40 protein-coding genes and 1 tRNA gene (2 of these 41 only partly in view) are annotated in these 57,671 nt (G+C 33.8%); 6 read left to right on the top strand and 35 right to left on the bottom strand.

Going from position 1 to position 57,671, the window contains the following annotated elements; all coding sequences use genetic code 11:
• From ACFFVB_RS03245 to ACFFVB_RS03235, 3 genes are all read right to left on the bottom strand, one after another.
• Nucleotides 1-942, bottom strand: partial view of a PD-(D/E)XK nuclease family protein gene (locus ACFFVB_RS03245; RefSeq protein ID WP_382381112.1) — the 5' portion only. 1,824 nt of this gene lie to the left of the window's left edge; the window shows 942 of its 2,766 coding nt (coding positions 1-942); it begins with the start codon at nucleotides 940-942; the stop codon falls past the left edge of the window.
• Between the two features lie 69 nt (nucleotides 943-1,011).
• Nucleotides 1,012-2,364: an OmpA family protein gene (locus ACFFVB_RS03240; protein WP_382381110.1), complete on the bottom strand. Its 1,353-nt coding sequence runs from the start codon at nucleotides 2,362-2,364 to the stop codon at nucleotides 1,012-1,014.
• Between the two features lie 412 nt (nucleotides 2,365-2,776).
• Nucleotides 2,777-5,950 carry a UvrD-helicase domain-containing protein gene (locus ACFFVB_RS03235; protein ID WP_382381108.1) on the bottom strand — a complete coding sequence of 1,058 codons (3,174 nt, stop codon included), beginning with the start codon at nucleotides 5,948-5,950 and terminating at the stop codon, nucleotides 2,777-2,779.
• A gap of 131 nt (nucleotides 5,951-6,081) precedes the next feature.
• On the opposite strand from ACFFVB_RS03235, the gene ACFFVB_RS03230 reads away from it, so the two are divergent.
• Nucleotides 6,082-6,690, top strand: coding sequence for a superoxide dismutase (locus ACFFVB_RS03230; protein ID WP_382381106.1), 609 nt, complete (start codon nucleotides 6,082-6,084; stop codon nucleotides 6,688-6,690).
• Nucleotides 6,691-7,229: 539 nt separating this feature from the next.
• Here ACFFVB_RS03230 and accC read toward each other — a convergent pair.
• The 6 genes from accC to pdxA form a co-directional block, all read right to left on the bottom strand.
• Nucleotides 7,230-8,585: an acetyl-CoA carboxylase biotin carboxylase subunit gene (gene accC / locus ACFFVB_RS03225; protein WP_382381104.1), complete on the bottom strand. Its 1,356-nt coding sequence runs from the start codon at nucleotides 8,583-8,585 to the stop codon at nucleotides 7,230-7,232.
• A 74-nt stretch (nucleotides 8,586-8,659) separates the two neighbouring features.
• Nucleotides 8,660-9,139 (bottom strand): acetyl-CoA carboxylase biotin carboxyl carrier protein, encoded by a 480-nt coding sequence (gene accB / locus ACFFVB_RS03220; RefSeq protein ID WP_382381102.1) that lies wholly within the window; start codon nucleotides 9,137-9,139, stop codon nucleotides 8,660-8,662.
• Between the two features lie 37 nt (nucleotides 9,140-9,176).
• Entirely contained in the window at nucleotides 9,177-10,172 is a 996-nt protein-coding gene (locus ACFFVB_RS03215; protein ID WP_382381100.1) for a beta-ketoacyl-ACP synthase III, read from the bottom strand.
• 179 nt (nucleotides 10,173-10,351) lie between these two features.
• On the bottom strand, nucleotides 10,352-10,555 hold the full coding sequence (gene rpmF, locus ACFFVB_RS03210; protein ID WP_007647175.1) for a 50S ribosomal protein L32: 204 nt from the start codon (nucleotides 10,553-10,555) through the stop codon (nucleotides 10,352-10,354).
• 7 nt (nucleotides 10,556-10,562) lie between these two features.
• Entirely contained in the window at nucleotides 10,563-11,105 is a 543-nt protein-coding gene (locus ACFFVB_RS03205; RefSeq protein WP_382381097.1) for a YceD family protein, read from the bottom strand.
• Between the two features lie 97 nt (nucleotides 11,106-11,202).
• Nucleotides 11,203-12,225, bottom strand: coding sequence for a 4-hydroxythreonine-4-phosphate dehydrogenase PdxA (gene pdxA / locus ACFFVB_RS03200; protein ID WP_382381095.1), 1,023 nt, complete (start codon nucleotides 12,223-12,225; stop codon nucleotides 11,203-11,205).
• A 65-nt stretch (nucleotides 12,226-12,290) separates the two neighbouring features.
• Between pdxA and ACFFVB_RS03195 the strand changes: the two genes are divergently transcribed.
• On the top strand, nucleotides 12,291-12,884 hold the full coding sequence (locus tag ACFFVB_RS03195) for a riboflavin synthase (RefSeq protein ID WP_382381093.1): 594 nt from the start codon (nucleotides 12,291-12,293) through the stop codon (nucleotides 12,882-12,884).
• A 2-nt stretch (nucleotides 12,885-12,886) separates the two neighbouring features.
• Here ACFFVB_RS03195 and ACFFVB_RS03190 read toward each other — a convergent pair whose 3' ends face one another.
• Nucleotides 12,887-13,078 (bottom strand): Fjoh_0651 family PID-CTERM protein, encoded by a 192-nt coding sequence (locus ACFFVB_RS03190; RefSeq protein WP_382381091.1) that lies wholly within the window; start codon nucleotides 13,076-13,078, stop codon nucleotides 12,887-12,889.
• Between the two features lie 350 nt (nucleotides 13,079-13,428).
• On the opposite strand from ACFFVB_RS03190, the gene ACFFVB_RS03185 reads away from it, so the two are divergent.
• Nucleotides 13,429-14,466, top strand: a complete 1,038-nt coding sequence (locus ACFFVB_RS03185) for a LacI family DNA-binding transcriptional regulator (protein WP_382381089.1) — start codon at nucleotides 13,429-13,431, stop codon at nucleotides 14,464-14,466.
• Nucleotides 14,467-14,496: 30 nt separating this feature from the next.
• On the opposite strand, the gene xylE is transcribed toward ACFFVB_RS03185, so the two are convergent.
• From xylE to ACFFVB_RS03150, 7 genes are all read right to left on the bottom strand, one after another.
• Nucleotides 14,497-15,915, bottom strand: coding sequence for a D-xylose transporter XylE (gene xylE, locus ACFFVB_RS03180; RefSeq protein ID WP_382381087.1), 1,419 nt, complete (start codon nucleotides 15,913-15,915; stop codon nucleotides 14,497-14,499).
• A gap of 111 nt (nucleotides 15,916-16,026) precedes the next feature.
• Entirely contained in the window at nucleotides 16,027-17,352 is a 1,326-nt protein-coding gene (gene xylA / locus ACFFVB_RS03175) for a xylose isomerase (protein WP_382381085.1), read from the bottom strand.
• Between the two features lie 2 nt (nucleotides 17,353-17,354).
• Nucleotides 17,355-18,839 carry a xylulokinase gene (locus ACFFVB_RS03170; protein ID WP_382381083.1) on the bottom strand — a complete coding sequence of 495 codons (1,485 nt, stop codon included), beginning with the start codon at nucleotides 18,837-18,839 and terminating at the stop codon, nucleotides 17,355-17,357.
• Between the two features lie 484 nt (nucleotides 18,840-19,323).
• Complete coding sequence (locus ACFFVB_RS03165) at nucleotides 19,324-19,965, bottom strand: hypothetical protein (RefSeq protein ID WP_382381081.1); 642 nt, start codon at nucleotides 19,963-19,965, stop codon at nucleotides 19,324-19,326.
• 274 nt (nucleotides 19,966-20,239) lie between these two features.
• Complete coding sequence (locus ACFFVB_RS03160; RefSeq protein WP_382381079.1) at nucleotides 20,240-21,313, bottom strand: zinc-binding metallopeptidase family protein; 1,074 nt, start codon at nucleotides 21,311-21,313, stop codon at nucleotides 20,240-20,242.
• Between the two features lie 185 nt (nucleotides 21,314-21,498).
• Nucleotides 21,499-22,164 carry a response regulator transcription factor gene (locus ACFFVB_RS03155; protein ID WP_382381077.1) on the bottom strand — a complete coding sequence of 222 codons (666 nt, stop codon included), beginning with the start codon at nucleotides 22,162-22,164 and terminating at the stop codon, nucleotides 21,499-21,501.
• 2 nt (nucleotides 22,165-22,166) lie between these two features.
• Entirely contained in the window at nucleotides 22,167-23,831 is a 1,665-nt protein-coding gene (locus ACFFVB_RS03150) for a tetratricopeptide repeat-containing sensor histidine kinase (protein ID WP_382381075.1), read from the bottom strand.
• A gap of 370 nt (nucleotides 23,832-24,201) precedes the next feature.
• On the opposite strand from ACFFVB_RS03150, the gene ACFFVB_RS03145 reads away from it, so the two are divergent.
• Complete coding sequence (locus tag ACFFVB_RS03145; RefSeq protein ID WP_382381074.1) at nucleotides 24,202-25,896, top strand: transporter-like protein; 1,695 nt, start codon at nucleotides 24,202-24,204, stop codon at nucleotides 25,894-25,896.
• Nucleotides 25,897-25,991: 95 nt separating this feature from the next.
• On the opposite strand, the gene ACFFVB_RS03140 is transcribed toward ACFFVB_RS03145, so the two are convergent.
• The 18 genes from ACFFVB_RS03140 to ACFFVB_RS03055 all read right to left on the bottom strand — a co-directional run bounded on the left by ACFFVB_RS03140 (nucleotide 25,992) and on the right by ACFFVB_RS03055 (nucleotide 56,748).
• Nucleotides 25,992-27,581 carry a 4Fe-4S binding protein gene (locus tag ACFFVB_RS03140; RefSeq protein ID WP_382381072.1) on the bottom strand — a complete coding sequence of 530 codons (1,590 nt, stop codon included), beginning with the start codon at nucleotides 27,579-27,581 and terminating at the stop codon, nucleotides 25,992-25,994.
• Between the two features lies 1 nt (nucleotide 27,582).
• On the bottom strand, nucleotides 27,583-28,887 hold the full coding sequence (locus tag ACFFVB_RS03135; RefSeq protein WP_382381070.1) for an NAD(P)/FAD-dependent oxidoreductase: 1,305 nt from the start codon (nucleotides 28,885-28,887) through the stop codon (nucleotides 27,583-27,585).
• A gap of 167 nt (nucleotides 28,888-29,054) precedes the next feature.
• On the bottom strand, nucleotides 29,055-32,159 hold the full coding sequence (locus ACFFVB_RS03130; RefSeq protein WP_382381068.1) for a chondroitinase-B domain-containing protein: 3,105 nt from the start codon (nucleotides 32,157-32,159) through the stop codon (nucleotides 29,055-29,057).
• A 255-nt stretch (nucleotides 32,160-32,414) separates the two neighbouring features.
• Nucleotides 32,415-34,874 carry a glycoside hydrolase family 95 protein gene (locus tag ACFFVB_RS03125; RefSeq protein WP_382381066.1) on the bottom strand — a complete coding sequence of 820 codons (2,460 nt, stop codon included), beginning with the start codon at nucleotides 34,872-34,874 and terminating at the stop codon, nucleotides 32,415-32,417.
• 111 nt (nucleotides 34,875-34,985) lie between these two features.
• A complete protein-coding gene (locus ACFFVB_RS03120) occupies nucleotides 34,986-36,431 on the bottom strand; it encodes a SusD/RagB family nutrient-binding outer membrane lipoprotein (RefSeq protein WP_382381064.1) in 1,446 nt (481 codons plus the stop codon).
• A gap of 33 nt (nucleotides 36,432-36,464) precedes the next feature.
• Entirely contained in the window at nucleotides 36,465-39,701 is a 3,237-nt protein-coding gene (locus ACFFVB_RS03115) for a SusC/RagA family TonB-linked outer membrane protein (protein WP_382381062.1), read from the bottom strand.
• A 527-nt stretch (nucleotides 39,702-40,228) separates the two neighbouring features.
• Nucleotides 40,229-41,524, bottom strand: a complete 1,296-nt coding sequence (gene larC / locus ACFFVB_RS03110) for a nickel pincer cofactor biosynthesis protein LarC (protein ID WP_382381060.1) — start codon at nucleotides 41,522-41,524, stop codon at nucleotides 40,229-40,231.
• On the bottom strand, nucleotides 41,521-42,183 hold the full coding sequence (gene larB, locus ACFFVB_RS03105) for a nickel pincer cofactor biosynthesis protein LarB (RefSeq protein ID WP_382381058.1): 663 nt from the start codon (nucleotides 42,181-42,183) through the stop codon (nucleotides 41,521-41,523). The genes larC and larB overlap by 4 nt, the downstream gene beginning before the upstream one ends.
• Complete coding sequence (larE, locus tag ACFFVB_RS03100; protein WP_382381056.1) at nucleotides 42,176-42,973, bottom strand: ATP-dependent sacrificial sulfur transferase LarE; 798 nt, start codon at nucleotides 42,971-42,973, stop codon at nucleotides 42,176-42,178. The genes larB and larE overlap by 8 nt, the downstream gene beginning before the upstream one ends.
• 49 nt (nucleotides 42,974-43,022) lie before the next feature.
• The gene (locus ACFFVB_RS03095; RefSeq protein ID WP_382381054.1) at nucleotides 43,023-44,483 is read right to left on the bottom strand and encodes an aldo/keto reductase; all 1,461 of its coding nucleotides are present in this window, start codon (nucleotides 44,481-44,483) and stop codon (nucleotides 43,023-43,025) included.
• Nucleotides 44,484-44,874: 391 nt separating this feature from the next.
• On the bottom strand, nucleotides 44,875-45,525 hold the full coding sequence (locus ACFFVB_RS03090; protein WP_382381052.1) for a M48 family metalloprotease: 651 nt from the start codon (nucleotides 45,523-45,525) through the stop codon (nucleotides 44,875-44,877).
• Between the two features lie 97 nt (nucleotides 45,526-45,622).
• Nucleotides 45,623-46,648, bottom strand: a complete 1,026-nt coding sequence (locus tag ACFFVB_RS03085; RefSeq protein WP_382381050.1) for an SGBP N-terminal domain-containing protein — start codon at nucleotides 46,646-46,648, stop codon at nucleotides 45,623-45,625.
• An 86-nt stretch (nucleotides 46,649-46,734) separates the two neighbouring features.
• Nucleotides 46,735-48,051, bottom strand: a complete 1,317-nt coding sequence (locus ACFFVB_RS03080) for a RagB/SusD family nutrient uptake outer membrane protein (RefSeq protein ID WP_382381048.1) — start codon at nucleotides 48,049-48,051, stop codon at nucleotides 46,735-46,737.
• Between the two features lie 13 nt (nucleotides 48,052-48,064).
• On the bottom strand, nucleotides 48,065-51,358 hold the full coding sequence (locus ACFFVB_RS03075) for a SusC/RagA family TonB-linked outer membrane protein (RefSeq protein WP_382381046.1): 3,294 nt from the start codon (nucleotides 51,356-51,358) through the stop codon (nucleotides 48,065-48,067).
• A gap of 3 nt (nucleotides 51,359-51,361) precedes the next feature.
• Nucleotides 51,362-53,899, bottom strand: a complete 2,538-nt coding sequence (locus tag ACFFVB_RS03070; protein WP_382381044.1) for a zinc-dependent metalloprotease — start codon at nucleotides 53,897-53,899, stop codon at nucleotides 51,362-51,364.
• Nucleotides 53,900-53,988: 89 nt separating this feature from the next.
• A complete protein-coding gene (locus ACFFVB_RS03065) occupies nucleotides 53,989-55,626 on the bottom strand; it encodes a histidine kinase (protein ID WP_382381042.1) in 1,638 nt (545 codons plus the stop codon).
• Between the two features lies 1 nt (nucleotide 55,627).
• A complete protein-coding gene (locus ACFFVB_RS03060) occupies nucleotides 55,628-56,398 on the bottom strand; it encodes a LytR/AlgR family response regulator transcription factor (RefSeq protein WP_382381040.1) in 771 nt (256 codons plus the stop codon).
• Nucleotides 56,399-56,674: 276 nt separating this feature from the next.
• Nucleotides 56,675-56,748 (bottom strand) — tRNA-Ile (locus ACFFVB_RS03055).
• Nucleotides 56,749-56,956: 208 nt separating this feature from the next.
• Between ACFFVB_RS03055 and rbfA the strand changes: the two genes are divergently transcribed.
• On the top strand, nucleotides 56,957-57,349 hold the full coding sequence (gene rbfA, locus ACFFVB_RS03050) for a 30S ribosome-binding factor RbfA (RefSeq protein ID WP_382381038.1): 393 nt from the start codon (nucleotides 56,957-56,959) through the stop codon (nucleotides 57,347-57,349).
• 1 nt (nucleotide 57,350) lies between these two features.
• A protein-coding gene (locus tag ACFFVB_RS03045; RefSeq protein WP_382381036.1) for an ABC transporter permease crosses the window boundary here: on the top strand, nucleotides 57,351-57,671 show its beginning. Its footprint extends 885 nt past the window's final position; 321 of the gene's 1,206 nt are visible here — the first part of the coding sequence; its start codon is at nucleotides 57,351-57,353; its stop codon lies beyond the right edge, outside the window.

Below are 57,671 nucleotides of genomic sequence, written 5' to 3'. Positions count from 1 at the left end.
CACAGGAAGCAAAAGATCTTCATTCCCTAAAACTATGGCTGTATGCTCTAAGGTATTTTTAGTTTTTCCGAGTTCTTTTAGAATATTACCAATATATTTTGATTGCCCAATATTTTTTGGAACACCAATAATGTTAATAGATTTTTGATTTTTATAATTATCAGAAATCCAATTGAAAGGATGTGTATTAAAATACTTCCAATTTTTAGCATGTTGCCTGGTAAATAATCCAGCATCATGAACTGGATTTTCATAAAATGTTTTATCGATATCCCAATAAATTAAAGCATTTGTATGCTCTAAAATATGTTGGATAATAGATTCTTCGGCAGTATTTAAAGCATTAAACCCTAGAAAAACATGTTGTACACCACTTTGTTCTGTATACTCCACAACTTTAGTATTCGCTTGTCTATATACCAAACCTTGATACCCCAAATTATTATCTAGTAAGTTTTTTGTAAAATGAGTGTAGTACACATGGAGCTTATTCCAGAATGCAAGATATTTTATAATGAACTCGGTTTTATCTTCTGCAACAGACCAATGGTTGGTTTCCTGAATGGCTGCCAGATATTCAAATATTTTTTCCTGAGGAATTAAATACCTATCGATCTCATTAAAATCTTGAAGTAAAATTTGTGCCCATTTAGAAAACACTTCAAACGAGTCTAGATTACCTTCTGTATTAAGGGTGATGTATGTATTATAAAATTGAAAGAGTAATTCTGTATTCGAAACTGTTTTTAAACCTGAAATGTTTTCAACAAAATCTTCAATACTTAATATTTCTGGAGCAAACATGGTTTGCTTGGTCGTTCTTGAAAGTTGATGCTTTAAGAAGGTACCAGCGCGTTTACTAGGAAGAATAAATTTTAATTCGGAAAGGTCAAGACCTTTCTCTTGTAGGTTAGCAATAACCTCTTCTATAAAAGTTGTCATGCTATAAAAATAAAAAACGCCCCGAATAAACGGGGCGTTTTAGATAATTATATTTTAACAGATTTAGTCTTATTTAACTAAGTTAATTTCTACACGTCTGTTATTAGCTCTACCAGCTCTAGTTTTGTTAGAATCGATTGGCTTTTCTTCACCATATCCTTTAGAAGATAATCTTGAAGAATCAATACCTTTAGTTACTAAGTAATCTTTAACAGCTGCTGCTCTAGCGTCAGATAACTTCATGTTTAAAGCATCAGATCCTGAACTATCAGTGTGACCATCTACAGTAAAAGTAGCGTTAGGGTATTCATTAATAATAGCTATAATGTTTTCTAAAACTTCAGCAGAGTGAGATTTGATAGAAGATTTACCTGTATCGAATAAGATAGTTTTAGCATATTCGTTAAGTGATTTTTGAACCGCTTCAGATAATTCTGGACAACCGTCGTTTGCAACAGTACCAGGAACATCTACACATTTGTCATCTTTATCTGCTACACCGTCTCCGTCTGTATCAGCCCAAGGACAACCATTGTTTTCAGCAGGACCTGCAACATCTGGACATTTATCATCAGGATCAGCTACACCGTCTCCATCAGCATCAGGACATCCGTTTAATGCTACTAAACCAGCAACAGTAGGACATTTATCTTCAGGATCAGCTACACCGTCTCCGTCAGAATCAGGACAACCATTAAATTCAGCTGTACCAGCTTCGTTTGGACAAGCATCTTTAGAATCTTCGATTCCATCACCGTCAGTATCAGGACAACCGTTAAAGATAGCTAAACCAAATACATCTGGACAAGCATCATCTTTGTCATATATTCCATCCTTGTCAGCATCTTTTCCACCAAATTTGATAGCGATTCCTGCAGTATGTTGGAAATGAGAAGTTAAATAATCTTCGAAAGAGTGCTTATAAGAAGATTGTAATGTAAGACCAATATTCTCAGTAAACCAGATATTGAAACCTAAAGTACCATTAGCAGTACCAGCTCCGATTTCGTCTACCCAAGTGTAACCCCCACCAACTCCGATGAATGGATTAAATACACTATGTTGTAAAAAACCGTACTTAAAAGTACCATCTACTCCGTAGTAAGATAAATCAGAAACTTCGTCATCACCGTATTTATCGATTTTATTAATTGACCCTGTTACTCCAAAAGATAAACCATCTGTTAAAGTACGAGCTACAGTAATTGTAGATAAAGAAGGTAAAACGTTCCAGTGATCACCAGTGTTAAAGTATTCGTCTCCGAAACCTTCACTAAGAGGTGCTCCATCTCCGTTAGGATAGAAGTCTACTGCGTTTACCCCGAAACTAATCGCCCATGGGTTGTTGTCATCTTGCGCATAAGTGTTGCTAAAACCAAATACCAGCAACATTGCGAACAATAATCTGCTAAGATTTTTCATATTCAAAAGTTTAATTTTTAAGTGTTAATTGTAAACAAAAGTAAGTTGTTAAATTTTATTAACAAAGACAAATATAAAAAAATATTGACAACTTATGCGAAAGTTAAAGAGTTTAGGAGCGTTTTAAATAATGCCTAACTTTTTTAAAACCTATATAAATACGTCCATGTCTTTACCCATAAGGGATGGTATATATTTTACGTTTACTTTTTCTTTCTATTTAGAGCGTAAATAAAAAAAATTACGAGCCTAAACACATCATTTCTAAAGGCATTAAGACTTTTTTAGAGGCAATAACAAATGTTAAAGAGTTAAAAAAAATAGTTAAAATATTTCTCTATTTAAAATTTATAAATCAGGGCACCTTAGTCACTTTATAAAATCATTTACATTCCATTTAAAAAAGGAATCTTTATGCGTATTTGACTTGAATATCCTCATTAATATATACTAGAACTTTGGCAACAACCTCAAACCCCATTGCCTCTATGCAGTCCTGATACAATAGCAGTTGTTGTTTATGTTTTTCTAATTCGGTTCCCGTTTTATAATCTATAATGGAAACCTTTTTGTTTGGAGAAATCACAAGGCGGTCTGGTCTTAAAATAGTACCATCTGCTCTAATTATATCCCGCTCTGTATATATAGTGTTTTCTGAAGTAAAATAAGATTCCAGATCTGAGTGGTCTATAATCTGTAAAATACGCTCTTGCAATCCATCGAACTGTTCTGATGAAATCAAACCAGATTGCTCGGCATCATGTAATACAGACTCAACATCTAATTTAATTTTTATTTTCGCCATTAAATTATGGACTAGATTCCCCTTTTCAATCGCTTCTTGTTGTTTGGTATCCCACAAATAACCACTACTCGCAACAATTTTTATATTATGATCTTTTTTTGCCGTAGAAATAAATTCTAATGTTACCTGTCCTTCTTTATCTGCCCGTTCTAAATCGTCTACAGGTTTAGCCAGTCGTTTTGGCTTCCCAAAATGATAATTAAATGTATCCTCCTGCCAAAGTTGATTCTGCATTAAGTAGTCTATAAATAAACCACTATAATTCTTTTTATTGGCATTCTTTTTAGCATCTAAAGCCAAACTCCCAATAATATAAAGTTGCTCGACTGGTCGTGTTAACGCTACATATAATAGGTTAAGACTATCTAATTCCAATTCCGATTGATGTTTTGTACTAATTGCAAGACCTTCTTCTCCAAATTCCTCAAAATTAGTTTTATTATAGTCCAATAACGTCCACGAAAAACCATTAAACTCTTCTGCATTTAAAGGAAACCATTCCTTAGGTTCTATCTCCTTATATATATCTAAATCGGCAAAAGGAAAAATAACAACTGGAAATTCTAATCCTTTTGATTTATGAATCGTCATAATTTGAACGGCGTCCTGACCTTCAGGCGAAACAATACTTAACTTATCTATTTTAGTGTCAAAATATTCCAAAAAGCCAAAAACATCAGATCCTTTCTTATGTGTATATTCTAAAACAACATCTAAATAATACTGAATATAAGCGTTAGAATGTTCTACTAAATTAAATTCCCGAACTATAGTTTCGAACATATCAAACAGTGGCAACTGTATTAAAGCATTTGCGTTTGTAATAATTCCGAACTGCTTAAAGCTTTCAAATAATTCCGCATTATCTAGCTGAATGTATTTTGCAAAAAATGCATGCTTATCTTCAATCTTAAATTTGGCTGCTAAAAAATATAAGATTTCGGCCTTAATTTCAGCATTCTTTGGCTGAAATAAAAGCGTTGACAAATGGGTAACAAACATGACCTCGGGTGCTTGCTTTATCAGTAACAATTCTGAAGAAATAATAGGAATCCCCTTCTGACTTAAATAATCTGCTGTAACCACAGCGTCTTTTGTTTTTCTCACTAAAATGCAAATGTCTTTTAGTTGAAATCCGTTTGCCTTACAATCTTCAACCGTGGCATATACTTGTTCAGGATACAGCGCATTGCGATCTTCGTCTTTTAAATCTAAAAAAGAAATACTTACATAACCTTCATTTATATTCTTCTGATTCTGACTCGCTCTTTTATAAAGATTTCCGTAAATCTCGTTGCTAAAAGTTACGCCAGAGACATAATCGAAAAACGTATTATTAAAATGAATCACTTCTCTAAAACTTCTAAAATTAGTATCTAGAGACTTTATATTTTTTGGTGTATTAAACGGATTATGTTTAGAATCCAAATCAGACAATTCTATAAACTGTTCGGCTTTTCCTCCACGCCATCTATAAATTGCTTGTTTGGCATCTCCAACAATCATTAAAGAACCCGGTTCTTTTTCGACATCTTGTGCATCTATCGCTTCAGACACCAACGGAATTAAGTTATTCCATTGCATGGTCGATGTATCTTGAAATTCGTCTATAAAGTAATGATTGAATTTCTCTCCCAAACGTTCATATATAAAAGGAGTAGGTTGCGCTGCAATTTCTTTACTAATTAAAGTATTAAACTCCGAAATTAGCATTTTGTTTTCTTCATCCTTGAGTGCAATTAATTCCTGATTTATTGCATTTAAAACAGAGAGTTGGGTTAAGTTTTTATAAATCGTTTTTCTGAATTTAAGAGAAAAACATATTTTTTTAGTTTTATTAAACTGCGTTGCTATTTGGGGCTGAAGGCTATCCATTAGCGAAGCCAAATTAGCGTCTTTTTTTACACGAGCGGGATACAACGGATGCGTCTCAATTTTAGTTTGCCATGCCGTATTAAAGCTCACATTTAAATCACCTTGACTTAATTTATCAAAATACTTTGGCGCGTATTTACCCGAGAAATCATCATATTCAATACCATTATTTTTAATGAGATCTAAAAACTCGGTAGCTACTTGAACAATAGCCTTTTCAAAAGTTTGTATCTCGTTTTTTAATTGCTTTTTAAGTATGCTAAAGTCAGACAGCGATCTATCTTTTAACTCTTCTAAATACGGAATATCATTTTCGTAAATGAGTAATTTTGCGATTTTATATAAATCTAAAGCAATATTCCAACTTTTATCATCGTCTGCCTTTTCTATAGCGAACTGTACCAAAACCTTAGTGATTTCTTTATCGGTTCCTGCTTTTGCAATTAAGCGATCCACAGCTTTGTTTAATAAGCTTTCGGAATCTAAATCGACTTCAAAATTTAAAGGCAATTTTAAATCGTGGGCAAAGGTTCTTATTATTCTATGTGTAAATCCATCGATTGTCGAAATCTCGAAAGCGGCATAATTATGTATAATGGTATGAAGCAACATTTTCGACTTGCTATGTAGGGCTTCCGGTTCCATTTTTAGTTCTTCACACAATAAACTAAACATATCGTTACTCTCTATTAAAACAGCCTCGTCCGAAAATTCTTTAAGCGTTTTAATAATCCGCTCTTTCATTTCGAACACTGCTTTATTAGTAAACGTAATGGCCAGAATGTTTTTAAACTGAAAATGACTTTTAGATTTAAATAAGATTGTTAGATAGGCTTTTACAAGGGTGAATGTTTTTCCGCTCCCTGCAGAAGCATCATAAATAGAAAAAGTCGTTTTACTCTCCATGCTTATTAAATAATTTGAAGACAAGATAAAAACTATCAATGATTCGATAACTATATATTATTTTTAATTGACGTGTATTATCCTTAAATTTGAAAGAGATAAAATTTTTAATCATAAAAAACACAAATATTATGGCATTCGAATTACCGAAATTACAATATGCTTACGATGCGTTAGAACCAAATATCGATGCTCGTACAATGGAAATACACCATACTAAACATCACCAAGGATATACTACAAAATTAAACGGTGCTATTGAAGGTACAGACTTAGCAGGAAAATCTATTGAAGAGATTCTTACTGGTTTAGACATGAGCAATGGAGCTGTTAGAAATAATGGTGGTGGTTTTTACAATCACTCTTTATTTTGGGAAGTAATGAACCCAGAAGGTAAAGGACGTTTATCAGGAGAATTAAAAACAGCTATCGAAGAGGCTTTCGGATCTGTAGATGCTTTTAAAGAAGCGTTTAGTAATGCTGCAGCAACACAATTTGGTTCAGGTTGGGCTTGGTTATGTGTAAACAAAGGCGGAAAAGTTTCTGTTTGTTCTACTCCAAATCAAGATAACCCATTAATGCCAGGTGTTGAGTGCGATGGAACTCCTATTTTAGGATTAGACGTTTGGGAACATGCGTATTACTTAAACTACCAAAACAAAAGACCAGAATATATTGATGCATTTTTTAATGTAATTAACTGGAACGAAGTAGAACGTCGTTATGCTGAAGCAAAATAATAAGACGTTTTAAATATTTATTACAATCGGGCTATATTTTTATATAGTCCGATTTTTTTTTGAAACTATTTAAAAATGAAAAAGGTGAACTGTTAAGTTCACCTTTTTGCCCCAAATCTACCATGAACTTAACCTACTTATGTTATGGTGAGGCAAATATAAAAGGGTAGTCATAGTATTAAAAGAATATTAGTTTAACTACATAAAAATTAGTCTAACGGAGAAAATAGAGGTGAATCGGAGTAATTACTTACTTAACATGAATTAAAAACATAAAAAAAGCTAATAAACCACACCTGTTTTCGGACCTAAAAACAGTGATTAATTGGGATTATCTTAATTAATTTTACGTAATAAGCCAAGATTAATAATAAATTCTTGATTTTGATATACAAATGAAAGTTGTGTTAAGGATAGAAGTGGCATCCTTTTATTTTCTAAAAAAATAAAAGATATAGCGAATAGCCTGACTTTTGCTTTTCTTATGCAAAAGTAACACCATAAAAAAACTCCGAAATAAATTTCGGAGTTTGTATGATTTAATCTTCTTTTGGAGGTTTTTCCATTACGAAATCTTCCATGAATTTTGTAGTATAATTTCCAGCGACATAATCTGGATGATCCATTAATTGTCTATGGAACGGAATGGTCGTTTTCACACCTTCTATTACGAATTCGTCTAAAGCACGTTTCATTTTACTGATGGCTTCTGCACGCGTTTGGGCCGTAGTAATTAACTTAGCGATCATAGAATCGTAATTTGGTGGAATGCTATAACCTGCATAAACATGTGTATCTAAACGCACACCATGACCTCCCGGTGCATGTAACGTCGTTATCATACCTGGCGACGGACGGAATCCGTGGTATGGGTCTTCTGCATTAATACGACATTCAATAGAATGCATGTTTGGCGTATAGTTTTTACCTAAAATTGGCACACCGGCAGCAACAAGAATTTGTTCACGAACTAAATCGAAATCTATTACTTGTTCTGTAATTGGGTGTTCTACCTGAATACGTGTATTCATTTCCATAAAGTAAAAATTACGGTGCTTATCTACCAAAAATTCGATAGTTCCTACACCTTCATACTTTATATATTCTGCAGCGCGAACAGCAGCTGTCCCCATAGCGTCACGTAATTTCTTCGTCATAAATGGCGAAGGCACTTCTTCCGTTAACTTTTGGTGACGACGCTGAATAGAGCAATCACGTTCTGATAAATGACATGCTTTACCTGTAGAATCTCCTACAACCTGGATTTCGATATGTCTTGGTTCTTCAATAAGTTTCTCCATGTACATACCGTCGTTTCCGAAGGCTGCTTTAGCTTCTTGACGAGCAGAATCCCAACCATCTTTCAGGTCTTCTTCTTTCCAAATGGCACGCATTCCTTTTCCACCACCACCAGCAGTTGCCTTAAGCATTACTGGGTAACCGGTTTCTAAGGCCACTTTTTTACACATTTCGAAATCTGCAATAATACCATCACTACCAGGTACACATGGTACTCCCGCAGCTTTCATGGTTTCTTTTGCCGTGGCTTTATCTCCCATTTTAGAGATCATATCGGCAGATGCACCAATGAACTTAATATCGTGTTCCTCGCATATTTTAGAAAATTTTGCATTTTCTGAAAGGAACCCGTATCCTGGGTGAATCGCGTCTGCATTTGTTATTTCTGCAGCAGCAATTATATTAGACATTTTTAAATAGGATTCACTACTTGCTGCAGGTCCTATACAAACGGCCTCGTCTGCAAATTTTACATGCAAGCTTTCTGCATCGGCTGTAGAATACACTGCAACCGTTTTAATTCCCATTTCTTTACAGGTTCTAATAACACGCAGTGCTATTTCCCCTCTATTGGCTATTAGTATTTTTTTAAACATAACGTATACAATTTAAAAATCTCAAATTCCAAATTCCAAGTCAATTGGGATTTGTTTTGGAATTTTAAAATTTGTTATGATGGATCTACCAAGAATAATGGTTGATCGAATTCTACTGGAGACGCATCATCTACAAGTATTTTAACAACTTTACCAGAAACTTCTGATTCAATTTCGTTAAATAATTTCATCGCTTCAATAATACAAAGTACATCGCCTTCGGCTATAGTCTGACCAACTTCTACAAACAGTGGTTTGTCTGGTGAAGGTTTTCTATATAAAGTCCCGATAATTGGAGATTTAATAGTTATATATTTTGAATTAGCTTCTGCCTCGGCAGGGGCTGCTTGGGTACTTGCTACAGTTTGTGGAGCAACAGGAGCCTGAGCAACGGGAGTCCCTACAGGTATTTGTTGTACATAAGTTGTAGTTTCACCTTTATCGTCACCACCTGTTTTGATGGTAATCTTTACATCATCGGTTTCTAATTTAACCTCGCTTGCACCAGATTTAGCAACGAATTTGATTAAATTTTGAATGTCTTTTAAATCCATAATAAATTAGATTTTAAAATAAGTTATTATTAGTCAATTAAGAATTGTATGCCCAGGTTAAGTAAATAGATCCCCATGTAAAACCACCTCCAAAAGCTGCAAAAACTAATTTATCGCCTTTTTTAAGTTGTTTTTCATAATCGAAAAGTAATAATGGTAATGTAGCAGAAGTCGTATTACCGTACTTTTCTATATTAATCATTACTTTTTCTGAGTCTAAATCTATTCTTTTAGCTGTTGCATCTATAATACGTTTGTTTGCTTGGTGAGCTACTAGCCAAGAAATTTCGTCTTTAGATAAATTATTTCGTTCTAATATTTTTTCAGCAACATCTGCCATATTAGATACTGCATTTTTAAATACTGTTTTTCCATCCTGAAACACAAAATGTTTTCCTTCGGCTACAGCTTCGGGAGTAACAGGATAAGATGATCCGCCATAAGTAGCTTGTAGAAAATCTCTACCATTACCATCGCTTCTTAAATACTCGTCGTGTAATCCTAAACCTTCTTCATTAGGTTCGAATAACACTGCCCCGGCACCATCACCAAAAATAATACAGGTTGCTCGGTCTTTATAATTAATCATCGAAGAATTTTTATCTGCTCCAATAAGTAATATTTTTTTATAACGTCCACATTCTATGTAACTAGATGCAGTAGACATTCCAAATAAGAAACTTGAACAAGCAGCTTCTAGATCGTATGCAAACGCATTTACTGCTCCTATCGCAGTTGCTGTGAAAGATGCTGTTGCAGCCGCTTTCATATCTGGTGTTGCCGTAGCAACAATTACAAGATCGATTTCTTTAGGATCTACTCCAGATTTATTAATTAAATCCTGAGCAGCGTTTATAGCAAGAAAAGAAGTTCCTTTTCCTTCTTCCTTTAAAATACGACGTTCTTTAATTCCTGTTCTCGATGTAATCCATTCATCATTAGTTTCAACCATAGACTCTAACATCTTATTCGTTAAAACATGCTCCGGCACATATCCTCCTACAGCCGTAATAGCCGCTGTTATTTTACTCATAGCGTATAAATTATTGAACCAAAACTTAGATAATTAGACCTGAAACATCAATTTTACGGCCAAATTACTTAATTTTTTGGTTTAATTGAATGCAAATTAAGTTGTTTTTGACTTATAGAAAACTATATGACAAAAAAAACGCTCACAATGGAGCGTTTTTTTATATGCTTGCATAATACTTATGCTAAATTTTCTTCTACCTCTGAGTTGTCAATTAAAACTTGACCTCTGTAATATAATTTACCTTCGTGCCAGTGTGCTCTGTGATATAAGTGAGCTTCTCCTGTCGTTGGACATGTAGCAATTTGTGGCGCAGTTGCTTTGTAATGTGTTCTTCTTTTATCTCTTCTTGTTTTCGAGATTTTTCTTTTAGGATGTGCCATTTTCTATTTATTTATTATCCGTTAATAGTTTCTTTAATGTATTCCATCGAGGGTCTGACTCCTCTTGGTCTTTTTTTTCTTCCTTAATTTTAGGACTCAATTCTTCTAATTTATCAAGCATTTCCGACTCTAACGTTCCGTCTTCAACCCCAGGGTGAACACGTTTCGTAGGAATTGCTAATACTATTAATTCATAAATATACTGCTGTATATTTAATTCATATTCCCCGTGAGGAATAATTAGTAAATCAATTTCTTCGTCGTTGTACTCGTCACCAAAATTCACTACCAAATCAAATTCATTTTGAATAGGTTGATCGTAAGGTTCATTTGTGACATCACAATAGACGTTTACAATTCCTAAGATCTCAAAATGCACTTCTAATAACGTGTTCTTCTTTTCTAAAAGAACATGTACCTGAATGTTAGCATCATTAAAATCTTCATACCCAAAATGTGTAAAGAACTCTTGTCCAATTTGATATTCGAATTGATGTTTTCCTAATTTTAATCCAACGAATTGGATTGTAAATTCTTTCAACAGCTTCATTTCCATATCTAATTTGAGCCTGCAAATATATGAATTTTTATTTTACACAAGCTTACTTATAAACATTTTTTTGTTTATATCTTTTTTATTTAATATTTTAGACTCTTTTTACAAGTTTATCGTACTCTAAACGATGCTTATAAATCTGTATTCCAGAAAATAACGCTTCTTTAAACGAACTTGCACTTGCAATACCTTTCCCTGCTATTTCGAAAGCCGTACCGTGGTCTGGTGATGTTCGCACTTTATTTAAGCCCGCCGTATAATTTACACCTTCTCCAAAAGATAATGTTTTAAACGGAATTAATCCCTGATCGTGATACGAGGCGATTATAGCATCGAAATTCTTATAATTATTAGATCCAAAGAAGCTATCTGCAGCATATGGACCATAAACTAATTTGCCACTGTCTTTAATTTTAGCCAAAGTAGGGCGTAAAATAGTATCATCTTCGTTTCCAATAACACCATTATCTCCCGTATGAGGGTTTATACCCAAAACAGCAATTTTTGGCTTAGAGATTTGAAAATCTCGTTGAAGCGATTTATAAACGGTACTTATTTTCTTTTCAATTAGTTCTGGCGTAATATGGTTTGCTATTTCACTTACAGGAACATGATCGGTTAACAAACCGACCTTTAAAGAGTCTGTTATCATAAACATTAAACTTTCTCCTTCTAACTCTTGGGCTAAATAATCTGTGTGTCCAGGAAACTTGAATTTTTCAGATTGAATGTTATGCTTATTAATAGGTGCGGTTACCAATACATCTATTGTACCTTCTTTTAAAGCTGAAGTTGCTGATTCCAGTGATTTAATTGCATACTCGCCTATTTTAAAATCTTCTTTTCCAAAATTAATGGCCACATTTTCTTTCCAACAATTTAAAACATTAACCTTACCAATTACAATTTGATTGATATGATTAATGCCATTAAAATTCATATCCATTTTAAAATGATTCTTATAAAAAGACATCACCTTAACGGAGGCGAAAATCACTGGCGTACAAAATTCTAGAATTCTAGGGTCTTCAAAAGTCTTCAATACAATTTCACCACCAATTCCATTCAAGTCTCCAATTGAAATTCCAACTATTATATTTTCTTCTTTCTTCATTAAACTTGATAACTATTTTGTTCGTAATTTTACAAGTACAAATTTAACCAAATAATTGAATTAATATGTTTACAGGAATAATAGAAAATTTAGGTCGTGTTGCTAATCTTAAATCAGATCAAGGTAATCTACATGTAACCATAGAAAGTGAATTAGCATCGGAGTTAAAAATTGACCAAAGTGTGGCTCATAATGGGGTTTGCTTAACGGTTGTAGGTATTAGCGAAAACACATATACCGTGACTGCAATACAAGAAACATTAAACAAAACAAACTTAGGGTCTCTTAAAACTAATGATTTAGTGAATTTAGAACGCGCTATGCTACTTGGAGACCGATTAGATGGCCATATAGTACAAGGTCATGTAGACCAAACCGCAACATGTATTGATATTAAGGAAACTTCTGGTAGTTGGTTATTTACGTTTGAATACGATAAAGAGCTAAACAATATCACAATAGAAAAAGGCTCGATTACTGTAAATGGTACAAGTTTAACGGTTGTCGACTCTAAACGCAATCAGTTTAGTGTAGCAATAATCCCCTACACTTTCGAACATACCAACTTTAAATATTTTAAAATTGGGGATGCTGTAAATTTAGAATTCGATGTACTTGGAAAATATGTAAAACGATTATTAGAGTTTGATATAAAGTAATCTTAGTGCTTCAAAGATTTTCTGATACCATAATATGCCCCGGCAGCTATTAAAATGGCTAAACCACCGTCTATAGGCATTCCAGGAGGATTTATACCTCTACCTTCTGGATCAGGAGCTGGTACGTCTTGCGCAAAACACATTACACCAACCAACATGAAAAGGATTAAAAAAAATTTAGTTTTATATTGCATCACTATAAATTATTGGCTAATTAAATAACCAAAATTGTTAATTAAAAAATTAAAATCTGCTATTAATTCAATCTTTCTTAACGGTACAAATTTAATGTAAAATTATTTACATTAAAAACTATTACCACTACTATTTTAGAGGATACTAATGATTTTAAGTAATTATCAATAATATTACATTTTATTTCGTTTTTCGGATTAACTATTTTCTACACAATCGTTTTAGCAAATGGCTTCCTAAACGAAAGTTGCTTTTTAAAAATTTATAGTTCTTAAAATGTTGGCTATTTTCATACTTTTACATCAACAGTATCTCCGTATAATTTAGATTTCAAAACCTTAAATATCTTATGAAACAACGCATCACATTAAAACACATCGCTAAAACATTTAATGTGTCTATTGCAACGGTTTCTAAAGCTTTAAAAGATAGTCATGAAATTAGTGTGGCTACTAAACTAAAAATTCAAGAATACGCAAAACTTCATAATTATAGGCCTAATAGCATTGCGCTGAGTTTACTCAATAAAAAATCAAAAACTATTGGTGTTATCATGCCTTCAATTTTAAATCCGTTTTTTGTAAAAACGTTTAGTGGAATCGAGCAGGTTGCAAATGAAAAAGGGTATAATGTTATTGCGATTGTGTCTCATGGTAAACTCGATAAGGAGATTAGCTCTATAATTGTGTTAGAAAATGGCTTAATCGACGGTTTACTTATTTCTTTAAGTGAAGAAGCCGAAGCAAAACAGCATTTTAGTCATCTTGAAGAATTTATCGATAATGCTGGACCTATTGTAATGTTCGATCGTGTCTCCGATTCAGTAAATACAGATAAAGTTATTGTAGACGATTTTAATTGCGCTTACAAAGCTACCGAACATTTAATTAAAACGGGTTGTAAACATATTTCGGTAGTATCGACTTTAGATAATGTGGGAATTATAAAACTACGAATTGATGGATATTTAAAGGCTCTAGTAGATTATAATTTACCTATAAACAGAAAAATTATAAACCTTATTAAACCTGGATATGATTTTGAAACTGAATTAAAAACCATGTTAGATTATCAGGAAGTGGATGCTATTATTGGACTTGAAGAATTTTCGGCTGTAGAATCAATGATGATTGCCCAAGATCGTGGTTACATTGTTCCAGATGATATTTCAATTATAAGTTTTACGAGTAGCGACTTTTTCAAATATACAAAACCATCTATAACTTGTATAAATCAGCATAGCGTTTTTATGGGAAAGACAGCTGCCGAAATCTTAATTTCGAAAATAGAACAACCATTAGGTACTGAAACTGTTTTTGAAACCAAGACAATTAAAACGACTTTAATTGAACGAAAAAGCACAAAACCATTAGTTAACAACTATTGATTTTGTGCTCCTTAATTATATTAATTTATACTATTTTTTAGTCCACAAATCATTCATCTCCTCTAATGTTTTTCCTTTTGTTTCTGGAATAAATTTCCAAACAAAGAATGCAGCAAGAACGCCCATTAATCCGTAAATCCAATAGGCAAATCCATGATTAAATTGCTCTATTAAATAACTATTTTTATCCATCATAGGGAACGTCCAAGACACTAAATAATTAGCAACCCATTGGCACGCCACAGCAACAGCTAATGCTTTACCCCGAATATTATTTGGAAAAATCTCTGATAAAAGTACCCAAGTTACAGGTCCCCAACTCATCGCAAATCCAGCAACATATACTAACATACAAATTAGAGAAAACACACCTAATGAATGACTAAAGAACGATGTTCCTAAGGCAAACATCGCTACAGCCATGGCCAAAGCACCAATAATCATTAATGGTTTTCTACCAAATTTATCGACGGTTTGCATCGCTAACACGGTAAATAATAAGTTTATCGCTCCTACAATTATAGTTTGCATTAAAGCGGTATCCGTACCAGAACCCATACTTTTAAAAATTTCGGGAGCATAATATAACACAACATTTATTCCAACAAATTGCTGAAAAACAGAGAGCAGTATTCCAAATATAATGACAGGAACCCCATAAGAGAAAAGCTTTCCTGAATTAGCTGTTACTGTATTCTTAATTTCTAAAAGAATTATCTTAGCTTCCGCAGCACCATTTACTTTTGTTAATACATCTAAAGCTTCTTCCGGCTTAGACTGTAATACTAAAGATCTTGGCGTATCAGGAACAAACATTAAGAAAAACAGGAACAAACTAGCGGGAATAATTTCCGAAGCAAACATCCAACGCCATCCTATAGTATTAAGCCAATTATCGTTTCCTAAACTTGAGATATAATAGTTCACAAAATACACAATCAACATCCCAAAAACGATAGCAAATTGATTCATAGAAACCAAACGTCCTCTACTTTTTGCTGGAGCAATTTCTGCGATATAAAGTGGAGATAGCATAGAAGCTAGTCCCACTCCAATTCCTCCGATTACTCGATATACAATGAAAAAATACATGAACGTATGATCTCCTTCACCTATAGGCTTCATAAACAATTCTGGAGCGGAAGATCCTATTGCGGATAATAAAAATAAAACTCCAGCTAAAATCAATCCGTTTTTTCTTCCCAATTTTCGACTAATAAAACCACCAGAAATCCCTCCGATAATACACCCTATTAAGGCACTAGACACTAAAAATCCCAGTCGAGCATTAGAAGCCATTTCCGACAATCCATAAGGAAGTACGAAAAACTCATCTAATGAGCTTACGGTACCAGAAATTACCGCTGTATCGTAACCAAAGAGTAAGCCACCCAAAGTAGCGACCAGAGTTAAGCGCCATAAAAAGGCTGAATTGTGTGAGGTTGACATGTTTATTTGGTTTAGTTAATTTGTTCTAAAATACGAAAATGGAAATAACAAAAACTGCATCGCCCCCATTATATTGAACACGATACAGTTTTATAACACCATTAAAAATGCTTAAATATATTGATTGATGATATTCTCAAACAACTCTTGTTTTCCACTTTGTAATTCTAATTCGCCATTTTCTTGAGCGATTTTATATAAATCTTGGAATTGTAATTTTCCGTTTTCAAAATCTTTACCTTTTCCAGAATCGAAAGAACTGTAACGCTCTGTTCTTAACTTATCGTAAGCTGAAGATGTAATAATTTTATCGGCAGTTAGTAATGCCCTTGCAAATGTATCTGCTCCTCCAATATGTGCATGAAATACATCTTCCATGTCTGTTGAATTTCTTCTGATTTTAGCATCGAAATTAACACCTCCACCTTGTAATCCACCAGCTTTTAAGAACACCAACATAGCCTCTGTAGTTTCTTGAATATTGTTCGGGAATTGGTCTGTGTCCCATCCGTTTTGGTAATCGCCACGGTTAGCATCTAAACTTCCTAACATACCTGCTTTTGCAGCGGTTTCAATTTCATGCTGAAAAGTGTGTTGTGCTAAAGTCGCGTGATTTACTTCAATATTAATTTTGAAATCTTTATCTAAACCATATTCTTTTAGGAATCCGATAGCTGTAGCCGAATCGAAATCGTATTGGTGCTTCATAGGTTCCATTGGTTTAGGTTCAATCAAGAAGTTTCCTTTAAAACCTTGAGATCTTGCATAATCTCTAGCCATACCTAAAAACTGTCCCATATGGTCTAATTCACGACCCATATCGGTATTTAATAAGCTCATATAACCTTCACGACCACCCCAAAACACATAGTTTTCACCACCTAAAGCGATAGTTGCATCCATAGCCAATTTTATTTGTCCACCAGCTCTAGCTAACACATTAAAATCAGGATTGGTAGATGCCCCGTTCATATAACGTGGGTTAGAGAAACAGTTAGCCGTACCCCAAAGTAATTTTACACCAGAAGCTGCTTGCTTTTCTTTTAAATACTCCGTTATTGTGGCTACTCTACTTTCTAATTCTCCAAAAGAAGAACCTTCTCTTACTAAATCCACATCGTGGAAACAGTAATAATCGAAGCCCATTTTTGTAATAAACTCAAAAGCAGCATCTGCTTTTTCTTTAGCTGCTTCAATAGCATCCGTTGGCTGATCCCAAGGGAAGTTTAATGTTCCAGGTCCAAATGGATCTCCACCTGTACCACAGAATGTATGCCAGTACGAAATAGCAAATCTAAAATGCTCACGCATGGTTTTTCCTGCAACAACTTGTTCAGGGTTATAATATTTAAATGCTAAAGGATTGTCAGATTCTTTTCCTTCAAACTTAATGTCTCCAATACCTTTGTAATACTCTTTATTACCTAATGTTGCCATAATTATTTATGTTTTAATATCATTTCTAATTCGTTCTTCCATGTTGTGTAAGCTGCTTGGTAAGCTGCTTTATCTTGTAAAGGCTTATATGTCATTACATGATCGTTTTTGGTGATATTCTCCCCAAATTTTTCAAAATCACCATCTGTTAAACCAGCGGCTCTTGCTGCACCAACAGCTCCTGTAGTGTTGTAAATCTCTATATCGTGATCGATTAATGTTGCTACGGTATTCGAAAATATTTCTGAACGGAATAAATTGTCATTTCCCGCTCGAATCACTTTTATCTCACCGATATCTTTTTTCAAAATCTCTACACCGTACACAAACGAAAATGCGATACCTTCTAAACTTGCGCGATATAAATGAGCATTGTTATGTTGATTTAAATTCAAGTTTAAAATATGTGTACCCACATTTTTATTTTCCAACATACGTTCGGCACCATTTCCGAAAGGAATAATAACTACGCCATTAGAACCCACCTCGATTTTTGAAGCTTTGTCGTTCATAACATCATAAGAATCATTTCCGCAATTATTTCTTAGCCAACGGTATTGAATTCCAGCACCATTTATATTTAAAAGCGTTCCTATTACCGGTTCAGATGCGGTATAATTAACATGTGCGAAGTGATTTACTTTCGAAATCTCTTGTGGTTTTAAGTTGTTTGAAACTGCATAAACCACACCCGATGTTCCGCCTGTAGCAGCGACTTCTCCTGGGTTAAAAATATTAAGTGATAACGCATTGTTTGGCTGATCGCCAGAACGGTAAGTGACTTGAACACCTTCTGCTAAGCCAGTTTCTTTGGAACCTTGCACATTTACTGTACCTTGATTTGTGAAGTTCTCTACAATTTCAGGCACTAAGTTTTTATCAATGCCGTAGTAATCCAATAGATCTGTAGCGACATCATCTTTTTTATAATCCCATAAAATACCTTCAGACAAACCATTTTTAGTGGTCGCCATTTTACCAGTAAGTTTATACGCTATAAAATCGCCTGGCAACATAAATTTGTAGGTATTTTTATAAGTTTCTGGTTCGTTATCTATAACCCACTTTAGCTTTGAAGCCGTGAAATTTCCAGGCGCATTTAGCATGTGTGTACCACATAAATCTTGTCCTAAATCTTGCAACGCTTTTCTACCAATTTCTACCGCACGACTATCGCACCATATAATTGAATTTCGCAACGGATTTCCCGACTCATCCACAATAACTAAACCATGCATCTGATAGGAAATTCCTATATTTTTTATTTCGGAAACGTTTACATCTGCTTCTACCGTAACACGTTTTATCGCATTACAAACATGCGTCCACCACATATTTGGATCTTGCTCGGCCCAATCTGGATTAATCGCAATAATCTCCATCTCGTTTGGAGGTTCGTGAAGTGATATTATTTTTTTTCCGCTGTCTGCATCAACTAAAGCAACTTTAACTGATGAACTACCTAAATCTATTCCTAAATGATACATTTTTAAAGAAAAATATGTTTTTTGAGTAACTATTGAAAATACTAATTATTATGAAGTTCATTTTTTTTATAACATCTAAATATAGTTTTCCAATTCAATAAAAACCATAAAAATACCTTCAATTAAATATGAATTTAGGAATTATATCGCGAGATATTGAATTATATCCACATATTTAGTTTTTTTAAACCTTAAATTGTGCGATCCCATTTTAGGATCTATAGTTGTAAAACATCAGCAATATAAGCCCTTTACACACTGTTCTTACGTTGATAAACACTTCCATTTTAACCTACTTAAAGGTTTAAGTAAATTTCTTACTTTGAGGTTAAAAATCGGACATATTTAAACTAAAAAACCTTCAAGAACATAGGCTCTTGAAGGTTTTTGTATAATTTATTTAAGGACTTATTTTTCTAAAAGTAAGACTGTGATGACTTATACCCATTTATCGAGATTAATGAGTCACCTATTGAATCGTTATTCACTTAAAATGCAAAACGCTAAAAGCACGATTTTCTAATCCTGTTTTTAGCTCTTTATCTAAGTTTAATAAATATAACTCTATAGTATCTAACATTACTTTACCTGTATTATACGAAGCATATACATTAGTAATTATTACTTTTTTGGTATGTAAAACACCTTGTACTATAGTCGCATTAAATTTCTCTAAAAATGTGTTTACTGAGTTTCTTAATGCAGTCGCTTTTTCAACAAATAGATTAGCATCTTCTGAAACAGTAGCTCTATTAATTACGATGTCTTCTTTTCCTTCGGTAGAAAATTCTGATGATTTATTCTTTAAATATAAACTTAACTTAAAAAGATACACTACAGCACTAAATAACAACCAACCGTTTAAAACTATAAAACCTCCATAAGCTACCGGATTATAAAGAGGATTTAATAAAATGTCTGTATGTGCTTCGTAAAAAGCAAATATTCCAAATGCTGCTACAATCATGAATAAACAAATAGTCATAAAAATCACTATATTTAAGTGACTAGTATTTCTTATTGATAATGATTCATTATTAAAAAACAATCTATTTAAAATATCGAAACCACTAAATGCTGTTTCAGATGATTCTATTTGTGACGGGGTTAGTGTTGCTGGATTCATAATATATGTGCTACTAAGGTTATCTATCTTTTTAAGTGTTACCAATATGTAAATCGGTAGACACTTATAGATTAGCAATACATATGCCACTACAACAAACCCTCTATAAACAAGGGATTTAGCAATTTTTTTAAAAATTTCTGTGTGTAAAAAATACACACTTTAACATTTTATGTATACAAATTATACACAGTTCTAGTACACACTCTTAATAAAACACAAGATCTCAAAAACCAGGCTTTCTTAATGTAAAGAATGTTTATCGTAAAATGAATCAGTTTATTTTATTCTCATTCTTATAACGCTGTAGAATTTGATGGATAAACTCTAACTTCTCCTTTACCTTATCTGAAATCACAAAAGGGTACACATCGGTTATTCCCATCGATCTATTTATACTATTAACAGCATAAAACAAAGAAGATGTTTCATCTAAAATAGCTTTAAACGAAATATTATCTTTATAAGGATAAATGGCATTAATACGCATATGATGAGAATTTCTCAGGTTCGGAACCCCTTCTAAACCAAAGTAAAAAGCAGTTTCCATAGCATCTAAGATATGTAAATAATGCGCCCAAGTTTCGGCCCAATCTTCCCATGGATGAGATGATGCATAGGTACTTATAAAATTAGCTTTCCAGTTTTCTGGTGCGCCGTTCTTATAATGCGCTTTTAAAGCCTCCCCATAATCTTGACTTTCATCACCAAAAAGCGCTCTATACTCTTTTAAGAAAACATCGTTAGATCGAAAAATGCGATCCCAGTAATAATGTCCAACCTCATGTCTGAAATGTCCAATTAAAGTGCGATATTTTTCATTTAAAGAAATTCTTGTTTGCTCTCTGCTAATAGTGTCTGCTTCTGCTAAAAGAATAGTGATCACACCATTTGCATGCCCTGTCATTACTTTTTTACCATCGACATTCGCATCCTCTTTAGATAAAAAGTCGAAAAACAATCCTGATTTCGGATTTTCAAACTGACTCACTATTGGAAGCTCGAGACGCTGTAAAGCATATATAAGTCTATGCTTTGCAATTTCCATAATCTGCCAACGCTCGTAATATTCGGGAATGGCTAGATCTGGAATTGTTCTATTTAATTCGCAAGACGTACAAAATCCATTATCGTCGTTAACAGGAACCAACCAGTTGCACGCATGTAAGTTTTTGTTCTTACAGTATGTATAACTCTCGCCATTAACATCCCATTTTAATTGAGTGGTATTGTTAGCTAACATTTCATTTTCAAAATCTAAATACCCTAAAGCAGATCCACAACTTTCGCAAGATGTATTCTCGAAAAACACGGGAAAATCGCAATGACTACACTGAAATATTTTCATAATAAAACATAATTAAAAAATGAATAAGTTGAGTTTCAATACCCCTCCTACAACTTGGGCAAATGTAATCTAATATTGACTCATAAAAGCACAAGATTTTTCACTTGTTAATAATTAAATTTAAGGCACAAAAAAAACACCCGATAAAGAGTGTTTTAAACAAGTATATATTGAGTTAAAACGATTTAAATAAGACCTAAATCTTTAGCAATAGCCACAAGATGAATCACATTATTCGCTTTAAAATCTACTTTTAATTTATTTAAACGTTTTTCGATAGAACTTAAACTTCTAGGTTTAATATTCTGTTTTTCCAAGATTATAATAATATCATTATACGATAAACCATTAGACAAATATTTAATAAGGTTAACATCGTAATCGTCCATTTCTAAAGACACCTGCGGATTTAAAGCATTCTCTACAGAAGGAGACAGAAATAATTTGTTGTCCTTAATTACCGAGATTGCTTGCCTCAATTCAAAAATACTTCTACGCCCCTTACAGACATACGCATTAATACTATATTTATTAACCAGTGTTCTTACACGTTGCAGGCGATCTTCGGTAGAATACACAATAACAGGAATATCAAAACCGTCTTCTCTAAGTGTCTGAATAAGATCGTCTCCAGATTTTAACCGAGCTTCCTTAAAATCTGTTTTAAAAGATAAATCTGTTATTAACAAATCGAAAGGATCCTGTTCTTGGCGCGCTGTTTTAATCTTAAGCAGTGCCATATCGCAATACTGCGAACTTTTCACATTAGTAATACCTATATCGTAAAGCATAGTAAGCACTCCTTCGTTTACAACGTCGTAATCGTCTACTATTAAAACTTTTTTAAACATATCTATATGGTTATTTTAGCTTTAAAACCTTTATCAGGTTCTGTTTCAAAAGTAATGGTTCCATTTGTAGATTTTATACGGGTTTCCATATTTTGAACTCCAGAACCCTTTTTTATTTCACATCCATTCCCATTATCGGAATAAGCAACCACTAATTTTCTCCTAATTTTATTGAATTTAAACACCACAATTGAGGCATTACTGTGTTTTTTCATATTTACCAAAAGCTCTTGAATCATCCTAAAAATAGTCACTTTCTTATACGCTTCTATTTTATTCCAGTTAACCTCTGGAGCTGTTTTAGTAATTATATTTGTTTCCGAAGTTCTATAACTCAACAATAAATCGTTTAACAATTCCTCGAAATTATGTTCTACATCTAAACGACTATTTTCTTTAGAAATATCTCGTGTTTGCGTGTAGATATGGTCTAAATCGTCCATTATATCCTCACTAATGTCCGGTTGAATTTGTAATTTATTAATCACACGATGCACATCGTTAGCCACCTCATCATGGATTTTTTTAGAAATGCGCTTTTCGGTAATATAAACCTGTCGGATTTTTTCTTTATGGTATTTTAACTTCTGAAAAACAATGGCAACAATAGACATAAAGCCAAGGAAAATCCCGATAGATAAATAGGTGAGTTTCCAGCGCTTTTGTCGTTCTTTTTCAATTTCAGTGACATTTGCTAACTGCTCGTTTTGGGAATAGTCGTATTTAATTTTAGAATACTTATTTTCTTCTAATTGCTGAATCATGGATAAACTATCTGAAATAGTTAAATACACCCGAGCATATTCATCTCCGTTCATAACGATTATACGCGATAATGCATTTTTTATATAAATAGGACTATTAATCCGTTTTGCCATTTCATAACTTTTGTCGGCATAAAACTTCGCTTGCTTTATATCGTTCTGATCATTGTAATATTCAGACAAATGAGAATAACTCCAAAATAAACCTTTACAGTGATTTATAGCTATTCTTAAATCTAAAGCTTTAAGCATATTTTTTAAGCCTTCTGATTTTTTTAATTTAGACTGAACGAATCCTAAATTACCTAAGGCCTTAGCCTTTTGGATATCGTCACTGACACCTAAACTATTTTCATATGATTCTTTTAACTCCTGCTCTGCTAACTCAAATTTTTCCTGCCTTACATAAATCAATGCTTTATTATTGTGAATAACATTACAAGCGATTTGATTTTTAGCCATTTCGGATGCCTGATCGTAATACTGGATCGCAGTATCGTAATCTAAGCGTTTAGCAGATATCTTACCAAGTTTATTAAGAAAAATTAATCTAAATTTTGAATACTTAGTTGTGTCACTCTCAGATAAAATTTTTAAACCCTCAACCACTGAATTTTCACTTCCAAAATAATCACCTAAACTATATTGTATTTTCGATAAATTTTGCAGGCAAGATAACACATCGCTCGTGTCTTTATTTTTTATACTCTCTTCTTTAAATGTCTCAAAATACAAATAGGCACGACTTAAATTAGTTATGTTTTTGGGACTTGTTGCTACATCTACATAATAAGACAAACTATCTTTGATCTGTTTATTCTGACTATAAACATGGCCAAAGTGAGGCATTATTACCATTGTACAAACCAAAAAAAAGAGGTTTGTATTTTTAAATAATTTCATGCCATAAATCTATGAAGATATTTTTGTATTATTTCACCAACTTATTATTATATTTTCGTTCTAAATTAGTGCCTTTCAATTCATGTTTAAGGTTTTAACGCCTCTAATTTAACAACATAAAAATGCCACTCATAATTCGAAATTTAACTTAAATTAAAACTTATAGCCTACCCGAAATAGGACTTGCGACCTCTAAATAAATTTATTATTTTAGAGTATTAAAACATTCTAAAAGTCCCTTTCTTTAAACTTTTCGTTAATCTAAAAAAGTTAACATCTTTTAACTCACTATGTTTTATTTAAGTCGTTTATTGTTAATATGCGGAAGTACAATTGTAAATGATATTTTTTTCGAAAAGCGATCCAACCTATGAAATCAGAGTCTTTAAATTTTTATTCATTTTTTACCAAGTATTCAATAATGGAAGAGTACGGGTTTGGCTCTGGAATTATAAACCGTCTTTATAGAAAAATACTACCCAATATTCCTGACGAAGGTACTATAGAATATTTTTTACTAAACAGTAAAAACCCCGTGCAACACGTATTATCTCTTATAGATTTAAGCACGATAGCAGACAGCAACATTTCGACACAATTAGACTTAAGTATTAAAGCGTTATGCGCTAAGGTTGTTGCATTCGGATTAGATAGCGATATTAAAGCTAAATATAATTTCATCGAATTAAACTCTAAACCGTTCGAGTTACTCTTAAAAAAAGTAAATAATTTATCTGAGTTCGATGAAGAAGAGACCTTACAACTTTTTAATTCTTTAGAAGCCATAGAACTTCTTATTATTGATTTAAGAAAAAGCAAAAGTAAAATCGGAACAAGTTTTCATCTTACTTTGGTAACGAGACGGATTCTAGAATACACAATTAGAATTAAGGAATTACTTCATTTAAAATTACATATTTCCTCTAAACAACATTGGGAAAATATCCTAGCAGACTTTATAGTCTATTTTAAATATAAAGATAGTATTAGACGCTACCTAAGTAGACATTCTGATTTGGTTGCCATAGAAATTGTAGAACACACCTCTAATAAAGGAGAAAAGTATATTGCCGAAACCACTAAGGAATATTGGAAGTTCTTTTATAGATCTTTATTTGGAGGAGGCATAATAGCCCTATTTGCTCTTTTTAAACTTCTTTTATATACTTATGAGTTTTCGGAAGTTAGCAATGCCATTCTATTTAGTATAAACTATGCCTTGTGTTTTATAATTGTGAATCAATTGGGTGGTATTATCGCCACAAAACAGCCCGCAATGACGGCCACTACATTAGCAAAAAACATTGACAAGGAAGGCACTTTAAAATATGATTCGATTAAAAGTATTACCATAATAGTAAGAAAAGTGTTTCGAAGCCAATTTATTTCGGTTATGGGAAACTTTTTAATGGCCATACTTTCTGCATGTATCTTTATGCTTTTTATTCAAATATTTAGCACAACAGATATGGCTAAAACAGTTAAACCCGTTTATCTTATTCATAAAATTGTACCAAGCTTTCAATTGGTTTTCTTTGCTGCGATTGCTGGTTTTTTCTTAGCTTTTTCTGGATTAGTTTCTGGTTTTGTAGACAACAAGGTAATTGCATCGAAAATACCTCATCGTATTCGAAACAGTCGTTTTTTACTAAAAAGTGAGAAATTAGCAACATTTGTCGATAAGAATTGGGGTACCATGTTTGGAAACATTAGTCTTGGTTTTTTTCTAGGCTCTACTTTTTTATTAAGTCATTTATTACCTTTTGATATCGATATTAGACACGTTGCTTTTAGTTCGGCGAATTTGGGATATGCTATTATGAATTACGATTTTAGTCACCATACCATTCTATTAGCTATAATTGGAGCATTACTAATTGGACTGGTGAATTTTATCGTCAGTTTTTCGATAACACTGTATCTCGCATTAAAATCGAGAGGAGTTAACTTTAGACTGCTTCCTAAAGTCGTCTTTAATATATTTAAAGATTTTCTTCATAATCCATTTCATTATTTCATTAAAATTGAAAAAGAGCCTGTAACTAAAAAAGATACAGAAGCTTAAAATAACGAAGGATATATCAACAAAATACTCGGGGTTTTAATTGTAGTTACAATTAAAACCCCGAGTATTTAAATATTATTCTAAACTAAATAATTCTATTTCTTATTTAATAAATCCATTAAATCCACATCGTTTCCTAATAAGATTTCATTCGGGTTTATACGACCTTCCATAGAATCGTTTTCTAATTTTAAAACACCTCTTGGGCAAACTGCAGAACAGACTCCACAACCAACGCAACTAGACCTCACAATATTTTCTCCCTTTTGCGCATACGCTCTAACGTCTATCCCCATTTCACAATACGTTGAACAGTTTCCACAAGAAATACATTGTCCGCCATTGGTTGTAATTCTAAATTTAGAAAACAAACGCTGTTGAAAGCCTAGAATAGCGGCCATCGGACAACCAAAACGACACCAAGAACGGTTTCCTAAAATAGGATAAAACCCTGTCCCAATAACTCCAGAGAAAATAGAACCAATGTATAAACCATAAGCCGCTCGTAAAGTACCTGCTTTTATAAAAAACAAGTGTTCTGTTGTTCCCGTAAAGTGCATGATTAACAATAACGCGATAACTACGGCGTAACCAATAGCTCCCATTTTGGCATCTTTACCAAATTCTTGTCTTTTAAAATACATCACAGCAACAAATACCACTGTTAGTAAACCAATAACTAAAGATATAAATACGCCTCGTGTTAACCAGAAATCATTTTTTTCGTAACCTAAATATGAATATACCATAGCCGCCGTCATCACAACAGAAAAGACTAAGACGGTATGAATTAACCAGCGTTCTAGCTTCCAAGCCGACATTTTTTTAGACGATAATTGTCTGAAGGAATCCCCTGCCGTTTCAGCCAAACCACCACAACCACAAACCCAAGAACAATACCAACGCTTTCCGTATTTGTAAGTTAAAATTGGTGTAATAACAAAGATGGATAACAAACCAAACAACAATAATGCGATACCAATATTCCCTGTCGAAAGAAATCCTTTTACAGACCATTCATCGAAAATATAGTAGTTAAGTGGCCATATACTTTTAAGATCATAATATGGCAAATCGTTATTCATAACGTACATAAATTCAGGAATCAAAAAGGCAAAACCCAATTGAAAAAACATGACAGATCCTGTACGTAATTGCTGGTAGCGGTTATGTCTGTATTTTAACAAGAACTTATATCCAAAAGCTAATATAGCGACCGTATAAAGCACCCCGTAAACAAACCATTGGCTAGCATCTCTCCCGCTTAACAAATGACTTAAAGGATCGAAAAGCGCTATTAAACCTGTGTTTGCTTCGCCGTCTGTTCCTAATCCTAAATACTTTGGAAAGAAATATAATACAATATAAAATGAAGTTAAAACCACACCCAAAATCCATCCTAAAACACCTCGAGACGAAATAGATTTAAACCAAACCCCATCGTTTTTTATCCCTTCTAACTTATTAAGATAAGCTTCTCTAGAATACACTATTACCCCTCCAAATATAGCGACTAATGAAAGTGTAAGAAACAATCCTTTATTAGGAAAGTCGGTATTAAGAAGAGCTAAGGCCATTATAAATAACCCGATAACACCAATGGCAAGTGCTATTTTTTGTTTGTTCGTTATATTTAAAGCATCGGGATTAGCCAATGACATACTATTGTTTATTTTATTACTCATTTTATACAGTTTGTAATTGGTTAGTGAAGGCTTTTAGAATATCGGTTTCAAATGTTTTATAAAATTCAGGATCGAAATTAGCTTCGGCTAAATTTTTAATAACATAATCTATATCTCGATTTTCGGTAAGCCAACGATCGAATACTTCATGACGCATACGTATTCCAAAAGTATTAATCCCTAAAAATGTGTTCGTGTCTTTATGGTAAGCTACAGTTATACATTTGGTATCGTCTGCATGCTTCCAATGGAAATGTGCTTCGTGTTCTGATTTATTTCTATCACTAAAAACCCAACCATAGGTTTGATATTCTATGTCTAAAAACTTTGCCGAATTAAACCAATGCCCTGGCTTATACTCCATTTTATTGCCACAAATAGTTTGTGCTAATACTTCTCCCATCATACGTCCCGTGTACCAAACGGCTTCTATTGGACGTCTGTTCCCGATAGCTTCGTGTTGCTCGGCACAATCGCCAATCGCATATATATCGGATATATTGGTTTCTAGAAAACGATTCACTTTTACACCACGACCTATATCAATGCCAGAATCTTTTAGAAAGTCAATATTTGGAGCGACTCCCGCGGTAAGACCAACCACATTACACGGAATTTCTTCTCCTGTTTCTTCAATAATTATAGATTTTACTTTGCCGTTTTCATCTGAAACAATTTCCTTTAAGTTTGTTGATAACCTAAGGTCTATATGATGACTTTTTATATGACGGTTAATCATTTCACTTTCGCCAAGAGGTAACACACCATTCCAAAAACTATTTTCTCGCACCAAGAAAGTCACCGGAATATTTCTTGAATTGAGCATTTCTGCCATTTCAATACCTATTAATCCACCTCCCACAATAACAGCTCTGTTACATGTTTCTTTATTAGGCGCATATGTTTCTAAACTTTCTAAGTCCTGTTTATGGTACATGCCCATAACGCCTTTAAGGTCTTGTCCTGGCCAACCAAACTTATTAGGTTTACTTCCTGTTGCAATGACGAGTTTATCGTATTTAAGCGTATCTCCTTCAGCAAAATGAAGCGTTTTAAGATCTGTATCTATTGACTTAACATAGCCTTTTTTAAGTTCGATTCTATTCTTTTCCCAAAACCAATCTTCGTAAGGCTTAGTGTTTTCAAATTTCATATGTCCCATATAAATATACATGAGCGCTGTACGTGAAAAAAAATGTTCCGTTTCTGAAGAGATTATAGTTATCCTTTTATCCGAATTTTTTCTAATGTGTCTTGCAAGAGTCACACCTGAAATTCCGTTTCCTATAATGGCAATATGTTCCATATATTTATTATTAACTATGATTAGGTCGAACTTAAAGGTAATAACTTATATGCAGTATATTATTTAGAAAGTTTTTAAACTAGGGTGTTTTTGTAAGGTTATAAAAAATAATCCCCAGAGAATTAAATTCTCTGGGGATTAAAAATTATTACTTGTTTACTTACTGACTATTTAGAAATCACAATCTTATTTACGACTCTACTGTTAGCATTTGAAATTTCAACAAAATATAAACCTTGCGCTAAAGAAGACACGTTAATCTCTTCTTTAGCGATTGATCCGTTTAACGTGTTTGTTAACACCGTTTTACCAGAAACATCGAAGATTCTTAAAGTATCAAAATTGCCAGATTGCTTGCTTAAATACAATACACCATTTGTAACTGGATTTGGATATAGTTTTAAACTACTCTTGGTTATATCTGTTGTAGACAAGGTCGTTGACTCTCCGTAAAATTCTATTTCTCCTATAGCAGACCAAGCGCTTTCTCTCTTGTCTCCTTCAGCATTAAATCTTCCGAATCCGATTAGTTTTACATAACGGGCATCGGCATCAACTATATACTGATTAAAATCTGTTGTACCTGTAGCAGTAAACTCTATGTCTCCAGCACTTGGAACAATTTTAGAAAAGTCTGCATCTTCTGTACCTGTTGTAGATACCCAAATTTGGATTCCGAAAGCATCGTCTTTATCTGTAGTATTTAATTGAATAAAATCTAAAGTATAAGGACTTCCTAAATCGTATATAATATACTCGCCATCACCTTTATAATCGTCTATTAAAACACTACCATCTTGTGCGGCCCATATTGAATTTAAATCCTTATCTAATGTATTTGTAGCAACTTCGTCTTTAGAACTATTTTCGCTAGAAAAAGAATTTACAGATACAGGATCTTCAGAACCACCCGTATTAATTAAATTTTCACGCATTTTATCTCCGAAAAATTCAATTTCTCCAATTGCAGTCCACGCACTAGATCTACTATAATCGGCAGTCGCTCTATCTGAATCATCTACTTCTTTAAATCTCCCAAAACCTATTACCTTAACATATTTAGCTTTAGAACTAATATCGAATTCATTAAACGCTGTACTGTTTGTTGCTGTAAATAATAAGTCATCTTCAATAGGTAAAATCATAGAAAAATCGGAGTCTTCCATTCCTGTTGTAGAAACCCATATTTGATATCCAAATGCTTCACTTTTATCTGTAGTATTAAACTGCATAAGGTCCAATTCGTATGTTCCACCTAAATCTAGGATAACATATTCTCCATCACCTTTATAATCTCCTGCTACAATATCTCCATCATCAGCTGTCCAAACCGTACCCATGTCTTTATCTAACATATTGGTTGCAAATTCGCCTTTAGAACTATTTTCTTTAGACACAAATGCGATTGTAACACCTTCGATAAAATCGGTTCGTGGTCCACCATCTTGAGTTACGATTAATTCTCTTACAATACCATCTCCGCCGTCTACTTGTGTAAATGTTACTGAACCTTCTCTGCTAATTAATTCTGTGTTTTCAGTTACTGAAACCACCACAGTTGCATCGCCATTAGCTGTATCGGTATCGATAGATATCCAATCGTTATTAGACATAGCGGTCCATCCTACATTAGCAGTAACGGCAACATCTACACTACTAGCTTCATAAGGAAATGCAGGAATACTACTCACAATTATAGACTCAGGGATTTCGATAGTACAATTACCATCGGTAATGCCTCCTCCTACATTATTTAAAAAACAAGCTCCTATACCGTGACCAACCATATCATCTGTAGCCGGTTGGTAAGTACCCATATCTGCACCTTTACCATCTGCTCCTGCAAACGTAAATATTTCACCATCTTCTGCCGCAGTGATTTCTACTCCTTCTACAAAACCATCGTTAGTTACTCCTAAATCAGCTCCTGTATATACGTTTCCTAAATAGGTTAACGCTGTACCAAGATTTTGATAAGAATTATCGGTATCACCAGAAATTACATTTGAAACATTAGCATTATCTGAAGTAAAATAGATTAAATTATCTGAAACTGCTCCTGTTGGATCTGTAGATCCTTTATCTGTGTTATAAAATAAAGGTGCATTTGTGTTTATAATGGTATTTCTAGAAACGGTAATATTCTCTGTTTGTTGATAGCCGTTTGAAACTTTTGTAGATGAGCAATTCACCGCAGCATCATCTCCTCCTCCGATAAAAGTGATTCCATTATTCCATTTAGCTTGATCAAGAACTGTAATACAATCTTGGATGTAATTATTAGTAATAGTATGATCGCTATCGGTAATTCTAATTCCTCCAGTACCATCTACATTTTCACCTAAAAAGTAATTTCCTTCTACAGTGGCATTAGATCCGTGACGCAGTACTAAAGATCCTCTTGATCTTCTAAACGTATTATTTATATAAAAGTTATTTTTACTTTTATTGGTAATAATTTCATTTTCACCATCGGCTTCCACAAAATAGTTATTACTAACTACAGCACCACTATTTACATTTTGATACTCGCTAGTTCCAATACGAATGGTTTCACTATCTCCAGCATTTTCAAAAGACTGGTCTTTTTTTTCGTACTTATAAAAGTAGTTATTACTAATTGTGTGTCCCACAAGATCGCAACGTGTGTTATTCGCACTATCGTCGTCATCCCCGTAAGGTGGTCCTACAGCATTATATGAATATTCTGCTAATATCAGAGCACCTGCACTTTTCTTATTCATAAATGAACAGTTTAATACACTGTTGTAAGTTCCGTACAATACAATCCAACGGTGTTTTGCATAAACCCCATCTTCTATATCGTCTGGTTCGATCTCCAATCCATCAATCGCACAATTTTGAATGGTACTGTGGTGTGCAAAGTCGTAACCATTTCTAAACTCGATAAAGTTACTCGCACCGTAACCACCTTTCCAGTGGAACCCATCTACAATTAAATATTCACCATTAGCAACTTTTTCACCTGTATCATCATCAGTTTCTCCACCAATAGTTAATCGTGGTCCACCTGTAAAAATAACGCCTCCCGGTGTTTCTGCTCTAAAAATAACTGGATTTTCTGCGGTACCCGAACCCAGAAATCGCATGCGCTCATCTGTATCGTAAACCCCATTTTTTAAAATAATTTGATCTCCAGGTTGATAAAAGACATCCCGTAAGGAATCCGGGTCATCGATGAGATAGGTTTTGTTTTGTGCCATTACTGTAGCTGTACACAGTAATAGAAAAAATAGTGTAATTTTTTTCATCAGTCATTCTAATTTAGTTAATAATTGTTTGTTTTTGTTCACCACACCTGATTGGTTATCCAGATTGGTTAACCAAATATAACAAAAATTTAACATTTAACAAATCTCTTTCAAAGACTTAATTTTCAGAGAGTCAAAACATAACATTTACTTCAAAAAAAAAGCTGAACGATTATCGTTCAGCTTTTTTTCACTCGTTAGTTCTATACTAATCTGTGTAGATTGATAGGACTTTTTATTTAATTAAAGTTCTTATTAAATGACTGTTACAGTATATGTTTTTCCTTTTTCTGTTTTGAAATTCACAATACCTTTAGATTCTTTTTTCACTTTAATTTGTTTACCATTAGACAGTACTTTTACTTTTTTATCTGTTTTAAAACTAAATACGTTACCTGCATTAGATAGTACTTCTAAAGTAGTAACTGCACTATTTTTCCACTTATAATCTAGTTCAAATCCGCCTCTTGCCACAACACCATCAAACTGTCCTTCCGACCATTCTGTTGGTAAAGCTGGCAGTAAATCGATATATCCTTCTTGAGATTGTAATAACATTTCTGTTACTCCGGCTGCCATTCCTAAAGATGCATCGACTTGAAATTGGCTTCCACAAATTGCAAATAAAGACGAATAGCATTGCTCTTTTAAATACCCTTTAAACACTTTATTCGCTCTATCTCCATCTCTTAAACGTGCCCATAAATTAACTTTCCAAGCACGAGACCATCCTGAAGCTCCATCTCCTCTTAATTCTAAAACTTTTTTAACAGGCTCTATTAATTCTGGCGTTTTATTTACAGAAATAACATTCCCTGGATATAAACCATATAAATGAGAAGCATGACGGTGATTTTTCTCCATTTGACCATAATCTTCAGTCCATTCTTGAAGTGTACCATCTTTTCCTATTTGTGAAGGCACAAGTTTAGATCTAGCTTCAAGAACTTGTTTTGCAAAATCTTTATCTACGCCCAATACTTCTGTTGCAGAAGCATAATAGCTAAATAAATCTTTTAGTATTTGCATATCTATAGTAGATCCGGCTGCAATAGTTGTAAAATAGTAACTCGCCGTAACCTCATCGAAAAAGTATTGGTATCCTTTACCTTCTGGTGGATTCTCTGGAGAATTTGAAGGATTAGTAACTAGCCAATCTTTACCAGGATATTTCACTAAGAAATCCATAAAGAATTCTACAGATCCTTTCATTACAGGATAAATATCTTCAAGATGTTCTTTGTCTTGCGTATACAGATAATGCTCCCATAAATGTGTTGTTAACCACGCACCTCCAACGGTAAATGTTCCCCAAGTTGGACCATCCATAGGCGCCGCTACTCTCCATAAATCTGTGTTTTGGTGAAACACCCAACCACGCGCACCATAATGCTCTTTAGCAACTTGTGCACCTTGATCTGTAAGTTCCTTTACCATAGTGGTTAAAGGCTCTAATAATTCAGGTAAATTCCCGGACTCTACTGCCCAGTAATTCATTTCTATATTAATGTTTGTCGTGTATTTAGAATCCCATGCTGGATTCATTTTATTATTCCAAATCCCTTGTAAATTTGCGGGTTGTGTTCCAGGTCGAGAAGATGAAATTAACAGGTATCTTCCAAAATTATAACACAAAGATGATAATTGCGGATCTGGAGATGTTTGTATTTTTTGCATACGTTCGTCCGTTGGCAAATAGGAATTATCTGTAGTAGGAAGTGTTAATGACACTCTATCGAATAATTTCTTATAATCGGTTAACGCTTTCTCTTTAACGTCTTTAAAAGATGTTTCTTCCAATTTTGCTAACATGTCTGCAACACGTGCTTTTTGATCTCCGCTAACATCTTTATAATTTACAAAGTTTGTTGCTGCTACAAAATATAATGTTACGGCATCTGCATCTTTAATACTTAAGATCGTATTGGTCGCATTATCCATTGTCATGGTACCACCTTCAGGAACTGCTTTAATTTGCGCTTCATATCTAAGCTTACCTTCTACACCTAAATAATCTGCAGACTTCCCTGTTAATCTTAATTGACCGTTTCCAAGACCATCCATCTGGAAGTAATCTGTTGCGTAATTAGAATGTGCATCGTTTCTTTCTCCACGAAGTTGCGCACCAAAAGAGATACTTCCTTTTTTATCAGCAGTAATGCGAATAGCAATAGTTTGATCTATCTCAGAAGCAATAATTTCTCTCGTATAGTTTACACCTTCAAATTTATATTTAACGGTAACGATTCCTGTTTTAAGATCTAACGATCTAGTATAATCTTCGACCTCTTCATTATTGAAAAACAAATAAAGATTTGCTAAACTTTGATATTTCATCTGTTCAACAGGGTATCCCATCATGGTTCTTCCAAAAAGCTTATGTGCTTTTATAGGTTCTCCATCAAAAATAAGTTTTTGAATTTCTGGCAACACTTTATAACCGCCTTTTACAACTGTATTGTATGGACCTCCGGTATAATAAGTGTCTTCATTAAATTGGATAATCTCTTCGTCATGCCTTCCATAAACCATGCCTCCTAATCTCCCGTTACCTACAGGAAGTGCCTCTTCCCAAATTTTTGCAGGCTGCTTATACCAAAGGACAGTAGCTGGATCAAAATTTTTAGAATCGCTTTTTATAACACTTGTATTCTGCCCATTAATTGAGACAGTGGTAAGAATTATTAAAAAAACCAATACATTTTTTAAATTCATTTTTTTAAATATTTAGTTATACTCTTAATTATAAGTTAACCTATACATAAGGTTTATGTATAGGTTAACGGGTTTAAGCTTTTACTTAATTATATTTTTAGATATTATTTTTTAATTAATATCCCACCATACTCCTGCTCCAAATTTTTCGTCTATAATACCTGGTTGCGCTTGTATTGCAGCATCAAATCCTTCTGGATTAGACACCCCTTCAGAATACGGATAAGGTCTTCTAACAATAGTTCCTTTACCACTGTATAATGATTCTACCGGTTCGGTATCTGCAACATATTTAGGAAAACCTGTTCTACGTACTTCGGCCCAACCTTGGTTTCCATCTGGATATATTGCACACCATTTCTGATCTCCTATCAATTCTCTTTGATCTGCACCTCCATTAAAATCGACAAGTGGATCTGCTAAATAATCTCCAGCATCAAGACCGTACTCATTAAAACTTGCAGTTATCGCAGCATTGTAAGCTTCTTCGGCAGTGTAGCCAACATTCCAACCATTTAAAGCGGCTTCGGCATAAATAAATAATACTTCTGAATATCTAATGATTCGTGTAGGTGAATCTGCAGATCTAAATTCTGAAAGTCCCATTACAGATAATTCTTGAGCATTTCCTTCTGCTCCTAAAGGTAGTCCAACATATTCTCCAGTTGTTCCTACTGGTTCTGCATAAACAGGCAATCTACCATCTGTTCTGTCTTTTAGGAAATTAATCATAAATTCTGACGTCGCGTTTTGTTGTCTATCGACATCACTATCCTGAATATAATATGGACTTCTATAAATAGCATCTGTAGGAAGCCAGTATTTAAAAGCAGCATTATCATTAGAACTAATTACAGGGTAGTTTGATGGATCTGAGGCAATCATTTCAATACCTGATTTTGCAGTAGCAGCATCCACAAGTGAAATTCTCATGTATACTCTTAACAGAAGAGCGTTACAAAACCTTTTCCATTGCATCATATCTCCGTCAAAAATAACATCAGACGTTCCAATATTTGCAGTAGGATCAATCATTGCATTTGCAGCCTTTAATTGTTCTATTAAGTCCATGTAAATACTTTGTTGAGAATCGTATTTTGGATATATGGTTGGACTTTCAGGATCATCGGCGCCAAGTGCTTCAAAATATGGAATATCACCATACCAATCTGTCATATTTTGAAAGGCATAAGCTCTAAGAATATTTGCTACAGCAACGGTGTTATTATCTCCAGCTTCTTCTGCTTTACCGATGGCTACTTGCAAGTTTTTTAAATGGCCACTGTATACATTAAAATTGGTTCCGTCTCCAGCTAAAGCATATCTTTCGTTATGCACATATACGGTTCTTACATTATATCGACTCCAACTTACTTGATAGTCTAGAATTGAATTATAAGTATTAAGTATGCTAATTTCAGAATTCGTGATTAATGTGGAATAAGGCACATTTGTTAACGAATTAGGATCTGTATTCATCTCTACATAATCATCGGTACAGGCAAATAAAGTCGATGCTAAAATGAATGCGGTATATATTTTTTTATTTAGTTTCATATTTCTGTAAATTTTAAAATTATAACAATCAATCTAAAAGTCAATTTTTACTCTTAAGCCAATGTTTCTTGCCGAAGGTGGTGCTGCAAATTCAGATCCTTGAGAAGACTGACTCGCTCCTTTATTTGCTACTTCCGGATCAAAATTTTCGTTTCTACTGTATAACAGTGCAATGTTTCTTGCGAAAACAGAAAAGTCGACACCGCTTAATCCTATTTTATTAACAAGATCTCTATCTAAAGAATATCCTAAACTAATTTGTCTTAATTTCACATAGGTAGCATCGTATAACCATCTTTCTGCTCTCGCGAAATTATTCCATCTAAAGCCATCTAAATTTTGATAAATAGTATTTGGACTACCATCTTCGTAAACACCGTCGAATAGATATCCTCCACCTTCACTTATAGGATCTCTAACAGGCACGCCATTAGCATTATTACCAACTGTACTTGTTAAGGCTCCTGTTGCCCATCCGTCTTGATTTGTTCTAGAATATACATCTCCACCCCATTTAGCATCAATTAAAACACTAAAATTAAAGTTTCCGTAAGTAAACGAGTTGTTTATACTCCCTAACCAATCTGGCATAATATTCCCTAATTTTCTAGCTTCACTTGTAAGCGGTATTCCATCGGCTCCTACAATTGGTTTTCCGTTTTCATGGTATACAAATCCTTTACCAATCATATCTCCATAAGATCCGCCTACATCTGCAACCACAGTAATTTGATTTCCTTCTGTTTTGTATAATTCAAGTCTTTTTAAGTCGTCGTTTAATGAAATAATTTCATTTCTATTTGTACTCCAGTTTGCTGTTACATCCCAAGAAAATTTATCCGTTTGTATTGGTGTTCCTGTTAGAATAACTTCTATTCCTTCGTTATTAACTTGCCCCGCGTTAATTGTCTGCGTATTAAATCCTGCTGTTGGAGAAATTGGCGCTGTTAAAATTTGATTTTTTGCAATAGACTTATAACCTGTTAAGTCTACCCCAAGTCTATTATTAAAGAACTTTAAGTTAAGCCCCAACTCGTAAGATGTTACTAATTCGTTTACTAAATTAGCAGATGGCATTGCCGAACTTAAACTAAAAGACGGGTTATTACCATATGGTGAAGATGCATTATACGTTGCGTTAAGTCTATACGGATCTGTATCATTTCCTACTTGTGCGACACTCATTCTTAATTTCCCGAAATTAAATGCGCTAGAGCTTGTATTGAATGTTTCTGAGAAAATCCAACTTGTAGTTGCTGAAGGATAAAAATATGAGTTATTATCTTCTGGCAATGTTGTAGACCAGTCGTTTCTTCCTGTTAAATCAAGATAAAGTTGATTCTTTAATCCGAAGGAAAGAGAGACATACATACTTTGTATTTCTTTTTCGCTTGCATAATAAGACGTTGTTGGCGTTTCCTTTGCATTCGCTAAAGAATAATTATCTGGAACAACTAATCTGCTTACATAAGAACCTTGTGTTTGGTATTTACGATTCATAATATTTGCTCCAAGATTTCCAGAAAAAGAGATGTTATCAGAAATATCTTTATTCACAGAAAGTAAAACATCTGCATTTATTTCTTGTCTGAAATAATTGTTTACACTGTATTTTCCTTCCGGGTTATTTATCCCGTAATATGCTCTTTTTAATTCTACTTGCTGATTTGAATAATCTATTCCCGCTCTAGTTGTTAAGCTTAACCAATCGGTGAAATCATATTTTAAAGCACTAGAACCAATCAACCTATTTTTATTCATTGGATTAGAATCTTTAGTTGCGGTCCAAAAAGGATTATCTGCAAACTGATCATTCCAAGTTATAGGTGTACCATCTTCATTCTCTATATTTCTACTTAAATATTCATAATCTACTTGTCTTCCTGTCCAAATACTTTGAAGACCAAAATTATTATTACTATACCCAGAACCACTAAGGTTTGCTTTAGTATTTATGTACGAAACGCTAGATTGAAAAGAAAACTTTTCTGACAATTTTGCATTTCCAGAAAAATTAACAGTGTTTTTCTTCATGAAAGAGTTTGGTACCATACCTTCTTCATCAGAATTTGTAAGCGATAATCTCATATTACCCATTTCTCCACCATTACTTACAGAAAAGTTTGTAATTCGAGTAATCCCTGTTTCATAATAACTTTTTATGTTATCTGGATGAGAAATCCAAGGTGTTGCAATGCGCTCTCCTGTATTTGGATCTATAGGTGAATCAAATTGAGGAAGTGTTAATATTTCGCCTGGTGTTTGCGGAAAACCAGCTTCTACAGCCCAATACAATTTTCCTCCAGGAGCAATATCCCCAGCCTGAACCACGTAATCTAATTCAGGACCAAAACTTTCATCTACTCCATCGTTTAAACCACCATTCAAACCATCTTTATACCAAAACTGACCACCGCCACCTTGACCATATTGATTTTGATAGTCTGGAAGTAAAAAAGGATCACTCATAGTAATCGTATTTTCTAATGTTGCAGAAAACCCTTTTCCTTTACCCTTTTTTGTAGTTATTAAAACCACACCATTTGCACCTCTCGATCCATATAAAGCTGAAGCATTTCCTCCTTTTAGAATCGTTACATCTTCAATATCCGATGGATTTATATCAGAGGCACCATTTCCCATATCTGTAAAATCATACCCTCCATTTGTACTAGACTGTATCGAGTTATCGATTGGTATTCCATCGACAACAAAAAGTGGTTGGTTGTTACCTGTTAATGATTGATTCCCACGAATAACAATTCTTGAAGACGATCCTACATTTCCACTTGAACTACTCACAAATACTCCTGCAGATTGTCCTGTTAAAGCATTTACAACATTGGTTTGTCCTGTGTTTTTCACATCATTACCAGATACTTCTTGCACGGCATAACCCAGAGCTTTTTTCTCTCTAGTAATTCCCAGTGCAGTTACAATAACTTCATCCAATGACTGCACATCTTGAATTAAAGTCGCATTTACGGTTGTTCTAGAACCTACATTGATTTGTTGTTCTTTAAAACCAACAAAACTAAATACAAGTACAGCGTCCTTAACCACACTAATATTGTATTTCCCGTCAAAGTCAGTCATTGTTCCCGAACTGGTGCCTTTATGGATCACAGATAGTCCCGGCAATGGAAGCCCATCCTGATCGACCACAGTACCAGAAACTGACAATTCTTGAGCATTGATCGTTCCAGAAACTAAAAACATCAATGTCAAAAGCGGTAAAAATTTCATTAAAAATAGTAAAGGATTTTTCATATAAAATTAATTTAAGTTTAACATTCGGCTAAACTATGTCAATTAATTTATCAAGATCGCGAGCATATTAACACATATTAATACTATTTTAACAGATCTATTGCGTTTAATCTTGTGTTGTAAGTATTCCCTTTATTTTCATATTATTTTTAACAAATACAGCCCATTATAGCGACTCCATACTCATATGTTCGGTGTAATTAAATGCGCTGTAAATATTTAAACTGGTAAAAAAAAGAATGGCTATGAGTATATTAATATACTCATAGCCATTACATTGCCTAATTAACAAGTGCATTTACACTTTTATATCTAAACTCAAAACCGAGTCTTAATCATTAATTTTCATTTTTTTGAGACTGCTTTCTTGTGTATCTATATAGTAAAGCAATAACACCTACCAAAGGAAAGATTAACCACCCCCATGCACCTAAAAAAGTGTCATGTGAATGATCCCCTCCTGGGTGCGCTAATAATGTTTGTGAACTTATTACCAGTAATAAAATTGAACATAGTTTTTTCATAGTTTAGGATTTTTTAGGGTTAACATTGATTTGACTAATAACTTGAAAAGGTGACAGATTAGATGCTTTTGCAAGCCTCTGTATATCGTCAAATTCAGGTTTAATTTTAATGTATTCTGTTGGAGTAATGGTTTCTTTTACCGACACATCTCCAAATTGCGTTTGCATTTTTTTCTGTACTCTTGGGAGTTCGATGCGATTTATATTAAAATACCTTACACCAATCGTACTTGTGTTATCAAATATGTAATTCGAGACCTCTTTTAATCGATCTTCAGGAAGAATCACGCTTAATAAAAAAGCAAAACGTCCTTTTTTCATAAGCTGTTGGGTGATGCTAAAATCTAATGCACCAGAAGCTAATAAACCATCCTGAAAATCGTTTCCTAAATACTCAGGAGACATATCGTCTATAGACGCTTCTAATTGCAAGCATTGCTCTTTTGCATTTTCAGTCTCACCTTTAACGAGCGAAATACGCACCACATTAGCATTATGAAAATCCTTCTTTCCAGGACCATAAGCTGTTTTGGTTGGTGTGTACGTGGTATTACTAAAATCAGGATTTAGATATCTTAAAATTGCAGCTCCCGTAGGCGTGATTTTCTCACCTTCTTCATTACCCGGATATATTGGCATGCCTTGTAATAATTCGGCAGTTGCTGGTGCAGGAACAGGCAACATACCATGTTGCGTTTTCACAATTCCAAACCCCGTACAAATAGGTGTACAGTAGGTTTTCGAAATGTTTAACTTATCGATAAGCACAGCATTCCCAACGATATCGATAATAGAATCGACACCACTTATTTCATGAAAATGAATGGTTTCCAACGGCATATCGTGGATTTTAGATTCGGCTTTCCCAATCATTAGGAAAATCTCATGAGCTATTTTTTTAGCGTTTTCACTAATATGAGCATGATCTATAATCTTTTGGATATCGCTTAAATGTCGATGTTCTCCATGGTCGTGTGAGTGATCGTCGTGACTATGCCCATGCGAATGACTGTGACCGTCATCATGGTTATGATCGTGAGAATGATCATGACTATGCGAATGTCCGTGATCATGGTCATGTTTACTTTGGGCCTGCTCGTCATTTAAATCAAGAACCTCAACATATTTACAGCTGATACCATTTTTATTGGCTTCTTGTATTTCAATTTTACCATCTGGCAAATGTAATTTTTTAGGCAAGTCTATTAACTGATCGTAATCTCCCAACAGTTCGCTAAACGCACTCAGGAACATATTCCCTGACACCCCTGAAAAAGCTTCTATATATATTGTATTCATTTTCTTTCTAATAATTTAACCATTCTAAACGCACTCATTGCTGCGCCATAACCGTTGTCTATATTAACGACTGTAATTCCATTTGCACAACTACTAAGCATGGCATGTAAAGCTGTTTCACCGCCTTTCGCTGTTCCGTAACCTACCGAAGTAGGCACTGCAATTATTGGTTGCGGTAATAATCCGCCAACAACGGTTGGTAAAGCTCCTTCGAAACCTGCGACTATAATTAAGATGTCGAATGTTTTTAAAACTTCAATCTTGTCTAACAAGCGATGTAACCCTGCAACTCCAACATCATGAATCACACGAGATTTTACCCCCATATATTCCAAGGTATAAAAAGCCTCATTAGCCACACCAATATCCGAACTTCCTGCAGAGACGATACCTACTTTAGGAGAACCTTCTGCTGAGGTCTCTAATTCCGTAAGTATGAAAATACCCGATTCTGCGTCGTAAAAGGATGCCTTATAAGTTTCTAATAATACTTTTGCTTTATCTTCTTGAAGCTTGGTGACTAATACATTTTCTTTTTTATCTGTGTATTCTTTTAATATATCTAATAGTAAGGTTACACTTTTTGATGCTCCGTAAATGACTTCATCGAATCCTAAACGGCGCTTCCTATCTTCATCTATAATAAATGATTTATCCATTCAATACCCGATTTAATTTTCCAGAAACGAATCCTTCTTTGTCTATATTCACTTTTGAAAATCCTAACGCTTTTATATCTTTTGAAATGGCATCAAACTGATGTTCTAATAATTCCATTTCGGATACAGGAACTTCTATAGAAGCTTCTTCTCCCAGATATCTGACACGCACATTTTCAAAACCAAACTGATTCAGAATATATTCTGCCTCTTCTATTTGCTTTAATCTTATTTTATTTACTGCTGTTCCGTATGGAATTCTAGAGCTTAAACACGGACTTGGTGGTTTTGCCGCGGTTTCTAAACGGAGCTCGCTAGCCATATCTATGACTTCTTTTTTGGTAATTCCTAATTCTGCTAAAGGCGAACGGATGGCGTTATTTTTCGCCGCTTCTAAACCTGGTCGGTAATCTCCCAAATCGTCTTGGTTCGTTCCATTTAAAATGGTGTATTCTGGATATTCATCCTTAATAATATCTATCATCGCTTCGTACAAATGTGTCTTGCAGAAAAAGCAACGATTTGCTGGATTAGCCGTATAATTAGGATCATTCAATTCATCTGTTTTAATCACTTTTAAATTGATATCGTGTTTTTTACAAAAATTTACAGCGATTTCAAAATCCTTAGTTTTTAAACTTTCCGAATTAGAAATTAAACCAATAGCCTGGTCTCCAAGTGCTAATTTTGAGACGTACAACACCAAGGAAGAATCTACCCCTCCAGAGAATGCAGTAACCGTACCCTTATGCGCTTTAAACCAATTTATAAGTAATGGTAATTTTGACATGCGTTTAAAATTTTAACTTAGACAAATAATCATCTAAGGCATTAAAAAATTAGGCTCTATGTCCTGCTTTATCGACTGTAAACACTTTAAAGTTTCCAGATTTATTGGTTTCGAATACAAAAGGTTTAGACTTTAACACTTGAGGTTTATGGTCTACTTTACCAATTACTTTATTATCTAACATAACTTCGTAATGCGAGATCGGATTTTCAGCAGCGTAAGCTGTTTGCCATGTGATTTTTGTAGTACCATTTACGGTGTCTTGCTTCAAATCTCTAGGTCCTGTCATGTCTATTTTATCAAGCTGAAAGAAATTTGTACGTTCTCCTGCTACTTTAGCTGTTTTAGCTTCAATTTCCCGTCTTTTTTCATCAGACATCGCATTAGGCTTCACTTGGGCACCATAATAATTTTGCGTTAACTGACATTTAAGAGGGTCGTCGTCTATTTTTCCAATTCCTATAATAAGCGTATCGACACCTGGGGTTGTTAATACATATTCTATAAGTTCATTACTTGGTAAGGCTGGAGAACCAACTTTACGATAAATCTGACTTGGTTCTCTTGAGAATCCAGGGACTTCGTTATACATGGTTCCCGCACCAAAAACTTTCATACCAATAACACCAATGCCTTTAGCTTTCGCTAGCGGAATAACGTTGTGTTTCATATTGAAATATAAATGATCGTTAGAATTAATGGATACTAATAAGGCATCTAGTAATCCATATTTATCACGTTGCATAATATCAATCATTGCTTCAGGGTTATTATGTCCTGAGAAGCCGATATGTTTAAGTAATTTTTCATTTTTAGGATTTGTTCCCGTCAGATTGGTACCATCTCTAAAATCTTTTAATACTACGAGCGCTCCAAAATTTTCATCTGGTTTTATAGGCGTTTCAATACCTTTATATAGTATATCGTTCTCTTCAACAGACTGTAAGGCATGAACCAAAACGATATCTACGTAAGAACCTTCTGGATAATAGCCTTTTCCATCGCCAAAAAGCTGAGTCATGGTTCTTCTAATATCATCTGCAGCGGTTTGCACATCTGGACCATTAGATTTGTTTCTTACATTTTTTACTTCTTTCCAGCCTGGTTTTCCCCATCGCATTAGTGTTTTACTTGTAATGGTAATGGATTCTCTAAGTTTTTTATCGTAATTGGGTTTCCCTGGAATTAGGTTCATTTTTTCAAAAGCAGAGTGATAATGTAGTTGACTCAAGTCATACACATTCGACGTATCAAAATAATTAATCCCTAAATCGAAAGCTTTAGTAATAATTTGAACGGGATCAATATCATCTGCTGTCCACTGTATGGAAGCTTGTCCTCCAAGCCCTAAAGTTGTTACCTTATTTTTCATCCGACCAAAAGATCTTAACATAGGTGCGGGTGCTTTGTCTGAAAAACTCATTCCAAAAGGAAGAATCATGGCACCAGCAGCTGCTGTACTGGTTAGCCTAAGAAAATCTCGTCTAGATACTGGATATTTATTTTTCATATATGTTGCAGTTTTTTATCTAAGTTACAGATTATCTGATTTTAGCGTATTTTTTTAACATCAATTAAATTGATTTTAACATCGTTTTAAGGGTTTGTGTTAAAATCAGCACATAGTCACTTATAAATTTCACATTCTACCAGTAAACACAGGGGGTTAAGAGGCTTTTATTACTATTTTTAATTGACTCATAAAAAATCTATTAAATTGTATAGACTATTTAATTTGCGCAAGAAATTAGCAAAAAGACATATCAAATATCTAAGCAGAGGCAAAGGATTAAGATCTACGGCATTGCATGTCACACCTTAACTAATTACAAAACCAAAAAAGCCTCTCGATTTCTCGAAAGGCTTAGGCATATTGAAATGGCCACATAGGATTATAAGTATTACATCTTATCTTCCCAAATATTTATATACAATGCTTTAAACGCGATGGTTTCTGTTTTGGCATTACTTAGTGCAATGTAATTTTGCATGGCTTTAATTCGATTTGGTCCTGAAGGATGCGTAAACGATCCGCTCCCTAAAATATTCATTAACTCCTGAAAATTCTTTGTTAAGGATTCAAAATACACTGGCTCTTGCGATTTTATAAGATGAATCGCAATTAGATCTGCCAAGTATTCAGATTTTCTATATTCGTTTGTTTCTGGTCCGCTAGACACATAACCATCTAGATTAAATAATCTTGCCTGACTTAAGGTTGCAATATGAGCCACCTCGTGCGTTAATGCGAATAACTGAATACTTTCTTCAGATACATTTATTAAGCCCATACTCACCTCGACATATCCAAAAGAGGCCCCAGCATCGATTCCCATTTCATCTTCAATAATTTGAAATTCTGTTGGTATATCAATGTCATTATAACCAGAAAATAACGGAATGACAGTAGCATTATATAATTGCTTTAATTTATCTTCTTTGTCTAAAGCACAAGTTTCCTGATCTTCGTCTACTTCTGTTTTATTCTCTTTAGAGTCCTTATTACACGTAAAGAACACTAGAAACAGCATGAAGTACATATATTTTTTCATTTACATAACTTTTATAAAAAAAGGAACACTTTAATGAAAAAGTGCTCCTTTTAGGGAGGGGGGTAAAACGCTACGTTTTATTTAGAATGACTAATTCTTAGTAAGTAAATATTTTTTCTACAGTTGCAAGACCCCCAAAGTAAGTGTAAGATGCTTTTATTGGATAATTGTCTGTGTTGTATTCGTAAGTTATTGCACCGTCTGCTAATGTTCCTGAAATAGGGTTATTAGTATTTACAGCTTGAATTCCTGCGTTTATAGCAGCGAAAGCAGCAGGATAAAGTCCTACGAAAGGGTTGTTACTATCATCGTAAGTGGCCACATAATCAGAACCATATCTTTTTTCAAGAACAACGTTACCATCTACAATAGTAAAGTCTACTTCGATAACAGAATCGTCGTCTGTATGATCTATTCTTTTCTCTACAGCTAAATTCCCGTTAGCATCGTACTCATATTCGAAAGTATATTCTAAGACGTCCTCATAAGAGTATAGTCCTTTTACAATTTGTCCAGCTTCGTTATATTCGTAAACAGTGCTTTCTTTATCATCTGAAGTTCTTTTCTCGATAACTTGATTTTTATCGTCATAAATTAAAGAATATTCAACAGTATATAATGTTCCAAAATCGTCGATTTCTTTAGAGTAAGAGCTCACAAAATTAGATTCGTTATAGCTATACGTTGTTGTTGAATATTCTCCAAATAAATCTGAAATTTGGTAAGTTAGTAATTGAGAACCGCTACCAACTTCTCCTCTAGTAGTAATAGTTACACTATATTCTTTAGCAGTAACACCGTCTTCTGCTGTTACAACAAATACTTTAGGTTCTCCATCTTCAAAAGAGATAACACTTCCTGAAGCTGGTGAAACTGTTGCATTTTCAGAAATAGCTATAGTTGGCTCTACAGCAGATAAATCTGTTCCGAAAGGCACACTAATAGCAATAGCACTTCCTAAATCGTAAGTAATATCGTCTGCACTAACACCGTCGATAGACACTGAAAAATCGGTAATTGTAGCCAAAGAAGATACAGAGACAGCATCATCGTCGCTTGAACATGACACTGTTGCTACAGAAATAGCTAAAAAAAGACTTAAAATCGATAAAATTTTCTTCATAATTTATTTATTTAATTGTTTTGGTATTATCTTTTCAACACAAGCATAACCTACAAGATAACAACAGGTTATACTATTTTGTTTTTTTATAAATTCGGATTATTTATAACGGCATCGTTAGGGAATGGAATAACATATCTAGCATCATTCTGATCTAATTGATACGTTTCGCTATTGTAATTTTTTATAAGCAAAGGCTGTGTGGTTCTTCTTAAATCGTTCCATCTATGTCCTTCGATAGCAAATTCTCTTTGGCGCTCTTCTAATACTTCTGTTAGTATATTTTCAGAATTTAGCCCTTCAATTTCTAATCTATAAACATCCAGTCCTGCTGACGTATATCTATTTGCCGCAAGCTCAATTAATTTTTCCTTGGCTTCATTTATAGCATTTAAATGGGCATAACTCTCTGCAAGTGTTAAATACAATTCGGCTGTTCTAAAAGAGACTTTAAATTTTGTATCGGCACTTTTATTTGAATGGTATGTCCCATCACTATCTTCATAGAAATACGTCGTGAAACGTAAATCGTCGGTTTGATTATAGGCAGATAATAAATTGTCTGAAATGCTTGCATTAGAAGTCATATCGAAAGATGCTACCGTTTCTAACGCTAGGATTGATTCTACCGAATTATATTCTGAAGGCATAATAGAACCATCCAAATTTAAGTTTTGCAAACTGCTTTTAATAGCCAGAGCTTCGGTTGAAGACGTAATCGCCTTTTCCCATTCATTTTGGTATAAATAAACTCGCGCTTTAAATGCTTTTACAGCCACTCTAGAAAAACGATAATTGTATCCTAACTCTTGCTGATTGGTATGTATTAAGACCTCAGCCTCATTAAGATCGTTTAAAATTAAATCGTATACATCTTGCACCGTTCCCACAGCAAATTCCTGATCTGCATCGTATTCGGTAGTTATTGGCACACCGGCATCTGTACTGGCTGTTGCTTTATTATAAGGCTCGGCATATAAATTAATTAAATCGAAATATTGTAACGCTCTTAATGCATGAGCTTCTCCAATTAATTGTTCCTTTTCTAACGCATCACCTTCCATAGTATCGGCACTATTAATAACATGATTGGCATAAAATATTATGTTATAAATAGTAGCATATGGATAGGCTCGAGATAATGGACTTGGATTTAAATCGTTCCAAATAAAAAGATCTTCGTATTGCTCTATTCCCACAGAATTCGCGCTTAAACGAAGCTCATCACTTCTATACGTCGTTAGTATTTTAGAATCTTTTGTAATGGCATAAGCCGCGGTTAAAAAGCTTCTATAATCTTGTACAGTTGTAGGAATAACTTGCCCTACAGGCTCAATGTCTAAATAATCGTCACACCCCGTAAAACTTAGTGCGACAAATAGTATGTATATTATTTTTTTCATGAATACTGTCTTTTTAAAACGCAAGATTAAATCCTATTGAAATAATTTTTGGAATGGGTTGTGCGTAAATACTACCATAGGTTTCAGGGTCAAAAAAGCCCTCATAATCTGTACCTATAACAAATAAATTACGCCCTTCTATATTGAAATCTAAACTTGATAATTTTAGTTTATCTAATTGTTTTCTTGGCAATGAATAACTAAACCTAATACTACTTATTCGTAAATATGAAATATCTTTAATCCACAGATCTAAGTCGTCGTAAGTTCTCCCATCGTCTGAAGAGTTAAACCAATTATATACCAAATCTGTATCGAAACCAGGCGTATTAAATCCGATTAGTGCTGGAAAATTACCCGTTCCTGCTTTTAGAATATCTGTGCTATAATTATTTCCTGGTTCGGCTTGAGTGAGGTTATAACTAGGATCTGCCTGCACGGTTTGTTTTAGACTAAAGTTTGTTAAAACACGTAACCCAAATTGCTTATATCTAAACGTGTTATTAAATCCACCACTAAACTTTGGCGCTGCATCACCCACATACGAGTATAAATCGCGGTGCTCTTGTCGTGTTAACTGGCTACCATTGGTACCTGCTTCTAAATTATAAAAATCTACTGCAGTAACTTTTTTTCCATCTTTCCAAAATAAAGGCAGTCCGTTACTATCTAATCCAGCAGTTTTAATAGCAAAAATAGCTGTAGAACTATAGCCTTTTAAAGACGGTTTAAAGTCTTCTTCTCGAATCTCAATATCTTCAACAACACTTTTATTACGAGAAATATTGAAACTTGATGTCCATGTAAAATTCTCATTCTGAATATTAACCGTATTTATTAAAAACTCGAATCCTTTGTTACTAACACTCGCCCAGTTTGTGTTTATAAAACTAAATCCGCTTTCTAAGGGAACAGATTGCAGACCTATTAAATCTGTACTCTTTCGGGTATAATAATCACTTGTTATATACACTCTATTATTAAGTAATCCTAAATCGAATCCAACATTCGAGGATACTGTTTTTTCCCATCTAAGATTGGCGTTTGGCGCACTTAACGCTCTAATAACTTCCTCGCTCATTCCAGGCAAAACAGTTTCTGTATAATACTCTCCAATAACAAACGGAGATGTCGATTTATCTATATTCCCTTGCACACCATAAGAAGCGCGTATTTTTAAATCGCTAATAACATCTACATTCGAAAGAAAGTTTTCTTTATATACATTCCATGATCCAGCAACCGACCATAATGGCAGGTATCTATATTTAGGATTTACACCAAACAGATTAGAGCCATCGTACCTTAAACTTGTGAAAAATGTATATTTTTTATCTAAAGTGTAAGATGCTGTTCCAAAAAATGAAGCATACGCATTCTCGTAAGAGGATTTTTTATAAGGATCGAATAAAGAGTTTGTTAAAGACCGCTCATCGGTTATTGCAATTGTAGTAAGTGTATTGGGGTTAAAACCAAAGCCTTTAGCATGAATTTCTGTTTTTTCGTTTCTTCTAAACTCTGTTCCTGCCATGACATCTAACTCATGTCTGTAATTAAAAGTTGTACTGTAATTCGCAGTCGTTTTCCAGTTATATTGAAATGCATCTGAATCCCAATTTTGAATTATTCCGCCTTTAGGCATGTAATATGCAGGACCATCGGTAGTATTGTATTGAGAACGTTGCTCGTATTTTCTTGTGTAATAACTATCCTCGTCACTAAATTTTTCAGTCTTATCAAAATCTAATTGTAATCCCAACTGACTATTAATTTGAAGCCCTTTAATTATTTTGTAATTAACATCTAAAATTGCTTTTAAAGAACTAGACACCAATTCGTAATTCGTGTTTTCTCTTTCTTCTAAAACATTGTAATTTAAGTTCAGATCGGATCTTTCTACCAAATCAGGATCGTAAACATAATTTCCATTTTCATCCTTAAGTTCTAAATATGGATTAGCCGTTCTTGAATAGTACGACGGATTGGTATATGCATCTGCACCTGTAATGTATGAACTTGTTTTTGTTTGACTCCCAAATAAGGACACTCCTACTTTTAGCTTATCGTTTATAGAAAAGTTATCTTTAAGCGTAATGTTGTAGCGCTGTTGTCCTGTCCCTGTTGTTGTTCCTTTTTCATCGAAGATTCCAGTAGAAAAATAATAATTATTCTGTTCGTCCCCTCCAGAGATACTTACACTGTACTGTTGATTTATGGCTGTTTGATACAACTCGTCTCCCCAATTGGTTTGCGATTGTTTTAAACTATTAATATCGTTTTGAGCATTAAGAGATAAGGCTGAAAATCCGTTATTTTGAAAATTAGCGTATTCGCCATAAGAGTTTAAAATTCTGGCAACACTCCCTCTATCCTGCTGGTAAGTTAAATCTGAACGGCTTGCCAAATACAGCTCGAAATCAACTTTCTGGCTAGAGTTCATTAAATTCAATTTATCGAAATCTGGCTTCTGTGTAATAAAAACATTTCCGTTTGCCTGTACACGCATCGGTCCTTTTTTACCACTTTTACTGGTTATAACAATAACTCCGTTAGCGGCTCTTGCGCCATAAATAGATGTTGCAGATGCATCTTTTAAAACGGTAATACTTTCAATATCTTCTGGATTTAAACCAGCGATAGGATAAGATTGTAAATTATCGATATTGTCTTTATCTCTAAAATCTGATGGAATATCGTTTCCTTCTAAAGGAATCCCATCTAAAACCCAAAGCGGATCTGAAGAACCATTTAATGTCGCACTACCACGAATAACTATTTTGGCAGGTGCACCCGGTGCTCCACTAGTAGGCTGAACCACAACTCCAGAAATTTGTCCGGCCAACATATGGTCTACACTTAAAACACCAGATTGTTCTATTTCGGACATCTCGATCTTCTCGTAAGCCGACGTCATTTTACGTTTTTCGATCTTCTGATACCCCGTTAAAACAATCTCATCTAAAACCTCTTGACTCTCCTTTAATACAATAGTGAAATTTAAATTTCCAGTAGAAACAGCAACAATCTCTGTTTCGTACCCCATATAAGAAACTAAGAAGGATTTGACGTCTTGATTAATAGTTAGTGAAAACTCACCATCGAAATTGGTAGTTGTTCCCAACATACTGCTATCTAAAACACCTTCTGTTTTAGACTTACTCCCAATAATGGCAGACGACACATAAATTGAAGCTCCAATAATAGGAGATTTTGTGCTGCTATCTATTACCTGCCCAGTAATTACTTTCTGGTTTTGACCACTAAGTAAAGCGGGAATAAAAATTAATAAATATATTAATCCTTTCATGTTTTAATTTTTCAAATTATAAGTAATTCTTGCGATTAAATCACTGTAATGCTCCTTAGTCGCGCGATCTCCTTTTCTTTTCTTTTTTTCTAATAATTCTAATGCTTTTTCTAAAGCAGCCCTTTTATTTGTACCGATATCTGCAACTCGAGGCAAATAAGAAAAATGAATGTTTTTGAAGTTGTTAGTGTCGTCAGAAATTGTTTTTTCTTTCGTTTTTTCTAGTAGTTTATTTCTATCTACAGTTAAAACATCGATATAGTTTTTCTGAGTAATACGATCGAACATATCTAAAGATTTTCCGTGTTTTGTTTTTTCAAAAATGGCATCGAATAGAGTGTCAAATAAATATTCTTCGGTAAAAGCCTCCTCATCAGCATCTAACAAAACCTCGTTCTCTGTAATTCGCATTAAACGATCTGTTTTAACCAACGCATAAATAACATTGGTCTGATAAATACGTAACATAGACACCGGAGAGTAATAACGTTCGCCATCTGGTGCATCTCTAACAGCGAATATCTTATTCATTATATCTGGCGTAAACAACCATTTCTGAGGTAGAATTGCATTGGTTATTAAATAATCTAAAGCTTCTTTTTGAAACGCTCCAGGCACTGGCTTATAAGTATCTTTACCATCGCCATAAATAGTATTGTTTACATACACACCACCAATATTTGCCATAACGTGATTATTATAAAGCTCCCATTGGTCTATAACAGATTTATATAATTTAGAGGCCTTGTAATAATCTTGCCCGTCTTCATTAGTCCATTTTAAAATATTAGGAATAATTCTTTTTAAGTTTTTAAGTCCGTATTCACTGGCTTTAACTGCATTATCACCTAAGTCTTCACTCTGAGATCTTGGATCTACAACAGCACTTTGTTGTGCACCATAGAAATACAAGGGATCATTTTCATGCTTACGTATCCATTGGTTTAAAATAGGTAACTCTTCGTGAGTCGTTTTGTTTTCTATCCATCTGTAACCCCAATCAATCGCATACATATCGTATACCCCAATTTTTGGAGTAATATCTACAACATGATCTTCTGGTTGTGCCACATAATTAAATCGTGCATAATCCATAATAGACGGTGCTGTACCTCCCATTTTAGATGTAAAAGTTCGCGATCTTAAAGAATCTACAGGATAGCTAAAAGAGGCTCCCATATTATGTTTTAACCCGAAGGTATGTCCAACTTCGTGAGAAGACACAAAACGGATGGCTTCTCCCATATGTTCGTCGGAGAATTTATTACCTCTAGCTTTAGGGTCTATCGGTCCCGTTTGCACACGTATCCAAGAATGTAATCCTTTCATTAAATTGTGCCACCAGATAATATCCGATTCTAAAATCTCACCACTTCTAGGATCAACAACCGATGGTCCCATAGCGTTTTGTTTTTCTGAAGCAGCATACGTAATTACAGAATAGCGCACATCGTCGGCATCGAAATCTAAATCTGTATCCGACGGAAATTTAACTTTCACAGCATTCTTAAATCCAGCGGCTTCGAAAGCCACATTCCAATCGTAAACACCTTGCTCTATATAAGGTCTCCATTGTTTTGGTGTCGCAGGATCTATATAATATACAATTGGCTTTTTAGGTTCGACCAACTCTCCTTTTTTATACGCTTCAATATCTTTATCTTTTGGTTCTAAATTCCAACGCGTAATCATGTGACGTGTTTCAACCTCATGCTGACTGTCGGAATAATATTCCAATGGAATACTGAAATACCCAATACGATTATCGTCGAAACGTGGTTTCATAATTTCAGTCGGCAATAATACAATATTTGCAGTAACTCCAATAGTTAATGGTAAGTCGGGGCTTTTTCCTTCGGCTACAGAAGTGGTTAATGCCGATTTGATAACAATATTCTCGGGAAACGATTTAACAGTTTCTATTTTAGACAGGTTTGTTTTCACACTTCCTCCTAATCCGATATTTGTTAGCACATCGCTAAAACTTTTCTCTTTTCCGTTAAAAATTTTATTCACTTTTATAAACACAGAAGTAGAATCTGTATTCTTCGCTGCAATATCAAATTCTTCGATTACAGACTCCCTGAAATTATCTTTAACAGATAGAGTAATTGCATCGTTTTCTGGAGATTTCACCTTTGGATTTATCGTTTTAACCCAAATTTTATTTAATAACGTATCTCTATAAAATCGAACCAATTTGGTTTCGAATGTCATTCCTTTATTTAATCCGTGACCATTTAAAGCGTAAGGCACGCTAGACACTTTATTTACGATAAGAAAATCTCTAGAAAGCAGTGAGTCCGGAATTTCGAAATAATAATCTTCCTTTATGGTGTATATATTGAAGACTCCTTTTTTAACGTTTCCGTCCTTTAAAAATTTCTGGTAATTCAGTTTTTTAGTGTCGGAAGCATCTGTACTATCTTTTTTTACTTCGTCTTCTTTGTCTTGAGCAAAATTTACATTGCTAATTAAGAAGAGTATTAAAAAAACAGAAAAACGAAAAAGGGCATTACCTTTACAGAAGGAGTATCTCATGAAAATGTTAATTATGTGTCAAATTTTCATTAAATAACAGAGTTCACAAAACAAAAAGGAGTGAACTCGGCAAAACAGGGAGTGAAATACTATTTTAGGTCAATAAAGGGAAGTGTACAGATAAATTTTCCGTCTAAAATCTCTGTTTTGAAGTTTTCTATTTGATAATGTAGATACGTATTCTCTAAATAAGTTAATCCAATGCGATGACTATTCTCAACCTTTTGCTTTCTTGGCATATAATTATTTAAAACTTCAATCTTATCGTTTAAGATTCTAATTTCTATAAATAAAGGGTTTTGCTTTGTAATATTATTGTGTTTTATCGCATTTTCGACTAAAGTTTCTAAGGACAAAAAAGGTATTTTATTTAGAAGTACTTTGTCGTCGCTATTATGTATTATGGAAACATTTAAACTGTTATTAAAACGAATTTCCTGCAAGAACACATAGTGTTGCAAAAACGTAATTTCTTTTTTTACAGATATTAAATTACCATCTCGCTCTTCCAAAAGGTAGCGATACACATCTGCTAACTTCAATACAAATTGCTGGGACAACTCCGGATTCAAATCAATTAGAACATGTAAAGAATTTAAGCTATTGAATAGAAAGTGAGGATTCATCTTCTTCTTCAATTGATTTAACTGAAGGACTGCATTTTCTTTTTGATATTTCTCGTTTGCATAAATTAACTGCTCCTTCTCTTCTAAAACCCTCAGATTTTCAACAAATTCTTTTTTTAACTGCAACCTATACACAATTAAAATAAGCATAAACGTCGCAAACGCTAAGAAACTAATCCATGAAAAATAGCGCTGTATACTCTGTGTGGTTTCTTTTAAATGGATTTCTAACGGAAAACTAACCACCACAATTAATGGTGTATCGTTTATTTTAATCGTATCGTAATATCTTAAAACCTCTAAGTCTAGAAATTCTGAAACTGCTTTAGTTTTAAGTATATTGTCGTTTCTTGGCACATAATACCCATTAATTTTAATTGTGCTCTGAAGTACTTTGTCTATAGAAATTGTTTCGAAATAACTCTGTAGTTTTTTTCCAATGTATTTTGTATCGGGATGTAAAAGGCAAATACCATTCTTATTTGTAATTACAGTATATCCTCCATCTCCTTTATATTTTTCGGAGAAATAGTCCCAAAAATTCAACAAGTCCACATCATAGCCAAAAGTTACACTGGTACCATTTTCTAATTTCACAGCACACGACTTTCTATACAGCACACGGTTTTGCTTTGTAATAATTGTATCTCTTGTGCTTTTAGTTTTTAGTACGTCTTTCTGGTTGAGGTACGCATTAACTTCCTTAGCATATAACGCATCTGTATTCGCGCTATAAAACGAATCTGTATCTGCGTTTAAAAACCGGATAAACGTATTTGAAATGTTCTGATTTTCTAAAGCTAAACCCGAAGTAAACAGTAATTTATCTTTTAATTCTTGAGCAGAGGTTTGAGCAGAATATTCAATAACTTTTTCTGCATCAATCAAATAACTATTAAGCTGATTAAATTCGAAAAGCACCACATTTTCCTTAGACTTTAAATTCCCCTGAATAAGATCTTCCACTAAGTTCTCGGTAACAGACGTAATTTTGGGAGTTATTAGTGCACTTCCAATAAAATAAATGGCAACAAACAACAAACTAATAAAGAAATACTGCCTGTGTTGTTTAAATTTTAAGAATAAATTATTTGAAGACATACTAGCGATTTAACCAATCTTTAAAAGCATTTATACGATTGGAACTTACAAAAATCAAGTCGTTAGTATTAACTGGTGTCTGTAATTCTATTTTCAACCGATTCTGACTGTACTTTACAATAGTTTTAATAGCTAGATGACTAATAATATATTTTCTGTTTATCTTAAAAAAGAGCTTTTCGGATAATTTATGCTCTAAATTAGAAATGGTATCGTCGTACAGATAACTATCTCCAGCCGTTGTAAAAATAAAAAGGGATTTGTTTTCTGCCATGAAATAAGCGATTTCATGACTTTCTATAGACAGCAACGTTTCTCCCTTAGACACTAAAAAACGCCCTTGTTCTTCCTTCTGTTCCCCACCGGCTTTTAGTTGCGTAAGAAACTTATCTAACTGACTATAATCGACTACCGTATTTTCGTTAAAATTAATGTGCTTTTTTATGGCATTATCTAGACGAAGCTTATCGTATGGTTTTAATAAATAATCGATAGCGAAAAACTGAAATGATTGTATGGCATATTGGTCGAATGCCGTTGTGAAAATGATGGGAATTTCTATTTTTAAAGTTTCGAAAATCTCAAAACTCTCACCGTCTCCCAAGTGGATATCGCTTAAAATAAGATCGCATGTGTTGTTCTTAAACCAGTCTAAAGACTGCTCAATACTTTCTAAACGCTTTTTAATAGTAATAGGATACTCCATTTTCAGTAACATATTCTCTAAAGAATTTGCCGCTAAATCTTCGTCTTCAATAATAACAATATCCATTCTATGGTTTTTAAATCTAAAAGTTAAATGCCGAAAAGAAACATAACTGATTGTATGTTTTTAATGAGGGCTCCAAATTACGACAAAATATTAGATGTATTAAAATGGTAAACTAAATAAGCGTCTTTAAACTCTGCGGATCACGTCTTATTGTATCGAAATGGCGCTTTATTTCTTCTAGAATTAAAAAAAAATGCGGATTAGATTTTGAAAACTTTTTACCCACTGAAAACAAAAAAGCCTCTCGATTTCTCGAAAGGCTTAACAATATTGAAGTGGTCCCACATGGACTCGAACCATGGACCACCTGATTATGAGTCAGGTGCTCTAACCAACTGAGCTATAGGACCTCAAAATTGGAGTGCAATATTACATTTATTTTTAAAATACTGCAAGCCTTTTCATAATTACTTTTTCAAAAATTATCTTCCTAGTTCGCTAAATTCACGGCACACTCCATAAACCACTGTGAATTAAATATTTTATACTTTTTAACCGTAAAGTAAATTTTACAATCAAAAAGTAAGATAATCTTTAAATATCGACTATTTTTGCACCATGGAAAGTAATAGACAAAAAAAAATAGGCTCAGTTTTACAACGTGATTTAGTAGATGTACTTCAAAGTGCCGCAACACAAGGCGGTATGCAAGGGATCCTTATTTCGGTATCTAAAGTAAATGTAACTGTAGACTTATCTATTGCGAAAGTATACCTAAGTATTTTCCCAAACGATAAAGCAAAAGAATTACTAGTTGGTATTCGTTCTAACAAGCCTTTAATTAGACACGAATTAGCACAACGTACAAAACACCAATTACGTAGAATGCCTAACTTAGAGTTTTTTGTGGACGACTCTTTAGAATACATCGACCAGATAGAACAATCTTTAAAAGGAAAAGACAACCCTATTAAAGACCCAGGTCTTTTAGGAGATCATAAAAAGTCGTAAATTGAATTTCCCGCTGTACATTGCCAAACGCTATTTGCGCTCTAAAAGCAGCAACAATGCCATTAATTTTATTACTATAATCGCTGCAGTAGGAGTTATTCTTGGTGCGGCTTCATTGTTTATTGTACTTTCTGGATTTTCTGGTTTAAAGGATTTTTCGTTACAATTTTCTACCATAATCGATCCCGATCTAAAAGCTGTTCCTACCTCAGGAAAGTCGTTTATTCTTACTGATGATCAGTTTCAGAAATTGCAAGGCTTAGAAGACATCTCATCTTATTCAAAAATTATCGAAGAACGTGTAATTTTGGCTTACGACGAT

The organism is Formosa undariae (assembly GCF_042427615.1).
Taxonomy (GTDB): Bacteria; Bacteroidota; Bacteroidia; order Flavobacteriales; family Flavobacteriaceae; genus Formosa; species Formosa undariae.
This window is presented reverse-complemented; position numbering and strand designations above follow the sequence as displayed.

Coding starts and splice junctions, on each gene's coding strand:
- ACFFVB_RS03080 (WP_382381048.1), bottom strand. CDS start 48,051: ATGAAAAAAATAATATACATACTATTTGTCGCACTAAGTTTTACGGGG.
- larB (WP_382381058.1), bottom strand. CDS start 42,183: ATGGATAAATCATTTATTATAGATGAAGATAGGAAGCGCCGTTTAGGA.
- ACFFVB_RS03215 (WP_382381100.1), bottom strand. CDS start 10,172: ATGAGTAAAATAACAGCGGCTATTACGGCTGTAGGAGGATATGTGCCG.
- ACFFVB_RS03235 (WP_382381108.1), bottom strand. CDS start 5,950: ATGGAGAGTAAAACGACTTTTTCTATTTATGATGCTTCTGCAGGGAGC.
- ACFFVB_RS03150 (WP_382381075.1), bottom strand. CDS start 23,831: ATGAAATTATTTAAAAATACAAACCTCTTTTTTTTGGTTTGTACAATG.
- ACFFVB_RS03070 (WP_382381044.1), bottom strand. CDS start 53,899: ATGAGATACTCCTTCTGTAAAGGTAATGCCCTTTTTCGTTTTTCTGTT.
- ACFFVB_RS03120 (WP_382381064.1), bottom strand. CDS start 36,431: ATGAAACTAAATAAAAAAATATATACCGCATTCATTTTAGCATCGACT.
- pdxA (WP_382381095.1), bottom strand. CDS start 12,225: ATGAAGAAAGAAGAAAATATAATAGTTGGAATTTCAATTGGAGACTTG.
- ACFFVB_RS03165 (WP_382381081.1), bottom strand. CDS start 19,965: ATGAATCCAGCAACACTAACCCCGTCACAAATAGAATCATCTGAAACA.
- ACFFVB_RS03125 (WP_382381066.1), bottom strand. CDS start 34,874: ATGAATTTAAAAAATGTATTGGTTTTTTTAATAATTCTTACCACTGTC.
- ACFFVB_RS03155 (WP_382381077.1), bottom strand. CDS start 22,164: ATGTTTAAAAAAGTTTTAATAGTAGACGATTACGACGTTGTAAACGAA.
- accB (WP_382381102.1), bottom strand. CDS start 9,139: ATGGATTTAAAAGACATTCAAAATTTAATCAAATTCGTTGCTAAATCT.
- ACFFVB_RS03085 (WP_382381050.1), bottom strand. CDS start 46,648: ATGAAGAAAATTTTATCGATTTTAAGTCTTTTTTTAGCTATTTCTGTA.
- ACFFVB_RS03170 (WP_382381083.1), bottom strand. CDS start 18,839: ATGTATCATTTAGGAATAGATTTAGGTAGTTCATCAGTTAAAGTTGCT.
- xylA (WP_382381085.1), bottom strand. CDS start 17,352: ATGGCAACATTAGGTAATAAAGAGTATTACAAAGGTATTGGAGACATT.
- rpmF (WP_007647175.1), bottom strand. CDS start 10,555: ATGGCACATCCTAAAAGAAAAATCTCGAAAACAAGAAGAGATAAAAGA.
- ACFFVB_RS03075 (WP_382381046.1), bottom strand. CDS start 51,358: ATGAAAGGATTAATATATTTATTAATTTTTATTCCCGCTTTACTTAGT.
- ACFFVB_RS03240 (WP_382381110.1), bottom strand. CDS start 2,364: ATGAAAAATCTTAGCAGATTATTGTTCGCAATGTTGCTGGTATTTGGT.
- ACFFVB_RS03230 (WP_382381106.1), top strand. CDS start 6,082: ATGGCATTCGAATTACCGAAATTACAATATGCTTACGATGCGTTAGAA.
- ACFFVB_RS03160 (WP_382381079.1), bottom strand. CDS start 21,313: ATGAAAATATTTCAGTGTAGTCATTGCGATTTTCCCGTGTTTTTCGAG.
- ACFFVB_RS03145 (WP_382381074.1), top strand. CDS start 24,202: ATGAAATCAGAGTCTTTAAATTTTTATTCATTTTTTACCAAGTATTCA.
- xylE (WP_382381087.1), bottom strand. CDS start 15,915: ATGTCAACCTCACACAATTCAGCCTTTTTATGGCGCTTAACTCTGGTC.
- ACFFVB_RS03185 (WP_382381089.1), top strand. CDS start 13,429: ATGAAACAACGCATCACATTAAAACACATCGCTAAAACATTTAATGTG.
- ACFFVB_RS03115 (WP_382381062.1), bottom strand. CDS start 39,701: ATGAAAAATCCTTTACTATTTTTAATGAAATTTTTACCGCTTTTGACA.
- ACFFVB_RS03060 (WP_382381040.1), bottom strand. CDS start 56,398: ATGGATATTGTTATTATTGAAGACGAAGATTTAGCGGCAAATTCTTTA.
- larE (WP_382381056.1), bottom strand. CDS start 42,973: ATGTCAAAATTACCATTACTTATAAATTGGTTTAAAGCGCATAAGGGT.
- larC (WP_382381060.1), bottom strand. CDS start 41,524: ATGAATACAATATATATAGAAGCTTTTTCAGGGGTGTCAGGGAATATG.
- ACFFVB_RS03205 (WP_382381097.1), bottom strand. CDS start 11,105: ATGAAGCTGTTGAAAGAATTTACAATCCAATTCGTTGGATTAAAATTA.
- ACFFVB_RS03140 (WP_382381072.1), bottom strand. CDS start 27,581: ATGAGTAATAAAATAAACAATAGTATGTCATTGGCTAATCCCGATGCT.
- ACFFVB_RS03130 (WP_382381068.1), bottom strand. CDS start 32,159: ATGAAAAAAATTACACTATTTTTTCTATTACTGTGTACAGCTACAGTA.
- ACFFVB_RS03090 (WP_382381052.1), bottom strand. CDS start 45,525: ATGAAAAAATATATGTACTTCATGCTGTTTCTAGTGTTCTTTACGTGT.
- ACFFVB_RS03190 (WP_382381091.1), bottom strand. CDS start 13,078: ATGCAATATAAAACTAAATTTTTTTTAATCCTTTTCATGTTGGTTGGT.
- ACFFVB_RS03065 (WP_382381042.1), bottom strand. CDS start 55,626: ATGTCTTCAAATAATTTATTCTTAAAATTTAAACAACACAGGCAGTAT.
- ACFFVB_RS03195 (WP_382381093.1), top strand. CDS start 12,291: ATGTTTACAGGAATAATAGAAAATTTAGGTCGTGTTGCTAATCTTAAA.
- ACFFVB_RS03135 (WP_382381070.1), bottom strand. CDS start 28,887: ATGGAACATATTGCCATTATAGGAAACGGAATTTCAGGTGTGACTCTT.
- ACFFVB_RS03095 (WP_382381054.1), bottom strand. CDS start 44,483: ATGAAAAATAAATATCCAGTATCTAGACGAGATTTTCTTAGGCTAACC.
- accC (WP_382381104.1), bottom strand. CDS start 8,585: ATGTTTAAAAAAATACTAATAGCCAATAGAGGGGAAATAGCACTGCGT.
- rbfA (WP_382381038.1), top strand. CDS start 56,957: ATGGAAAGTAATAGACAAAAAAAAATAGGCTCAGTTTTACAACGTGAT.